This is a genomic window from Streptomyces sp. NPDC091416 (genome assembly GCF_044756845.1).
Taxonomy (GTDB): domain Bacteria; phylum Actinomycetota; class Actinomycetes; order Streptomycetales; family Streptomycetaceae; genus Streptomyces.
The window spans coordinates 309,941-367,611 of record NZ_JBIVTU010000002.1 but is presented as its reverse complement, the minus strand read 5'-3'; the positions used below and the strand labels follow the sequence as shown (position 1 = coordinate 367,611).

At 71.9% G+C, this 57,671-nt stretch carries 48 protein-coding genes and 1 tRNA gene (1 of these 49 cut by a window edge); 38 read left to right on the top strand and 11 right to left on the bottom strand.

Features of this window, described 5'->3' with window-relative positions; translation table 11 throughout:
• The first annotated feature begins 16 nt into the window (after window positions 1-16).
• Together ACIQMX_RS08555 and ACIQMX_RS08550 are read left to right on the top strand one after the other, a co-directional pair.
• Window positions 17-250, top strand: a complete 234-nt coding sequence (locus ACIQMX_RS08555) for a hypothetical protein (RefSeq protein ID WP_111331746.1) — start codon at window positions 17-19, stop codon at window positions 248-250.
• Window positions 251-360: 110 nt separating this feature from the next.
• A tRNA-Ala gene (locus tag ACIQMX_RS08550) sits at window positions 361-433 on the top strand.
• A gap of 60 nt (window positions 434-493) precedes the next feature.
• Here the strand turns inward: ACIQMX_RS08550 and ACIQMX_RS08545 are convergent.
• Both ACIQMX_RS08545 and ACIQMX_RS08540 read right to left on the bottom strand, forming a co-directional pair.
• Complete coding sequence (locus tag ACIQMX_RS08545; RefSeq protein WP_363065928.1) at window positions 494-2,071, bottom strand: ferredoxin; 1,578 nt, start codon at window positions 2,069-2,071, stop codon at window positions 494-496.
• The gene (locus tag ACIQMX_RS08540) at window positions 2,068-3,363 is read right to left on the bottom strand and encodes a hypothetical protein (RefSeq protein WP_402475907.1); all 1,296 of its coding nucleotides are present in this window, start codon (window positions 3,361-3,363) and stop codon (window positions 2,068-2,070) included. Before ACIQMX_RS08540 ends, ACIQMX_RS08545 begins: the two co-directional genes overlap by 4 nt.
• Window positions 3,364-3,757: 394 nt before the next feature.
• Between ACIQMX_RS08540 and leuS the strand changes: the two genes are divergently transcribed.
• The 7 genes from leuS to ACIQMX_RS08505 all read left to right on the top strand — a co-directional run bounded on the left by leuS (window position 3,758) and on the right by ACIQMX_RS08505 (window position 14,851).
• Window positions 3,758-6,631: a leucine--tRNA ligase gene (leuS, locus tag ACIQMX_RS08535; RefSeq protein ID WP_402475906.1), complete on the top strand. Its 2,874-nt coding sequence runs from the start codon at window positions 3,758-3,760 to the stop codon at window positions 6,629-6,631.
• A 202-nt stretch (window positions 6,632-6,833) separates the two neighbouring features.
• Entirely contained in the window at window positions 6,834-7,565 is a 732-nt protein-coding gene (locus ACIQMX_RS08530) for a hypothetical protein (RefSeq protein ID WP_363065933.1), read from the top strand.
• Window positions 7,566-7,856: 291 nt separating this feature from the next.
• Window positions 7,857-8,702: a DegV family protein gene (locus ACIQMX_RS08525; protein ID WP_363065935.1), complete on the top strand. Its 846-nt coding sequence runs from the start codon at window positions 7,857-7,859 to the stop codon at window positions 8,700-8,702.
• An 896-nt stretch (window positions 8,703-9,598) separates the two neighbouring features.
• Window positions 9,599-10,309 (top strand): helix-hairpin-helix domain-containing protein, encoded by a 711-nt coding sequence (locus tag ACIQMX_RS08520; protein WP_402475904.1) that lies wholly within the window; start codon window positions 9,599-9,601, stop codon window positions 10,307-10,309.
• Window positions 10,306-12,858: a ComEC/Rec2 family competence protein gene (locus ACIQMX_RS08515; protein ID WP_402475902.1), complete on the top strand. Its 2,553-nt coding sequence runs from the start codon at window positions 10,306-10,308 to the stop codon at window positions 12,856-12,858. The genes ACIQMX_RS08520 and ACIQMX_RS08515 overlap by 4 nt, the downstream gene beginning before the upstream one ends.
• Before the next feature lie 74 nt (window positions 12,859-12,932).
• Window positions 12,933-13,781, top strand: coding sequence for an arylamine N-acetyltransferase (locus tag ACIQMX_RS08510; RefSeq protein WP_402475901.1), 849 nt, complete (start codon window positions 12,933-12,935; stop codon window positions 13,779-13,781).
• A gap of 185 nt (window positions 13,782-13,966) precedes the next feature.
• Window positions 13,967-14,851 carry a YceI family protein gene (locus ACIQMX_RS08505; protein ID WP_402475899.1) on the top strand — a complete coding sequence of 295 codons (885 nt, stop codon included), beginning with the start codon at window positions 13,967-13,969 and terminating at the stop codon, window positions 14,849-14,851.
• Window positions 14,852-14,870: 19 nt separating this feature from the next.
• On the opposite strand, the gene ACIQMX_RS08500 is transcribed toward ACIQMX_RS08505, so the two are convergent.
• Window positions 14,871-15,116: a hypothetical protein gene (locus ACIQMX_RS08500; protein ID WP_402475897.1), complete on the bottom strand. Its 246-nt coding sequence runs from the start codon at window positions 15,114-15,116 to the stop codon at window positions 14,871-14,873.
• A 77-nt stretch (window positions 15,117-15,193) separates the two neighbouring features.
• Here ACIQMX_RS08500 and holA point away from each other — a divergent pair, with 77 nt between their 5' ends.
• Window positions 15,194-16,195, top strand: coding sequence for a DNA polymerase III subunit delta (holA, locus tag ACIQMX_RS08495; protein WP_363066057.1), 1,002 nt, complete (start codon window positions 15,194-15,196; stop codon window positions 16,193-16,195).
• 514 nt (window positions 16,196-16,709) lie between these two features.
• Here the strand turns inward: holA and rpsT are convergent.
• A complete protein-coding gene (rpsT, locus tag ACIQMX_RS08490; RefSeq protein ID WP_136325190.1) occupies window positions 16,710-16,976 on the bottom strand; it encodes a 30S ribosomal protein S20 in 267 nt (88 codons plus the stop codon).
• 214 nt (window positions 16,977-17,190) lie between these two features.
• Between rpsT and lepA the strand changes: the two genes are divergently transcribed.
• The 4 genes from lepA (at window position 17,191) to hemW (ending at window position 24,729) form a co-directional block, all read left to right on the top strand.
• Complete coding sequence (gene lepA, locus ACIQMX_RS08485) at window positions 17,191-19,065, top strand: translation elongation factor 4 (RefSeq protein ID WP_266778642.1); 1,875 nt, start codon at window positions 17,191-17,193, stop codon at window positions 19,063-19,065.
• Between the two features lie 369 nt (window positions 19,066-19,434).
• Complete coding sequence (locus tag ACIQMX_RS08480; RefSeq protein WP_363066059.1) at window positions 19,435-21,324, top strand: AMP-binding protein; 1,890 nt, start codon at window positions 19,435-19,437, stop codon at window positions 21,322-21,324.
• Window positions 21,325-21,539: 215 nt separating this feature from the next.
• The gene (locus ACIQMX_RS08475) at window positions 21,540-23,444 is read left to right on the top strand and encodes an ATP-binding SpoIIE family protein phosphatase (RefSeq protein WP_363066155.1); all 1,905 of its coding nucleotides are present in this window, start codon (window positions 21,540-21,542) and stop codon (window positions 23,442-23,444) included.
• Between the two features lie 52 nt (window positions 23,445-23,496).
• The gene (gene hemW / locus ACIQMX_RS08470; RefSeq protein WP_402475894.1) at window positions 23,497-24,729 is read left to right on the top strand and encodes a radical SAM family heme chaperone HemW; all 1,233 of its coding nucleotides are present in this window, start codon (window positions 23,497-23,499) and stop codon (window positions 24,727-24,729) included.
• A 376-nt stretch (window positions 24,730-25,105) separates the two neighbouring features.
• On the opposite strand, the gene ACIQMX_RS08465 is transcribed toward hemW, so the two are convergent.
• Window positions 25,106-25,927: a DUF3097 domain-containing protein gene (locus tag ACIQMX_RS08465; RefSeq protein WP_402475892.1), complete on the bottom strand. Its 822-nt coding sequence runs from the start codon at window positions 25,925-25,927 to the stop codon at window positions 25,106-25,108.
• Between the two features lie 25 nt (window positions 25,928-25,952).
• Entirely contained in the window at window positions 25,953-26,684 is a 732-nt protein-coding gene (locus ACIQMX_RS08460) for an MBL fold metallo-hydrolase (protein ID WP_363066065.1), read from the bottom strand.
• Between the two features lie 185 nt (window positions 26,685-26,869).
• On the opposite strand from ACIQMX_RS08460, the gene hrcA reads away from it, so the two are divergent.
• The 9 genes from hrcA to ACIQMX_RS08415 all read left to right on the top strand — a co-directional run bounded on the left by hrcA (window position 26,870) and on the right by ACIQMX_RS08415 (window position 37,404).
• Window positions 26,870-27,886 carry a heat-inducible transcriptional repressor HrcA gene (gene hrcA / locus ACIQMX_RS08455; RefSeq protein WP_219573125.1) on the top strand — a complete coding sequence of 339 codons (1,017 nt, stop codon included), beginning with the start codon at window positions 26,870-26,872 and terminating at the stop codon, window positions 27,884-27,886.
• Window positions 27,887-29,023 carry a molecular chaperone DnaJ gene (gene dnaJ / locus ACIQMX_RS08450; protein WP_363066067.1) on the top strand — a complete coding sequence of 379 codons (1,137 nt, stop codon included), beginning with the start codon at window positions 27,887-27,889 and terminating at the stop codon, window positions 29,021-29,023.
• Window positions 29,024-29,136: 113 nt separating this feature from the next.
• Window positions 29,137-30,210: a nitronate monooxygenase gene (locus ACIQMX_RS08445; RefSeq protein WP_363066069.1), complete on the top strand. Its 1,074-nt coding sequence runs from the start codon at window positions 29,137-29,139 to the stop codon at window positions 30,208-30,210.
• Entirely contained in the window at window positions 30,207-30,953 is a 747-nt protein-coding gene (locus ACIQMX_RS08440; protein WP_402475889.1) for a 16S rRNA (uracil(1498)-N(3))-methyltransferase, read from the top strand. Before ACIQMX_RS08445 ends, ACIQMX_RS08440 begins: the two co-directional genes overlap by 4 nt.
• A 72-nt stretch (window positions 30,954-31,025) precedes the next feature.
• Window positions 31,026-31,580 carry a hypothetical protein gene (locus ACIQMX_RS08435; protein WP_363066073.1) on the top strand — a complete coding sequence of 185 codons (555 nt, stop codon included), beginning with the start codon at window positions 31,026-31,028 and terminating at the stop codon, window positions 31,578-31,580.
• 133 nt (window positions 31,581-31,713) lie between these two features.
• Window positions 31,714-34,929 carry a S41 family peptidase gene (locus tag ACIQMX_RS08430; protein ID WP_363066075.1) on the top strand — a complete coding sequence of 1,072 codons (3,216 nt, stop codon included), beginning with the start codon at window positions 31,714-31,716 and terminating at the stop codon, window positions 34,927-34,929.
• 164 nt (window positions 34,930-35,093) lie between these two features.
• The gene (locus ACIQMX_RS08425; RefSeq protein WP_326662349.1) at window positions 35,094-35,453 is read left to right on the top strand and encodes a histidine triad nucleotide-binding protein; all 360 of its coding nucleotides are present in this window, start codon (window positions 35,094-35,096) and stop codon (window positions 35,451-35,453) included.
• A 13-nt stretch (window positions 35,454-35,466) separates the two neighbouring features.
• Window positions 35,467-36,375 carry a ribonuclease Z gene (locus ACIQMX_RS08420; protein WP_402475887.1) on the top strand — a complete coding sequence of 303 codons (909 nt, stop codon included), beginning with the start codon at window positions 35,467-35,469 and terminating at the stop codon, window positions 36,373-36,375.
• A gap of 36 nt (window positions 36,376-36,411) precedes the next feature.
• Entirely contained in the window at window positions 36,412-37,404 is a 993-nt protein-coding gene (locus ACIQMX_RS08415) for an adenosine deaminase (RefSeq protein ID WP_363066079.1), read from the top strand.
• On the opposite strand, the gene ACIQMX_RS08410 is transcribed toward ACIQMX_RS08415, so the two are convergent.
• Window positions 37,368-38,723, bottom strand: coding sequence for an MFS transporter (locus ACIQMX_RS08410; protein WP_363066081.1), 1,356 nt, complete (start codon window positions 38,721-38,723; stop codon window positions 37,368-37,370). The two genes, ACIQMX_RS08415 and ACIQMX_RS08410, sit on opposite strands and share 37 nt — an antisense overlap.
• 326 nt (window positions 38,724-39,049) lie before the next feature.
• Between ACIQMX_RS08410 and ACIQMX_RS08405 the strand changes: the two genes are divergently transcribed.
• The 5 genes from ACIQMX_RS08405 to ACIQMX_RS08385 all read left to right on the top strand — a co-directional run bounded on the left by ACIQMX_RS08405 (window position 39,050) and on the right by ACIQMX_RS08385 (window position 43,486).
• On the top strand, window positions 39,050-40,156 hold the full coding sequence (locus tag ACIQMX_RS08405) for a PfkB family carbohydrate kinase (RefSeq protein WP_363066083.1): 1,107 nt from the start codon (window positions 39,050-39,052) through the stop codon (window positions 40,154-40,156).
• A 134-nt stretch (window positions 40,157-40,290) separates the two neighbouring features.
• Window positions 40,291-41,340: a PhoH family protein gene (locus tag ACIQMX_RS08400; protein ID WP_402475884.1), complete on the top strand. Its 1,050-nt coding sequence runs from the start codon at window positions 40,291-40,293 to the stop codon at window positions 41,338-41,340.
• A 9-nt stretch (window positions 41,341-41,349) separates the two neighbouring features.
• Window positions 41,350-41,847, top strand: coding sequence for an rRNA maturation RNase YbeY (ybeY, locus tag ACIQMX_RS08395; RefSeq protein ID WP_363066087.1), 498 nt, complete (start codon window positions 41,350-41,352; stop codon window positions 41,845-41,847).
• Window positions 41,844-43,136 carry a hemolysin family protein gene (locus ACIQMX_RS08390; RefSeq protein WP_363066089.1) on the top strand — a complete coding sequence of 431 codons (1,293 nt, stop codon included), beginning with the start codon at window positions 41,844-41,846 and terminating at the stop codon, window positions 43,134-43,136. Before ybeY ends, ACIQMX_RS08390 begins: the two co-directional genes overlap by 4 nt.
• Window positions 43,133-43,486 carry an MmcQ/YjbR family DNA-binding protein gene (locus tag ACIQMX_RS08385; protein WP_219573186.1) on the top strand — a complete coding sequence of 118 codons (354 nt, stop codon included), beginning with the start codon at window positions 43,133-43,135 and terminating at the stop codon, window positions 43,484-43,486. Before ACIQMX_RS08390 ends, ACIQMX_RS08385 begins: the two co-directional genes overlap by 4 nt.
• 79 nt (window positions 43,487-43,565) lie before the next feature.
• On the opposite strand, the gene ACIQMX_RS08380 is transcribed toward ACIQMX_RS08385, so the two are convergent.
• Window positions 43,566-44,213: a dihydrofolate reductase family protein gene (locus tag ACIQMX_RS08380; protein WP_402475883.1), complete on the bottom strand. Its 648-nt coding sequence runs from the start codon at window positions 44,211-44,213 to the stop codon at window positions 43,566-43,568.
• 57 nt (window positions 44,214-44,270) lie between these two features.
• Here ACIQMX_RS08380 and ACIQMX_RS08375 point away from each other — a divergent pair, with 57 nt between their 5' ends.
• A complete protein-coding gene (locus tag ACIQMX_RS08375) occupies window positions 44,271-44,855 on the top strand; it encodes a helix-turn-helix domain-containing protein (protein ID WP_363066093.1) in 585 nt (194 codons plus the stop codon).
• On the opposite strand, the gene ACIQMX_RS08370 is transcribed toward ACIQMX_RS08375, so the two are convergent.
• A complete protein-coding gene (locus ACIQMX_RS08370) occupies window positions 44,852-46,270 on the bottom strand; it encodes an MFS transporter (RefSeq protein ID WP_402475880.1) in 1,419 nt (472 codons plus the stop codon). The two genes, ACIQMX_RS08375 and ACIQMX_RS08370, sit on opposite strands and share 4 nt — an antisense overlap.
• A 174-nt stretch (window positions 46,271-46,444) precedes the next feature.
• On the opposite strand from ACIQMX_RS08370, the gene ACIQMX_RS08365 reads away from it, so the two are divergent.
• The 5 genes from ACIQMX_RS08365 to era all read left to right on the top strand — a co-directional run bounded on the left by ACIQMX_RS08365 (window position 46,445) and on the right by era (window position 51,362).
• The gene (locus ACIQMX_RS08365) at window positions 46,445-47,266 is read left to right on the top strand and encodes a helix-turn-helix transcriptional regulator (protein ID WP_402476483.1); all 822 of its coding nucleotides are present in this window, start codon (window positions 46,445-46,447) and stop codon (window positions 47,264-47,266) included.
• A 54-nt stretch (window positions 47,267-47,320) separates the two neighbouring features.
• The gene (locus ACIQMX_RS08360) at window positions 47,321-47,674 is read left to right on the top strand and encodes a cytidine deaminase (protein WP_363066099.1); all 354 of its coding nucleotides are present in this window, start codon (window positions 47,321-47,323) and stop codon (window positions 47,672-47,674) included.
• A gap of 214 nt (window positions 47,675-47,888) precedes the next feature.
• Entirely contained in the window at window positions 47,889-49,271 is a 1,383-nt protein-coding gene (locus tag ACIQMX_RS08355) for a beta-xylosidase (RefSeq protein WP_363066101.1), read from the top strand.
• A gap of 101 nt (window positions 49,272-49,372) precedes the next feature.
• Window positions 49,373-50,326, top strand: a complete 954-nt coding sequence (locus ACIQMX_RS08350) for a WxL protein peptidoglycan domain-containing protein (protein WP_363069574.1) — start codon at window positions 49,373-49,375, stop codon at window positions 50,324-50,326.
• Between the two features lie 61 nt (window positions 50,327-50,387).
• A complete protein-coding gene (gene era, locus ACIQMX_RS08345; RefSeq protein ID WP_363069576.1) occupies window positions 50,388-51,362 on the top strand; it encodes a GTPase Era in 975 nt (324 codons plus the stop codon).
• 53 nt (window positions 51,363-51,415) lie between these two features.
• Here era and ACIQMX_RS08340 read toward each other — a convergent pair whose 3' ends face one another.
• Window positions 51,416-51,682, bottom strand: coding sequence for a protealysin inhibitor emfourin (locus tag ACIQMX_RS08340; RefSeq protein WP_363069578.1), 267 nt, complete (start codon window positions 51,680-51,682; stop codon window positions 51,416-51,418).
• Between the two features lie 33 nt (window positions 51,683-51,715).
• Window positions 51,716-52,792, bottom strand: coding sequence for a M4 family metallopeptidase (locus ACIQMX_RS08335; protein ID WP_402475877.1), 1,077 nt, complete (start codon window positions 52,790-52,792; stop codon window positions 51,716-51,718).
• Between the two features lie 295 nt (window positions 52,793-53,087).
• Here ACIQMX_RS08335 and leuA point away from each other — a divergent pair, with 295 nt between their 5' ends.
• From leuA to ACIQMX_RS08315, 4 genes are all read left to right on the top strand, one after another.
• On the top strand, window positions 53,088-54,875 hold the full coding sequence (gene leuA, locus ACIQMX_RS08330) for a 2-isopropylmalate synthase (RefSeq protein ID WP_363069582.1): 1,788 nt from the start codon (window positions 53,088-53,090) through the stop codon (window positions 54,873-54,875).
• A gap of 241 nt (window positions 54,876-55,116) precedes the next feature.
• Complete coding sequence (locus ACIQMX_RS08325; RefSeq protein ID WP_402475874.1) at window positions 55,117-56,748, top strand: IS200/IS605 family accessory protein TnpB-related protein; 1,632 nt, start codon at window positions 55,117-55,119, stop codon at window positions 56,746-56,748.
• Window positions 56,749-56,867: 119 nt separating this feature from the next.
• The gene (locus ACIQMX_RS08320; protein ID WP_363069586.1) at window positions 56,868-57,572 is read left to right on the top strand and encodes a TerB family tellurite resistance protein; all 705 of its coding nucleotides are present in this window, start codon (window positions 56,868-56,870) and stop codon (window positions 57,570-57,572) included.
• Between the two features lie 80 nt (window positions 57,573-57,652).
• Window positions 57,653-57,671, top strand: partial view of a hypothetical protein gene (locus tag ACIQMX_RS08315; RefSeq protein ID WP_402475873.1) — the start only. The gene runs 737 nt beyond the window's last position; the window shows 19 of its 756 coding nt (coding positions 1-19); the start codon lies at window positions 57,653-57,655; the stop codon falls past the right edge of the window.

Sequence of the window (57,671 nt, the reverse complement as noted above, 5' to 3'; positions counted from 1 at the left end):
CACCCGGGGCTGATGCATGGGTGCGCACAGGCGGAAATGCGACTGGTGCGGCAGCGGTACGCCCATCGTCAGGGACATGGACCCGGTCAACGCGGACTACCAGTACTGGTGCGAGGAATGCGCTCGGGCGCTGGTCATAAAGGGCGACCCCATCGAGACCTACCGGGAGCTGGAGGGGGAGCCGATCTACGGACGGCTGCTGGAGGAGCACTGCACGCTGAAGCGGTTCTACTCCTTCGCCACCGCCTGAACCGCCTCGGTGGCCGGCCGGAGCGGGGCCGATCGGAATCGATTTGGTGGACGGCAGGGGTGACCGGTAATGTTCTCGATGTCGCCACGGGAGACCGGGCAACACAACAAGGGGCTATAGCTCAGTTGGTAGAGCGCCTGCATGGCATGCAGGAGGTCAGGAGTTCAATTCTCCTTAGCTCCACAGTGAAGAACGACTGGCGGGCCATCCGATTCGGATGGCCCGCCAGTCGTTTGTGGCGGGTCAACTCCGGCCGCTGCCGAGGGCCTTCCGGCCGTTGCCCGGAGGCAGGGCGGGCCGCTCGGGAGCCGGCTGCTCGATCCGGAGCGCCAGGGCGGGACAACGGCGTACGGCACGCTGTGCGCGTCCCCGCAGATGCATCGGGACCGCGGCGTCCGCGAGGGCCGGGTATCCGTCGGGCCCGAGCCTGATCAACTCCGGGACGATGTCGGCGCACAGACCGTGGCCCCGGCAGAGCGTCCAGTCCACGGCCAGCTTCTCGCCGCTCGGAATGGACTCCTCCACATCCTGGTATCCAGGTGCGGGAAGCGGGAGGACGCCGAGCGTCTCGCGTCCGCAGCCGCCGTCCAGCGCGTGCGCGGCCAGATCGTCGGTGAACGCGGAGAGCGTGGAGGACAGGAAGCGCGCCGAGCCGTCCGGATGCTTGCAGGCGCCCCGCCCCCTGACCGCCAGGGTCACCTCGCGCAGGGCCTCCAGCGCGGCCGGTCCGCCCCCGTTCAGCACGTCGGAGAGACCGCCCGCGGCGGCCGGCAGCCCCAGCTTGCACGGGCCGCACTGGCCCGCTGTCTCGGCGGCCAGCCAGTTCGCCACCCGCAGGGATTCGCCCAGCGGGCAGGTCTCCTGCCCGATCGGCAGGATCGCCCCCGCGCCCAGCGCCCCGCCCGCCGCGGCCAGCGACCGACGGGAGACGACGGCGTCATGCAGGGCGTTCGCACTGATCCAGTTGCCGTGGTAGCCACCCGTCAGCACACCCTGTGGCAGTGGGGGCGCGCCGGCCAGCTGGAGCACGTACCGCAGCGGCACCCCCGTGGGCACCTCGACGACCATCGGACGTGCGACCGCGCCCGAGAGCGTGAGGAGCACCGTTCCCGGCTCGTCGGGGAGCCCGGTGTTCCCGTAGCGGCGGGCTCCCATGCGGGCGGCGACGGCGAGTTGCGCGTACGTCTCCGCGTTCGACAGCAGGGTCGGGGCGCCCCCGACCCCCGACTCGGCGGCCCGTTCGCGGCGCCCCGGCGGCAGCGCGGGGCCACCGGACGCGGCCCGGATGACGGCCGAGGCCTCTCCGGAGACCATGCGCTCCGGCGTACGCACCACCCGGGCCCGCAAGGGCTGCCCGCGCCGGTCGGAGAGACCGCGTTCGGCGAGCGCGGAGCGCACCGAGATCTCCGTGGAGTTACGGGTGACCGCGACGATCAGGGTGCGGGCGCCGAGCGCCTCCGCGGCCAGCAGGGCGCCGTCCAGGATGAGGTGCGGAGCGCGGTTGAGGAGCACCGTGTCCTTGCGGCAGGCGGGTTCGCCCTCGCTGCCGTTGATCACGACGACCGGCCGTATCCCTCGCCGGATCGACGCCTTGGCGACGGCCCGCAGCTTTCTGCCGAACGGGAAGCCGGCACCGCCGCGGCCGTTCAGCGAAATGGACTCGGCGAGCCCGGCCAGGCGTTCGCCGGTCATCGGCTCCAGCGGTCCGTGCACCTTCAGGTGCATGCCGAGGTCGAGCCGCTCCACCAGGTCGAAGCCGCTGGTCAGTTGGGGGAGGCCGACGACACGTACTTCCGGTACGTCGGGGAGCGGGATGTTCACGGCCGGTCTCCTGAGGGTGCGGTCCAGGGCTCTCCGGCCGGGGGCGGGTAGAACGGCCCCGGAAGCGGTGCGGTGCCGCCGACGGCGGGCAGCGGAGCGGTCGCGGCTCCGGAGGCGTACGGAGGTTCCTGGGCGGGGACGTGGGGCGCGGCGGGCATGGGCGGCCCGTACACGGTGTGCGCGGGGCCCGCCGCCGTTGCGGGCCCGGGCCGCGGGTGCGGCGCCCGGGCCGGCGGAGCGGGTGACGGCGCCGGCCAGTGTCCCGACGGTTCCCGGCGCGTGGTGGTTCCGGCGGCCGGCGAGACCGCGCGGTATCCGGCGTCTATCCCCGGCCCGGGCCTCGTGAGACCGCCGGGCCTGCTCGGGGGTGGATCGCCGAGGCGGTCGGAGCTGCGGGGCGGGGCCTCGTACAGCGGCGGAGCGGGTGCCGGGAGCGTGGTGCGCGGGTGCTCGAAGGACGAGGGCAGCGGGGTGCCGCGCAGCCGGCTGCCGGTGCCACCGCCGGCCGCGCCGTACGCCTCCGGTACGGCGGTGGTGTCCGCGCCGGGCAGCGGGGCCTCGCGGGCCGCCGGATCCGGATCGGCGGTCAGGGCGTCCGGCCTGACCAGGGCGGTGATCAGTCCGGCTGCCCGCCGCTTCACCGGCGGTGGCAGCATGCGCAGGCACAGCACGGCCGCCACGGCGACGAGAGACAGGCCGTACATCGCGACGACCCAGGCAGCGGGCGGTCGGCCCGCGTACAGACCGTGTACCAGCGCGGCGCACCAGGCCGGATAGGACAGCGCGTGCAGTGCGCGCCAGCGCCCGGCGACCTTGCTGGGACCGGCGAAGGCGCTGCGCAGCGCGCCCGTCGCGGCGGCGACCACCATCAGCAGTCCGGCCAGCGCGCCGAAACCGATGAGCCCCGCCGTACCCTCGACACCGAGACCGAAGGGGATGACGGCGCCGAGCAGCGCCACGTGCCCCAGCGAGACCTTGACCGTGACATGGAGCAGCAGGAAGCCCAGCGAGGCGGCCGCGGCGGTGCGGTGGACGGCCTGGCCCAGCAGCCGCTGTCGCGAGGAGAGGAACAGCCGGTCGGTCGCGAGGAGGCCCCAGCCCACCGCGGCGGTGAGCGAGACCAGCGAGAGGACACCGGTCGTGAAGTCGAGCGTGGCGCGGACACCGTCGCTGCCCGCCACGGCGAGCAGCGGCAGGAGAACCAGCACAGCGACGGCCAGCCCGCCCTGCACCTGACGGCTCGGCCCCTGGAAAGAGGCGGCCGATGAGCGGATCTTGCGATGAGGGTTCATGGGGGGCGACTCCGAATGGCTCGGCAAAGCGGTCCCGTTGCCGCATGCTAAGTCGCTCCATACCGGCCGGTAGGGGGTTTGGGTGGTTGCCCCGATAGAGGGCATTACGCGGAGTAACCCCCGCTTCCCGGACGTTCCGCCACGTGGTCCACCGTGCCCCGTGTCCACGGATCGGCGGCGCCCGGATGGCAGCCGGGCCTGTGCGGTACCCTGACGCCATGCGTGCCGTACGCCTTCTGCTTAGCGAGCCGCGCTGATCAGTCCCGACCGGTGAGAATGCCTGGTCGGCATCAGCGCGGCGTCCCCTCCTGTGCGAGGGGCTTTTTCGTTTCCGTAGACGCGTGTCCGTAGACGTGGGCGCCGGCAGATGACGATCGATGGAGCTTTGAGGATCATGAGCGAGACGAATTCCGCAGCCGACGTTGCTGCGCCGCACCGCTACACGGCAGCGATGGCCGCCGACATCGAGGCACGCTGGCAGGACTTCTGGGACGCCGAGGGTACGTACGAGGCGCCGAACCCGACCGGTGACCTGGCGGGCGACCCGGAGCTGGCCGCCAAGCCGAAGAAGTTCATCATGGACATGTTCCCGTACCCCTCGGGTGCGGGGCTGCACGTGGGCCACCCGCTGGGCTACATCGCCACCGATGTCTTCGCCCGTCACCAGCGGATGAGCGGCCACAACGTCCTGCACACCCTGGGCTTCGACGCCTTCGGCCTGCCCGCGGAGCAGTACGCCGTCCAGACCGGCACGCACCCGCGGATCTCGACCGAGGCCAACATCGAGAACATGACGGCGCAGCTGCGCCGCCTGGGCCTGGGCCACGACAAGCGCCGCTCGTTCGCCACGATCGAGTCGGAGTACTACAAGTGGACCCAGTGGATCTTCCTGCAGATCTTCAACTCCTGGTACGACACCGACGCGGACCGCGCCCGGCCCATCGCCGAGCTGGTCGCCCAGTTCGAGAGCGGCGAGCGCCCGACCCCGGACGGCCGTGACTGGAGCGCCCTGAGCGCCGCCGAGCGCGCCGACGTCCTGAGCGACCACCGGCTGGCCTACGCCTCCGACGCGCCCGTCAACTGGTCGCCCGGCCTGGGCACCGTCCTGGCCAACGAGGAGGTCACCGCCGACGGACGCTCCGAGCGCGGCAACTTCCCCGTCTTCAAGGCCAAGCTGCGCCAGTGGAACATGCGCATCACGGCCTACGCGGACCGGCTGCTGAACGACCTGGACGGGCTGGACTGGCCCGAGGCCATCAAGCTGCAGCAGCGCAACTGGATCGGCCGCTCCGAGGGCGCGCGCGTCGACTTCCCGGTGGACGGAGCGGGCAGCATCACCGTCTTCACCACCCGCCAGGACACCCTGTTCGGCGCCACCTACATGGTGCTGGCGCCGGAGCACGAGCTGGTCGAGCGGATCATCCCCGCCGCCTGGCCCGACGGCACCCACGCGGTCTGGACCGGCGGCCACGCGACCCCGGCCGAGGCCGTCACCGCGTACCGGAAGCAGGCCGCCGCCAAGTCCGACGTGGAGCGGCAGGCCGAGGCCAAGGACAAGACGGGCGTCTTCACCGGCACGTACGCGACCAACCCGGTCAGCGGCGAGCAGGTACCCGTCTTCATCGCCGACTACGTCCTGATGGGCTACGGCACCGGCGCGATCATGGCCGTCCCGGCGCACGACGCGCGCGACTTCGCCTTCGCGCGCGCCTTCGAGCTGCCGATGCGCTGTGTCGTCGAGCCGTCGGACGACCGCGGCACGGACGCCTCCACGTGGGAGGACGCCTTCGGCTCCTACGACGCGAAGCTGGTCAACTCCGCGAACGACGAGATCGCGCTGGACGGCCTGGGCGTCGTCGACGCCAAGATCCGGATCACCGAGTGGCTGAAGGAGCACGGGGTCGGCGAGGGCACCGTCAACTTCCGGCTGCGCGACTGGCTGTTCAGCCGCCAGCGCTACTGGGGCGAGCCCTTCCCGATCGTGTACGACGAGGAGGGCATCGCCCACCCGCTGCCCGAGTCGATGCTGCCGCTGGAGCTGCCGGAGGTCGACGACTACTCGCCGCGCACCTTCGACCCGGACGACGCCGACACCCAGCCGGAGACCCCGCTGTCGCGCAACGCCGACTGGGTCAACGTGACGCTGGACCTGGGCGACGGCGCCGGGCCGCGCAAGTACCGCCGCGAGACCAACACCATGCCCAACTGGGCCGGTTCCTGCTGGTACGAGCTGCGCTACCTGGACCCGAACAACGGCGAGAAGCTGGTCGACCCGGCGATCGAGCAGTACTGGATGGGCCCCCGCGAGGGACAGCCGACCGGTGGCGTCGACCTGTACGTGGGCGGCGCCGAGCACGCCGTACTGCACCTGCTGTACGCACGCTTCTGGTCCAAGGTGCTGCACGACCTGGGCCACATCTCGTCCGCCGAGCCGTTCCACAAGCTGTACAACCAGGGCATGATCCAGGCCTTCGTCTACCGGGACAGCCGCGGCATCGCGGTCCCGGCGGCCGAGGTCGAGGAGCGCGACGGGGCGTACTACTACGAGGGCGAGAAGGTCTCCCGCGTCCTGGGCAAGATGGGCAAGTCCCTGAAGAACGCCGTGACGCCCGACGAGATCTGCGGCGAGTACGGCGCGGACACGCTGCGTCTGTACGAGATGGCCATGGGCCCCCTGGACGTGTCGCGTCCCTGGGACACGCGCGCGGTCGTCGGCCAGTACCGGCTGCTGCAGCGGCTGTGGCGCAACATCGTCGACGAGGAGAGCGGCGAGGTCACCGTCGTCGACACCGAGCCCGGCGAGGACACGCTGCGCGCGCTGCACAAGGCGATCGACGGCGTCGGCGGTGACATGGCCGGGATGCGTTTCAACACGGCCATCGCCAAGGTCACCGAGCTGAACAACCACCTGACCAAGGCCGGTGGGCCGCTGCCGCGTCCCGTCGCCGAGGCACTGGTGCTGCTGGTGGCGCCGCTGGCGCCGCACATCGCCGAGGAGCTGTGGCGCCGGCTGGGCCACACCGAGTCGGTCGTGCACCAGGACTTCCCGGTCGCGGACCCGGCGTACGTCGTGGACGAGACCGTGACCTGCGTCGTGCAGATCAAGGGCAAGGTCCGGGCACGCCTGGAGATCTCCCCGTCGATCACGGACGCCGAGCTGGAGACCCTGGCCCTGGCCGACCCGGCCGTCGTCGCGGCACTGGACGGGGCGGGCATCCGCAAGGTGATCGTCCGGGCGCCGAAGCTGGTGAACATCGTTCCGGCCTAGTCGGCGGCTGCCGTTGTCGTGACGGTGCGGGGGCTCTCGGCGCGTGAGGGCTCTCGGAGCAGGAGGGCCGTCCGGGTGTGAGGGCTTTCCCCTACGGGCAGGTTGGGGGTTCCGATGGAACCCTCCGCCTGCCCGTTCCGTTTACGGTGGAGGGGCGGGTGAAACCGTGCCGCAAGCCGTCACACCATCCGAGGGGCGTCTCATGGAAGCCGTGATCCTGATTCTGGGACTGCTCGTCGTCGCCTTCATGGCTCTGGGTGTCTACGTGACCGTCAAGGTCGTCGGTGCGGCCAAGCGCGGCGTGGACCGCACGATCACGCAGGCCCGCCGCACGGTGGAGGACACCACGCTGCGGGCCAAGAGCTACGGGCAGGTGGGCGTCGGCGGCGAGCTGGCGCAGCTCCGGCTCTCGCTGCGCACATCGATGCGGGCCACTCAGGACGCGCTGCAGTCGGGCGTGGTCGAGGACGCCTCGCTCTCGGAGTCGCTGGGCCTGTTCCAGCGCCTCGGGGTGCACGGCCGCGAGCTGGACGAGGACCTGAAACGGCTGGAGCGCGAGCCCGACAAGGCGACGGTCGCCTCGCTGCTGCCGGACCTGAAGAAGCGCACCGAGCGCATCACGCGCGCGGCTGAGTCCCTGCGATGGGCCGCGCGGGACCGGGCCCGGCAGTTCGCCGAAGACGACCTGGCGGCGCTGAACGTGCAGATCGACGTGGAGGCCGGGGCGCTGCGGCACTGGACGACGGAGGAGCCGGTCGCGGAGGCTCGGACAGCCGCTGCGGCCCCGGAGTCTCCTGCGGCCCGCGCTCCTGAGCGGTCCGGGCCGGACCCGGCGGGCGGCGAGGGGGCCCCGCAGGCGCTTACGGCCCCGGATCCCCGACTGCAGACGGGATATCCGTGGCAGAAGGCGGCACGGCCGGAGACGACGAACTGACGACTCCGGGGAGATCGATCTTCCCTCTCGTGCTCGTGGCAGGCGGGCGTTACTGGCGGGAGTGGCAGGCGGGCCTCACCGGCGGGAGTGCCGGGCGGGCCTCATCGGCGGGCGTGGGAGGCGAGTGTCACCGGCGGGCGTGGCCGGACGGAGCGGCCGGCCGTGGTGGTCGGCGGGCGGCCGGGCCGCAGGTGAACATGGATGGCAGGATGCGGACCGAAGCGACCGGAACTGATCATTCGGTCGGGGTCGGCCTGCCGAGCCCCCTCCCCGACAGGTAACCTCCCGCTCATGTCCCGCCATGTCGCGATCGTCACCGATTCCACGGCCTACCTGCCGCCCCAGGCAATGGAACGGCATGGCATCACCGCAGTGCCGCTGACCGTCGTTCTCGGCGACCAGGCGCTGGAGGAGGGCACCGAGATCTCGGCCCGCTCCCTCGCCCTGGCCCTGCAGAAGCGCCGTTCCGTGACGACTTCGCGGCCGAGTCCCGAGGTCTTCGCCGCGGCCTACCGCGCGGCCGCCGACGCGGGGGCGAGCGCCATCGTCTCGCTGCACCTGTCGGCGGAGTTCTCCGGCACGTACGACGCCGCCCTGCTCGCCGCGAAGGACGCCCCGGTGCCGGTGCGCGTGGTGGACACCGGCATGGTCGCGATGGCCCTGGGGTTCTGCGCCCTGGCCGCCGCGGAGACCGCCGAGGCGGGCGGCAGCCAGGACGACGCGGTGGCCGCCGCAGAGAAAAGGGCTGCGGGCACGTCGGCCTACTTCTACGTCGACACCCTGGACTATCTGCGTCGCGGGGGCCGGATCGGTGCCGCGCAGGCCCTGCTCGGTTCGGCCCTTGCCGTGAAGCCGCTCCTCCAGCTGGACGGCGGCCGGATCGAGCTGCTGGAGAAGGTGCGGACGGCTTCGAAGGCCATCGCCCGGCTGGAGGAGATCGTCGCGGAGCGGGCGGGCAGCGGGCCGGTGGACATCGCGGTGCATCACCTCGCGGCCCCGGAGCGGGCCGAGCGGCTGGCCGAGCGGCTGCGCGAGCGCATTCCGGGCCTGGCCGACCTGCATGTCAGCGAGGTGGGCGCGGTGATCGGCGCGCACACCGGCCCCGGGCTGCTGGGAGCGGTGATTTCGCCTCGCTGACGTCACTCTCGGGAGTGGCCGCGTTATACACAACGGGCCGGTTTTCCACCGGAATCAGGTGTGCTCGGCAGGATTCCGCAGAGGTGCCTAGCGTCAGCGGCATGGCTTTCCGATCACACCGCGCAATCAGTCGTGCAACCAGCAGTGCAACGAGTCCTGCGAGCAATCGTGCGAGCAGCCGTGCAACGAGTCGTGCGAGCAGTCTTGCCGGCCGCCGTGGCGTAGGTGCGGGACGCGTCGGGCCTGTCAGCGGCCTCAGTCGGTTCGCCAGGGCCGGAACCGGCGTGTCCGGACCGGGAAGCGGGCCTGGCCGTCTCCGGGGAGGGGCGGGGACCGGCCCGGGCCGTCGGCGGCGGGCGCGGGGGCGTACCGCCGCCGCTGCCGCCTCGCGCAGCCGCGCGGACGCGCTGATGGCGGGGGGTTACGGGGGCCGGGTCGCGCGACCGGTGGTGGGAGTGGGCGCAGGCATCGCGTCGGCGGGGCGCACGGTGTTGCCAGTGCGGCCGGCCCCGGACCCGCCCCCGTCCGAGGTGCCTCCTCCTCAGGCGCCTCCGCTCCAGGCGCCTCCGCACGGGACTTCATCTCCGGGTCCTTCGGCGGTTCCTTCGCCGGTTCCTGCGGCGGTTCCTGCGGCGGGACCGTTGCCGGGGCCGCCGCCCGGGCCCGCTTCGGGTTCGTCTCGGGGCCCCGCGACGGGATCACCCCCGGGTCCCGCGTCGGGTTCTCCCGGTCCCGCGTCGGGGGCGTCTCCGGGCCCCGCGACAGGATCACCCCCGGGCCCCGCGTCGGGTCCGTCCCCGGGCCCCGCGTCGGGCTCGTCCTCGGGCTCCGCGTCGGGTTCGGTATCCGCGGACCGGTGGGGGAGGGCCGTTCCCGCGTTGAGGGAGCGGATTCCGGTGTGGCTCCAGCTCAGGTGTGGACTGGAGCCGAGGACCCTGGCCGCGCTGAGCGTGGTCCTGGTAGCGGCAGCGGTGTTCGCCGCGCTGCACTTCTGGTCCGCGCGCCCCGGTTCCGTACCCGCACCCGAGCGGGTCGGCGAGGCCGTGGAGTTGCCCGTGGCGGATGCGGGCGCGAACGGTGACGCGCACGCGGATGCGGGCGGCGGGGCCGGTGTGCCGGAGCCCTCACCCGGTACGCCATCCGGCGCCGGGCCGGGCGGGCAGGTCGTGGTCGACGTGAGCGGGAAGGTGAGGCGGCCCGGGATCCATCGACTGCCGTCCGGAGCCAGGGTCGCCGACGCGCTGCGCGTGGCGGGAGGGGCCCGGCCGGGCGTGAGCCTCGACAGCCTCAACCGGGCCCGCGTCCTCATCGACGGAGAGCAGATCATCGTGGGAGCCCCGCCGGGCCCGGCCGCCGCAAGCGGTACAGGAACCGTCGGCGGTCCCGCGGCGGCGGGCGGGGCGGCAGGGGCGGCCGGGCCGGTGGGCCTCAACACCGCGACGGTGGAGCAGCTCGACACGCTGCCCGGCGTCGGCCCCGTCCTCGCCCAGCACATCGTCGACTACCGCACCCGGCACGGCGGATTCCGCTCCGTGGACGAGCTCCGCGAGGTCAACGGCATCGGTGACCGCCGGTTCGCCGAACTCCGCCCACGGGTACGTCCATGAGCGCCCAGGACGTCCACACGGCATCGGGCCGCCGCCTGGGGGCCGCCGACCCGCGGCAGGAGGGACCGGTCGATCTGCGGCTGGTTCCCCCGGCCCTGGCGGCCTGGGCCGGGGCCGCGACGGCCCTGGACGTTCCCGGCCGCTGGGCGACCGTGGGAGTGGGTCTCTGCCTCGGCGCAGCGATGGTCCTCCTCGCCCTGCCCGGCTCACGGCCCGTCCGCACGGCGCACCTGTCAGGGACGGACCACGGGTGGAGCGGTGTGGAGGGCCGATGGTGGTCGCCCACCAGGCTGCACACCACGGCTGCCGCGGCGGCGCTGCTGTGCGCGGCGGCGGGGGTGGCCTCGGCGGGGCTGCACAGGGCCGATGCGCGGCAGGGGCCCGTTCCCGGACTGGCCGGGCAGTTCGCCGGCATCGACGCGGAGATCATCCTGACCTCCGACGCCCGCCGCACGACTCCGCGCGTGCGGGGCGACCACAGCACCCCCGATTCCCTCCTCCTGGACGCCGAGATCGTCCGGCTGGCGCGGCCCGGCGGAGCGGCCGTCAGGCTGCGTACGCCGGTGCTGGTCATCGTCACACCCGGGACTGCGGCGGCGCAGTGGCAGCGACTGCTTCCGTCCACCCGGCTGCGCGTCAGCGGCAGGCTGGCACCGCCGCTGCACGGCGGGGAGCGCGCCACCGCCGCGCTGCGAGCCGAGGGAAAGGGCCCGCCACGCATCATCGGCCCGCCCACCCGGCTCCAGCGCACCGCGGGCGGTCTGCGCGCCGGTCTGCGTACGGCGACGGACGGTCTCGGCCCCGATGCGCGAGCGCTTCTGCCCGGACTGGTCGTCGGCGACACCACGCGCGTCACCCCGGAACTGCACGAGGCCTTCCGGGCGACCGACCTCACTCATCTCATGGCGGTGTCGGGCGCCAATCTGGCGATCCTGCTCGTCCTGCTCATCGGCCCGCCCGGACGAGCTCTGCGCGTCGAACGCCGTGGCCTGGCGCCCGTGTTGGGGATCTCGTTGCGCGGCACGGCCCTGCTCGGTGGCGGGCTGACCCTCGCCTTCGTGCTCGTCTGCCGGCCGGAACCGAGCGTGCTGCGGGCCGCGGCCTGCGGCCTGATCACGCTGCTGGCCATCGGCACCGGGCGGCGCAGAACACTGATTCCGGCGCTGGCAGCCGCCGTTCTGCTGCTGGTGCTCTACGACCCGTGGCTGGCCCGCAGTTACGGCTTCGTCCTGTCGGTGCTGGCCACCGGGGCCCTCCTGACCCTGGCCCCGCGGTGGAGCGAGGCGCTGCAACGGCGGCGGGTGCCACCGCGGTTGGCGGAGGCGCTGGCTGCCGCTGCCGCGGCCCAGGCGGTGTGCTCGCCCGTCGTGGTGCTGCTCGCCTCCCGGGTGAGTCTGGTGGGCATCCCGTGCAATCTGCTGGCCGAGTTCGCGGTGGCGCCCGCCACGGTGCTCGGGTTCGCCGTGCTGGCCCTGGCTCCGGTGGCCATGCCGGTGGCCGAGCTGATCGCCCGGGTGGCGGGATGGCCGGCCGGGTGGATCGCGGCGGTGGCCCGTGCGGGGGCCGCGCTCCCCGGGGCGGAGGCCGACTGGCCCGACGGCCGTACGGGGGCGCTGCTCCTGGCCGCCCTGACGCTGCTGCTGGTGCTGTTCGCCCGGCGCGTGGGACGCCGTCCCTGGATCTGCTCGGCCGCCGCGCTGCTGCTCGTCCTCGCGGTGCTGCGGCCGGTGCCGCTGACCCGGGTGCTGACCGGATGGCCGCCACCGGGCTGGGCGTTCGCGATGTGCGACGTCGGCCAGGGGGACGCCCTGGCGCTCGCGGCCGGACCCGGCGCGGCCGTGGTCGTCGACGCCGGACCCGATCCCCGGCCGGTCGACCGGTGCCTGCGCGACCTGGGCATCACCCGGGTCCCGCTGCTGCTGCTCACCCACTTCCACGCCGACCACGTGCGCGGCCTGACCGGAGTGCTGCGGGGCAGAGCGGTGGGCGCGATCCAGACGACGAGCCTGGACGAACCCCCGGAACAGGCCGCGTTCGTCAGGAGGACCGCCGCTGCGGCCGGCATCCCCCTGGTGCGCACCGTCCCCGGTGAACGGCGCAGGACCGGAACCCTCGCATGGCAGGTGCTGTGGCCGCCGAACGGAGCGACGACTGCGGCGGGCCCGGCCGCAGGTCCCGTACCCGAGGAGCCGAACGACGCGAGCGTCACCCTGCTCGTACGGACCGGCGGGCTCACGCTGCTGCTCCTCGGTGACCTCGAACCCCCGGCTCAGCAGGGTCTGTTGCGCAGTCATCCGACGCTGCCGCGGGTGGACGTCCTCAAGGTCGCCCACCACGGTTCCGCGCATCAGGACGCGGCACTGGTGCGCAGCACGCGTCCGAGGTTCGCACTGGTGAGCGTGGGGCGGGACAACCCGTACGGGCATCCTGCCGCGCGGACGGTCGAGGCGCTCAGGTCCGGGGGAGCGGTGGTGCTCCGCACGGACAGGGACGGTGCGATCGCGGTGACGGGGGCCGGGGCGGGGCTGCGGGCGGTGGGCCGGTCGTGACGCCGCACCTCCGCCGCAGGCCCTACGGCCATGGGCTCAGGACACGGTGCCGCCTGCCGGGACAGACTGCCCCCATGGACCCACAATTGCCGCAGACCACCGACGCCTACCTGGAGCGGATCGGTGCCGGCCGGCCGGCCCGCGCCGACGCGGCGGCGCTGCGCGAGCTGCAACTGCGCCATCTGACCACCGTGCCCTTCGAGAACCTGTCGATCCACCTCGGCGAGGACATCGTGCTGGAGGAGGACCTGCTCCTCGACAAGATCGTGGCGGACCGCCGCGGCGGGTTCTGCTACGAACTCAACGGCGCATTCGCGGCGCTGCTGCGGGCCCTCGGCTTCCGGGTCACGCTGCTCCAGGCACGGGTCCACGGCGAGGCGGGGCGGCTCGGCATCCCGTACGACCACATGGCGCTGCGGGTGGAGACGGACGACGGCACGGGGCCGTGGCTCGCCGATGTCGGCTTCGGTGACCATGCCGAGAGGCCGCTCGCGCTCGGCGACCGCGCGGACCAGCGGGATCCACGTGGCATCTTCCGGATCGCGCAGCCACCGGCCGGGAGCGGCGTCGACGGGGCGGCTGCCCGCGACTACGGGGACCTCGATCTGCTGCGGGACGGTGCGCCCCAGTTCCGTCTGGACCCGCGTCCACGGGCGCTGGCCGACTTCCGGGCCGGGGCCTGGTACCACCGGACCTCACCGGAGTCCGGCTTCACCCGGTCGCCGGTCTGCTCGCGCTTCACCACCGCCGGGCGGATCACGCTCAAGGGCCATCGGCTCCTCACGACGGTGGGAACGGAGCGCCACGAGACGCTGCTGGAGAGTGACGAGGAGGTCCTCGCCGCCTATCGCGAGCACTTCGGAGTGCGCCTCGACCGGCTTCCCCCGGAGGAAGGGGTGGGTGTTTCCGTGTCGAATGGGTGACACACACAAACGGAACGATCAATTCGGACCTTCGGTAACACCTCCACCCAAGCCCTTGCGAGCCGCTCTGTTTGCCTCGAACGCCACAAGGGTGATCGAATGCATGATCGTCGGCGGGCCGCTGTCCCGACAGTGACGTCCAGTTCGTCGGCCCGAGGTGAAACCGCCCCCGGGAGTGCGTGGAGATGTTCGGCCGTTGGCTCGGAAACAAGGCAGCGACGGGTGCCGTGCGCGGCAACGCCCTCGCCGGACTTGCCGTACCGGACTCCGCGGGTGTCCTCAGCTGCCGGGTGCTCGACCCGGTCAACGAGGCGGTGCAGCAGGCCGAGTTCGTCGTCTCGGACGCGACGGGTCGCAAGGTCGTCGGCGGGGAGACGGACCCCTTCGGCAACGTCCTCGCCACGGTGCCGGCGGGGGAGTACCGACTGGCTGTCACGGCGGAGGGGTTCACCCCGTTCCACGGTTCGGCCGCCGTCGCCGAGGGTGCTCACGCGGGCCTGGGTGATGTGACCCTCCAGGTCTCCGCGCCTCCGCAGCTGCCCGACCCGGGCGAGTGGGAGATCGAGCCGATGCACTCGCAGATCGGTTTCACGGCCCGGCACATCGGGATGGCCCGCATCCACGGCCGGTTCAACACCTTCGCCGGTGCGGTCCGGATCGCCGACCGCATGGAGAACTCGGCCATGCACGTGATCATCGACGCCGCGTCGATCGACACGAACGTCCAGATGCGCGACGACCATCTGCGCTCGGGCGACTTCCTCGACGTCGGCCGCTATCCGACGCTGGAGTTCTACAGCGAGCGCTTCGTCCACCGTGGCGGCACCCGCTGGGGCGTCAGCGGCGCGCTCACCCTGCACGGAGTGAGCCGCACGGTGACGCTGGACACCCAGTACCTCGGCCTCGGCAACGGCCTGGAGGGCGAGACCCGTGCCGCCTGCCGCGCCACCACCGAGCTGCACCGTGAGGACTTCACCCTCACCTGGCAGACGATGCTGGCCCGCGGCATCGCCGCGGTCGGCTCCAGCATCTCGATCGACATGGACATCCAGATCGTTCCGAAGAGCTGACGGGCCGGCGCGGGGGCCTCTAAGGAGCCTCCAGCCAGCCTTCGTGCTCCGCGGCGAACGCATCGAGCGCCGCGGAGTCCAGACGCCCGTCCGGGTCCTCCACGACCAGCAGCCACTGGGCGTCCTCGGCGTCGTCCTCGCCGGCCAGCGCGTCGCGTACGAGCTGCGGCTCCTCCGTGACCCCGAACCGGTCGGCCAGCTCTCCGGCCGCCTCCTCCGCGGCGTCGCGGTCGGGCAGCACCAGTACATGTCTCACGTCACTCACCCGCCCATTCTCGGGTACGGGCCGAAGTGCCCCGGTCGCAGCCGGGCTGTCAGTGGCCCGTGGGATGCTGGACGGCGATGGCCACCAGAAGGAATTCCACCGACGACCCGCTCGCCCCCCTCACGCTCGCCGTGGGGCAGGAGGACCTGCTCCTGGACCGTGCCGTGCAGCAGGTGGTGGCGGCGGCCCGGGCCTCCGACGCCGACACGGACGTCCGGGACCTCACCTCCGACCAGCTCCAGCCGGGCACGCTCGCCGAGCTGACGAGCCCTTCGCTCTTCGCCGAGCGCAAGGTGGTGATCGTGCGCAACGCGCAGGATCTCTCCGCCGACACGATCAAGGACGTCAAGAAGTACCTCGACGACCCGGTCGAGGAGATCACCCTCATGCTGCTCCACGCGGGCGGCGCCAAGGGCAAGGGCCTGCTCGACGCGGCACGGAAGGCCGGGGCGCGGGAGGTCGCGTGTCCGAAGACCACCAAACCGGCCGAGCGCCTCTCCTTCGTGCGGGGCGAGTTCCGGACGCTGGGCCGCTCCGCCACCCCCGAGGCGTGCCAGGCCCTGGTCGACTCCATCGGCAGCGATCTGCGGGAGCTGGCCAGCGCGGTGTCGCAGCTCGTCGCGGATGTCGAGGGCACGATCGACGAGGCCGTCGTCGGGCGCTACTACACGGGGCGTGCGGAGGCGTCGAGCTTCACGGTCGCCGACCGGGCCGTCGAGGGACGGGCGGCGGAGGCCCTGGAGGCGCTGCGCTGGTCCCTGTCGACGGGGGTCGCCCCCGTCCTGATCACCAGCGCGCTCGCCCAGGGCGTACGGGCGATCGGCAAGCTCTCGTCGGCGCGTGGCGGCCGGCCGGCCGATCTCGCCCGGGAGCTCGGCATGCCGCCCTGGAAGATCGACCGGGTACGGCAGCAGATGCGGGGCTGGACGCCGGACGGGGTGGCGGTGGCACTCCGCGCGGTCGCGGACGCGGACGCGGGGGTCAAGGGCGGCGGGGACGACCCGGAGTACGCGCTGGAGAAGGCCGTGGTCGCGGTGGCGCGGGCCGCGCGGTTCGCCCCGGCGGGGCGGGGCCGGTGAGTGCGGGTTCGTCCGGCCGGACGCGGGTTCGGGTGTCCTCGATGGCCGTAGGGGCGTGAACGTACTGTTCGGGCGTCCTCGATGGCCGTACAGGCTTGAACATGTCGACCGGGTGTCCTCGATGGCCGTACAGGCTTGAACGTGTCGACCGGGTGTCCTCGATCGCCGTACAGGCTTGAACGCACGTTTCGGGTGTCCTCGGCGCCGGACGGGCTGAGCCGGGCCCGGTTCGTCTGTGGACGAGCCGTCCTGGCGTCCTCGGGCGCCGGACGTGCTGAGGCCGGCCGGTCGGCCGGACGGGCTGAGGTCTGCCGGGTCGGCCGAGCTCTGCCGGGCCAAATCATGACGAAGGCCCCCGCCGTTGCCCTGGGGAGGGGAACGGCGGGGGCCTTCGACGTGCGCTCGGTGCGCCGCACCCGCGTGGCGAACGCAGGTTCGGTGTGCGGCGCGGGGTGCCGGTCAGGAGCGGGAGAGAGGGCCCGCTGAATCCGTACCGGCGATCACATCAGAATGCTCAGCCCTGGAGGGTGGCAACCTTGGTGGCCAGCGCCGACTTCTTGTTGGCGGCGGCGTTCTTGTGGATGACACCCTTCGAGACAGCCTTGTCGAGGGCACGCGAAGCGTCGCGAACGGCCACGGTGGCCTTCTCGACGTCGCCCGCCACGACGGCCTCGCGGGCCTTGCGGATCGAGGTCTTGAGCGAGGACTTGACGGCCTTGTTGCGCAGGCGCGCCTTCTCGTTCGTCTTGTTCCGCTTGATCTGGGACTTGATGTTCGCCACGAAAGAGCCTTTTCAGGTTCGTTGGATCTTCGATGTGTGTCCTTGCGGCCCGAGAGCCACGAGGCACAGCTGTCCACGGTACCAGCCGCACTCCGACCGGCCCAAACCGGTCTTCGCCCCCAAGGCGTGGGACGATGGAGGCTACGTACAGATCCGACCGACCCGACATCGACCCGAGACACGGCGTTCGGCGTCTCAAGAATCAGGACCCTGCGTGCCCGCGACTCCTCTCCACGTGCCCGAGCCGAGCCGTACCGACCCGGCGCTGATCCGCAATTTCTGCATCATCGCGCACATCGACCACGGCAAGTCGACCCTTGCCGACCGGATGCTCCAGCTGACCGGTGTGGTCGACCAGCGGCAGATGCGCGCTCAGTACCTCGACCGGATGGACATCGAGCGCGAGCGTGGCATCACCATCAAGTCCCAGGCGGTACGACTGCCCTGGGCGCCCACGACCGGCGAGGGCCAGGGCAGCACCCACGTCCTCAACATGATCGACACCCCGGGACACGTCGACTTCACCTACGAGGTCTCCCGGTCGCTGGCCGCCTGCGAGGGCACGGTCCTGCTGGTCGACGCCGCGCAGGGCATCGAGGCCCAGACGCTGGCCAACCTCTACCTGGCGATGGAGAACGACCTCACCATCGTCCCGGTGCTCAACAAGATCGACCTGCCGGCCGCCCAGCCCGAGAAGTTCTCCGAGGAGCTGGCCAACCTCATCGGCTGCCAGCCCGAGGACGTCCTCAAGGTCTCCGCGAAGACCGGTGTGGGCGTGGACGCGCTGCTCGACCGGGTGGTCCGGGACGTCCCGGCGCCCGTCGGCAAGGCGGACGCACCCGCCCGGGCGATGATCTTCGACTCGGTCTACGACGCGTACCGCGGCGTCGTCACGTACGTCCGGGTCGTCGACGGCCAGCTGAACAAGCGCGAGCGCATCCGGATGATGTCGACCGGAGCCACCCACGAGCTGCTGGAGATCGGTGTCTCCTCCCCGGAGATGACCCCGTCCGACGGCATCGGCGTCGGCGAGGTCGGCTACATCATCACCGGCGTGAAGGACGTCCGGCAGTCCAAGGTCGGTGACACGATCACCTCCCTGAGCAACGGGGCGACCGAGGCGCTGGGCGGCTACAAGGACCCCAAGCCGATGGTCTTCTCGGGCCTCTACCCGCTGGACGGATCGGACTACCCGGACCTGCGCGAGGCCCTGGACAAGCTCCAGCTCAACGACGCCGCCCTGGTGTACGAGCCGGAGACCTCCGCGGCGCTCGGCTTCGGTTTCCGTGTCGGCTTCCTCGGTCTGCTCCACCTCGACGTGGTCCGCGAGCGGCTGGAGCGCGAGTTCGGTCTCGACCTCATCGCCACCGCGCCCAACGTGGTCTACCGCGTCGAGATGGAGGACGGCACCGAGCACACCGTCACCAACCCGAGTGAATTCCCCGAGGGCAAGATCGACAAGGTGCACGAGCCGGTCGTCCGGGCCACGGTCCTGGCGCCCAGCGAGTTCATCGGCGCGATCATGGAGCTCTGCCAGCAGCGCCGCGGCACGCTCCTCGGCATGGACTACCTCTCCGAGGACCGTGTCGAGATCCGCTACACCCTGCCGCTCGCCGAGATCGTCTTCGACTTCTTCGACCAGCTGAAGTCCAAGACGCGGGGCTACGCCTCCCTCGACTACGAGCCCACCGGCGAGCAGTCCGCCCAGCTCGTCAAGGTCGACATCCTGCTGCACGGCGACAAGGTCGACGCGTTCTCCGCGGTCACGCACAAGGACAAGGCCTACGCGTACGGCGTCCGGCTCGTCGCCAAGCTGCAGAAGCTCATCCCGCGGCAGAACTTCGAGGTGCCGATCCAGGCCGCCATCGGCTCCCGGGTCATCGCCCGTGAGACGGTCCGCGCCATCCGCAAGGACGTCCTCGCCAAGTGCTACGGCGGTGACATCTCCCGTAAGCGGAAGCTGCTGGAGAAGCAGAAGGAAGGCAAGAAGCGGATGAAGATGGTCGGCAACGTGGAGGTGCCGCAGGACGCGTTCATCTCCGTGCTGTCGACCGACGAGTCCGCCGGGGAGACCAAGGCGAAGAAGTAGTACGGACGTGTGGGGCGAGGGACGCCGGGACGGAGTCCCGCCCCTCCCTCCTGCCGGCCGGTAGACGAACCTACCGGCCGGTAGACGAACGGGTCCCCGCATCGCAGAACGCTGCGCCGCGGGGGCCCGTTCGTTATGAAGCGGGGTCCCGCTGCCTCTTACGCGGGGCGCGCGGGCGCCTTACTCTGATCACGGCTTCTTAGTTACTCGCCAGTTAAACAAGCGCCGTCAAGCGCACCCAGAAGTACCCGGAAGCGCGTAGAAGAGCGTAGAAGAACGTAGAAGAACGCAGAAGTAGCAGAAGTAAGCGGAGAGCACACCCCAACCAGCAGCCCGTCGTGAAGCACTGCCGCAGGCCCGGAGGATGTCGTGAGCGACACACAGACCATGATCGAGAACCGTCCGCCCTCCGTGGCGACCCTCTTCATCGACCGGGTGGCGGCCACCCCGGACGGGGAGGCCTACCGCTACCCCGTCCCCGCGGCCACCGGCCAGGGTCCCGACGAGTGGAAGTCCCTCAGCTGGGCGCAGGCCGCCGAGCGGGTCTTCGCCGTGGCGGCCGGACTGATCGCCCTCGGCGTGCAGCCGGAGGAGCGCGTCGCGCTCGCCGCGTCCACCCGGGTCGAGTGGATCCTGTCCGACCTCGGGGTCATGTGCGCGGGTGCCGCGACCACCACGATCTACCCCTCGACGAACACCGAGGAGTCGGCGTTCATCCTCTCCGACTCCGACAGCCGGGTCCTGATCGCCGAGGACGCCGTGCAGCTGGCCAAGGCCCGCGAGTCCCGGGCCGGGCTGCCGCACCTCGCCCACGTCGTCGTCATCGACGCCGAGGGTGCCGGGCCGGCCGAGGGCGACCCGGAGGGCTGGGTGCTGTCGCTGGCCGACCTGGAGGCACTGGGCGCCGCGCACCTGGCCGAGAACCCGGCCGCGATCACCGAACGGGTCGACGCGATCACCCCCGGACAGCTCGCGACCCTCATCTACACCTCGGGCACCACCGGCCGCCCCAAGGGCGTGAGACTGCCGCACGACAACTGGTCGTACATGGCCAAGGCCACCGTCGGCACGGGCCTGATCACCAAGGACGACGTCCAGTACCTCTGGCTGCCGCTCGCCCACGTCTTCGGCAAGGTGCTCACCTCCGGACAGATCGAGGTCGGACACGTCACCGCCGTCGACGGCAGGGTCGACAAGATCATCGAGAACCTGCCGATCGTCCAGCCGACGTACATGGCCGCCGTCCCCCGGATCTTCGAGAAGGTCTACAACGGCGTAGCGGCCAAGGCCCGTGCCGGCGGCGGGGCCAAGTACAAGATCTTCCTCTGGGCGGCCGGGGTCGCCCGCGAGTACGCGAAGGTCTCCCAGGACAACTTCCGGCGCACCGGCACCGCCTCCGTGCCGTTCGGTCTCGGCGCCAAGCACAAGGTCGCCGACACCCTCGTCTTCGCCAAGATCCGCGAGGCGTTCGGCGGCCGGCTCCGCGCCTGCGTCTCCGGCTCCGCCGCGCTCGCCCCCGAGATCGGCTTCTTCTTCGCCGGCGCGGGCATCCACATCCTGGAGGGCTACGGCCTCACCGAGTCGAGCGCCGCCTCCTTCGTCAACCCGGGCGAGGCCTACCGCACCGGCACGGTCGGCAAGCCGCTCCCCGGCACCGAGGTCCGCATCGCCGACGACGGCGAGATCCTCCTGCGCGGCCCCGGTCTGATGGAGGGCTACCAGGGACTCCCGGACAAGACGGCCGAGGTACTGGAGGCCGACGGCTGGTTCCACACCGGCGACATCGGTGAACTGTCCGTGGACGGCTACCTGCGGATCACCGACCGCAAGAAGGACCTGATCAAGACGTCCGGCGGCAAGTACATCGCACCGGCCGAGGTCGAGGGCCAGTTCAAGGCCGTCTGCCCGTTCGTCTCCAACATCCTGGTGCACGGCGCGGACCGGAACTTCTGCACCGCGCTCATCGCCCTCGACGAGCCGACCATCCTCGGCTGGGCCGCCGAGAACGGCATGGAGGGCAAGTCGTACGCGGACGTCGTGGCGTCCCCGAAGACCGTCGAGCTCATCGACGGCTACGTCAAGCGCCTCAACGACGGACTGCAGCGCTGGCAGACCATCAAGAAGTTCCGGCTGCTCCCGCGTGACCTCGACATCGAGCACGGCGAGGTCACGCCCAGCCTCAAGCTGAAGCGGCCGGTCGTCGAGCGTGCCTACAAGGACCTGATCGACGACATGTACGCGGGCTCCCGCGAGGCGTGACAGCCACCTGAGGCCCCGGCCCCCCGCGCACCGGGCGGGGGCCGGGGCCTTGTTTCTCCAGGCACTTCGGTAACTCGTCGCGTATGCGGGGGGCCGATCTGTCACTCTGTCCGTGTCGTCAGCGGCGCTGGGCCGGTCGGTCCAAGAGGGTCCGTCCCAACGGAGAACAGGCAGAGCGAGAACAGGTCAGGAGCCGCCCTGTGGGGTCCATTCCCTTGCAGCGGGACATCGTGCAACGTCCCGGAACCAACGGCGCGTCCACGGGCGCACAGCCCGTCGCCCGGACGAGCCTGCCCGGCAACCTGCTGGCGCCCGCCGCGGGCCGGCGGTTCGTCGCGGCGGCACTCGCCGAATGGAGCGGGCTCGGGCTTCCCGCCGCGGTCGGCTTCAGCGAGCGGCTGGCCGACGACGCGGCGGTCGTCGTCAGCGAACTCGTCACCAACGCCGTCGTGCATGCCGGCACCAACGTCGAACTCCTCTTCCGGCTGGAGGAGGCCACCGAGGACGAGGCCGCGGCGCTGGTCCTGGAGATCTCCGACCACCACCCCGCCCGCGCCGTACGCAGCGACGGTTCCGAGGGCGGCTTCGCGGGCGCGGCCGGCCCCGGCGAGCCCGCCGAGTACGGGCGAGGTCTCGAACTCGTCGCCACCCTCGCCGAACGCTGGGGCATCACCTACCGCACCGGCCTCAAGACCGTCTGGGCCCGGCTCCCCGTCGACGACTGGAACCCCTTCCCCGACTCCCGCCCGGAGCCCGGATTCCAGCAGGGCCTGCGCGCCGCCGAACTGCTCGCCCCCACCGCCCGCCGCGCCCTGCGCGACGACGCCGACTGGGCGGGCCGCGGCGCGCTGTCGTTCCTCGCCGAGGCCTCGGACCTGCTGGCAGGACAGCTCGACGAGGACATCGTGGCCGCGCTCGCCGGACAGTTACTCGTACCCCGGCTCGCCGACTGGTGCGCGATCTGGCTGGAGCCCGAGACCCAGGGCCGCGCGGCCGTCCCGCGCCTCGCCAAGGTCTGGCACGTCGACGAGGCCCGCATCCAGCCGCTGCGCACCCTGCTGGAGGGCGACCCGCTCCGCCTCCCCGAACGGGTCGGCACCGGACCCGTGTCGATGCCCTGGCCCGGCAGCGCGGAGGACGGCGGGCAGCCGGACGGGCTCGAAGGCGTCACGCTCGCCTACCGGATCACCTCGGGCGGCCGCACCCTCGGAGCCGTACTCCTCGGCCGCGAGGGCATCGCCCGCGTCCCCGACGAGGTCACCGCGCTGATCGAGGACTTCGTGCGCAGGGTCGGCCTCGCCGTGGGCGCGGCCCGTGCCTACACCCGGCAGGCCACCATCAGCCGCATCCTCCAGCGCGGACTGCTGCCCAGCAAGGTCGCCGACATACCGGGCGTCGCCAGCTCACTCGTCTACGAGCCCAGCGACGACGGGGTGGTCGGGGGCGACTTCTACGACATCTTCCCGTGCCCCGGCGACCGATGGTGCTTCGTCCTCGGCGACGTCCAGGGCAGCGGCCCGGAGGCCGCCGTCGTCACCGGGCTCGCCCGCCCCTGGCTGCGGCTGCTGGCCCGGGAGGGCTTCCAGGCCGACGAGGTCCTGGTCCGCCTCAACCGGCTGCTCCTGGACGACGCGATGGAGGCCGCCGAGGCCGCCGCGCTCATGGTCGCCGCCGCCGGCGGCCAGCACTCCGCGGACAGCGGACAGTCCCGGTTCCTGTCCCTGCTGTACGGGGAGCTCGTACCGCTGCCCGGCGGCGGCGCCCGCTGCACCCTGGTCAGCGCCGGGCACCCGCTGCCGCTGCTGCTGCGCCCCGACGGCACCGTACGGCCCGCCGCCGAACCGCAGCTGCTCCTGGGCGTCATGGACGACGCCGTCTACGAGACCCAGAGCTTCGACCTGGCCCCCGGCGACAGCCTGCTCTGCGTCACCGACGGGGTGACGGAGCGGCGCTCGGGGCCGCTGATGTTCGACGACGAGGACGGGCTGGCCCAGGCGCTCTCCGGGTGCGCCGGGCTGACCGCGGAAGGGATCGCGGACCGCATCAAGCACGCCGTGCACGCCTTCGCGGAGCGCCCGCCGGACGACGACCTGGCGCTGCTGGTCCTCCAGGCCGAGTAGGTCCGCACGCACGTGGCGTCCGGGTGCCGGGCGGCGCGCGACAATGGACGGTATGCCTTCCGTACTGCCCGATGGTGAGCCCGTGCCCGACGACGGGGCGCTGCCCCGCCATGCCCTGGAAGGCGCCGCAGAACGCCCGCTCGGCTTCTACCTCCACGTGCCGTACTGCGCGACCCGCTGCGGCTACTGCGACTTCAACACCTACACCGCGACCGAGCTGCGCGGCTCCGGCGGGGCGCTGGCCTCCCGCGACAACTACGCCTCGCATCTCATCGGCGAGGTCCGCCAGGCCCGCAAGGTCCTCGGCGACGACCCGCGCCAGGTCCGTACGGTCTTCGTCGGAGGCGGAACGCCGACACTGCTGGCCGCCGCCGACCTGGTCCGGATGCTGGCCGCGATCCGGGAGGAGTTCGGCCTCGCGGACGACGCCGAGATCACCACGGAGGCCAACCCGGAGTCGGTCGGCCCGGACTACCTGGCCGAGCTGCGCGAGGGCGGCTTCAACCGGATCTCGTTCGGGATGCAGAGCGCCCGGAAGCACGTCCTGAAGATCCTCGACCGCACCCACACCCCCGGCCGGCCCGAGGCCTGTGTCGCCGAGGCGAGGGCGGCAGGCTTCGAGCACGTCAACCTCGACCTGATCTACGGCACCCCCGGCGAGTCCGACGACGACTGGCGCGCCTCCCTCGACGCGGCGATCGGCGCCGGGCCCGACCACGTGTCGGCGTACGCCCTGATCGTCGAGGAGGGCACCCAGCTGGCCCGCCGGATCAAGCGCGGCGAGATCCCGATGACGGACGACGACGCGCACGCCGACCGGTACCTCATCGCGGACGAGGCGATGGCCGCGGCCGGCTTCTCCTGGTACGAGGTGTCGAACTGGGCCCGGACGCCGGAGGGCCGCTGCCTGCACAACGAGCTGTACTGGCGCGGGGCCGACTGGTGGGGCGCCGGACCGGGCGCGCACAGCCACGTCGGCGGCGTGCGCTGGTGGAACGTGAAGCACCCGGGGGCGTACGCGCAGGCGCTGGCCGAAGGGCGCTCGCCCGGCGCGGGCCGCGAGATCCTTTCCGCGGAGGACCGGCGCGTCGAGCGCATCCTGCTGGAGCTGCGGCTCGTCGACGGCTGCCCGCTGTCGCTGCTCGCCCCGGCCGGGCTGGTGGCGGCCGGGCGGGCGGTGTCGGACGGGCTGCTGGAGCCAGGGTCGTACGGGGAGGGCCGGGCGGTGCTGACGCTGCGGGGGCGGTTGCTGGCGGATGCGGTGGTGCGGGACCTGGTGGACTGAGGGGCGGGGCGCCTGCGGCGGGCGGCGTGCGGCGTCCCTGCGGCGTCCCCCGTGCGGCGGGAGCGCGGGGCGCGGGGCCGCCTGCGGCGGGCTAGTCCCCTCCCCGCCCCTTCCCTGAACCGGGGCTCTGCCCCGGACCCCGCTCCTCAAGCTCCGGAGGGGCTGGGAGTGGGGGCTCCGCTCCTCAAGCGCCGGAGGGGCTGGGAGTGGGTGCTCCGCCCCGGGCCCCGCTCCTCAAGCGCCGGAGGCTGGGAGTGGGTGCTCCGGCCCGGACCCCGCTCCTCAAGCGCCGGAGGGGCTGGGAGTGGGCCGGGGTCGAAGTGCGTCGGGGGCGGGGGCTGGGAGTGGGGGTTCCGCCCCGGGCTCCGCTCCTCCCTCAGTCGGAGGGCGCCGTCACGAAGTCGATCAGTTCCTCCACCCGGCCCAGCAGCTCCGGCTCCAGGTCCCGGTAGGAGCGGACCGTCGACAGGATCCGCTGCCAGGCCGCACCCGTGTTCTCCGGCCACCCCAGCGACCGGCACACGCCCGTCTTCCAGTCCTGGCCGCGCGGGACCACCGGCCAGCCGGGGATGCCGACGGACGACGGCTTCACCGCCTCCCACACGTCGATGTAGGGGTGGCCGACCACCAGCACGTTCCCGTCGGAGATCTGTGCCGCGATCCGGGACTCCTTGGAGCCCGGCACGAGATGGTCGACCAGCACTCCGAGCCGCGCGTCCGGGCCCGGTGAGAACTCGCGCACGATCGCGGGGAGGTCGTCGATGCCCTCCAGGTACTCCACGACGACGCCCTCGATGCGCAGGTCGTCGCCCCAGACCCGCTCCACCAGCTCGGCGTCGTGCCGGCCCTCCACGTAGATGCGCCCGGCCCGGGCCACCCGGGCCCGCGCGCCGGGAACGGCCACCGAGCCGGAGGCCGTACGGGCGGGGCGGACCGGGCCGCCCGCCGACGGGCGCACCAGCGTGACGACCCGGCCCTCCAGCAGGAAGCCGCGCGGAGCCATCGGGAAGACCCGGTGCTTGCCGAAGCGGTCCTCCAGGGTCACCGTCGGGCCCTCGGCCGTCTTCTCGCACCGGATCACCGCACCGCAGAAGCCGCTGGCGACGTCCTCCACGACCAGATCGGGCTCGGCGGGCACCTCGGGGGCGGGGGCGGATTTCTTCCACGGCGGGGTCAGGTCCGGCTGGTAGCTGCGCATCGGATGACGATAAGGCGGGAGCGGCTCACGACACGCCGAACCGGGCAGCCAGCTGATCGCGCTGGGCCCGTACGAACGCCGCGTCCACGACGGCCCCGTGCCCCGGCACGTACAGCGCGTCCTCGCCGCCCAGCGCCAGCAGCCGGTCCAGCGCCGCCGGCCAGTGCGCGGGGAACGCGTCCGGGCCCGCCTGCGGGTCACCGGACTCCTCGACCAGGTCGCCGCAGAACACGACCGCGGGCGAGCCGGAGAGGCCGGGGACCAGCACCGCGAGATCGTGGCCGCTGTGCCCCGGGCCCGCGTTCACGAGCAGCACCTCACGCCCGCCGCCCAGGTCGAGCGTCCATTCGGCGCGCACCTCGTGATGCGGCGCCACCAGCACGTCGGCGGACTCGGCCGCGTCGTGTTCGGGCAGCCCGTGCCGCACCGCGTCGGCGTGCAGCTCGTCCGCCCCGCGCCGCAGCAGACCGGCCAGGCCCCCGGCGCCGTACACCTGTGCCCCGGCGAAGGCCGCCGTGCCGAGCACGTGATCGAAATGGGGGTGGCTGAGTGCGATATGTGTCACCCTCCGGCCCAGCAGGGCCTGCGCCTGGCCGCGTACCTCGGCCGCTTCGCGGAGTGACGAACCGGTGTCGCAGAGCAGCACACCGTCGGTCCCCGCCACCAGCGCGACCGTTGCATCCCACACCGGAAGGCGTCGTCGGCCCACTCCGTGTCCGAGTCGCTCCCAGCCGAACTCTTCCCAAGAGGCGTCCATACGGCGACGCTATCGGCAACGACCTGCGCAGTCTCGCGGTAGCGTGGCCGGTCGCCCTTGCTAGGGGACCACCCCGTCGCCGTACACTGGCCGGGGTATTGCTGGCACTCGTACGCACAGAGTGCCAGGGACAGACCAGGGAACGGCCCGAGAACCACCGAGGTACACAGCTGGAGGTGTGCGCGATGCTCAGCGAACGCAGACTCGAAGTGCTGCGCGCCATCGTCCAGGACTATGTCGGCACCGAGGAGCCCGTCGGCTCCAAGGCGCTCACGGAACGGCACAAGCTGGGGGTCTCCCCGGCCACCGTCCGCAACGACATGGCGGTGCTGGAGGACGAGGGCTTCATCGCCCAGCCGCACACCAGCGCGGGACGCATCCCGACGGACAAGGGGTACCGGCTCTTCGTCGACAAGCTCGCGGGCGTCAAGCCCCTGTCGTCGCCGGAGCGCCGTGCCATTCAGAATTTCCTCGACGGCGCGGTCGACCTCGACGATGTCGTGGGTCGCACCGTACGGCTGCTCGCGCAGCTGACCCGGCAGGTCGCCGTCGTGCAGTACCCCTCACTGACCCGCTCGACGGTGCGGCACGTGGAACTGCTGTCCCTGGCCCCCGCCCGGCTGATGCTCGTGCTGATCACGGACACCGGCCGGGTCGAACAGCGGCTGGTCGACTGCCCCGCGCCGTTCGGCGAGACCTCTCTCGCCGATCTGCGGGCCCGGCTCAACAGCCGGGTCGTGGGACGCCGTTTCGCGGACGTTCCGCAGCTGGTGCAGGACCTGCCGGAATCCTTCGAGAGCGAGGACCGGGGAACCGTGTCCACCGTGCTCTCGATCCTCCTCGAATGCCTCGTCGAGGAGACGGAGGAGCGGCTGATGATCGGCGGCACCTCCAACCTCACCCGTTTCGGGCACGACTTCCCTGTGATGATCCGGCCGGTGCTGGAGGCATTGGAGGAGCAGGTCGTGCTGCTGAAGCTGCTCGGTGAGGCCAAGGACTCGGGCATGACCGTACGTATCGGGCACGAGAACGCCCACGAAGGGCTCAACTCCACGTCCGTCGTCGCGGTCGGCTACGGTTCGGGCGACGAGGCAGTCGCCAAACTCGGCGTGGTCGGACCGACCCGCATGGACTACCCCGGAACGATGGGAGCGGTACGCGCAGTGGCACGTTACGTCGGACAGATCCTGGCGGAGTCGTAAGTGGCCACGGACTACTACGCCGTACTCGGCGTGCGCCGCGACGCTTCGCAGGACGAGATCAAGAAGGCATTCCGGAGGCTCGCCCGCGAGCTGCACCCGGATGTGAACCCCGATCCGAAGACCCAGGAGCGGTTCAAGGAGATCAACGCCGCTTACGAGGTGTTGTCGGACGCTCAGAAGAAGCAGGTCTACGACCTCGGCGGCGACCCGCTGTCCGCCTCCGGAGGCGGTGGCGCGGGCGGATTCGGACAGGGCGGCTTCGGCAACTTCTCCGACATCATGGACGCGTTCTTCGGTACGTCGTCGCAGCGCGGACCCCGTTCGCGCACGCGCCGCGGCCAGGACGCCATGATCCGGCTGGAGATCGACCTCTCCGAGTCGGCCTTCGGCACGACGAAGGACATCCAGGTCGACACGGCCGTCGTCTGTACGACCTGTAGTGGCGAGGGCGCCGCACCCGGCACCTCCGCCCAGACCTGTGACATGTGCCGCGGCCGCGGCGAGGTCTCCCAGGTCACCCGGTCGTTCCTCGGCCAGGTCATGACCTCGCGGCCCTGTCCCCAGTGCCAGGGCTTCGGCACGGTCGTGCCGACGCCGTGCCCGGAGTGCGCCGGTGACGGCCGCATCCGTTCGCGGCGCACGCTCACGGTGAAGATCCCCGCCGGTGTCGACAACGGCACCCGCATCCAGCTCGCGGGCGAGGGCGAGGTCGGCCCCGGCGGCGGTCCGGCCGGCGACCTCTACGTGGAGATCCACGAGCTGCCGCACGCCGTCTTCCAGCGGCGCGGCGACGATCTGCACTGCACGGTCACCATCCCCATGACGGCGGCGGCCCTCGGCACCAAGGTGCCGCTGGAGACGCTCGACGGACTGGAGGAGGTCGACATCCGGCCGGGCACCCAGTCCGGCCAGTCCGTCCCGCTGCACGGGCGTGGCATCACGCACCTGCGGGGCGGCGGTCGCGGTGACCTGATCGTGCACGTCGAGGTGGTGACCCCGACGAAGATGGACCCGGAGCAGGAGCGCCTGCTGCGCGAGCTGGCGAAGCTGCGCGGCGAGGAGCGGCCCACCGGCCAGTTCCAGCCCGGGCAGCAGGGCCTGTTCTCGCGGCTGAAGGACGCGTTCAACGGCCGCTAGTCCCACAGGATGACGTCGTACGGGCCCGGTTTCCGGGCCCGTACCGCATTGCGGACAAAAGGCTGCAGCGGGGTGCGCATCGTGGGCCGGGGATGACATGACACGATGCGGTCATGTCATCCGCGTTGACCGATCTCTGCCGGTTTCCGATCGTGCAGGCCCCGATGGCGGGCGGAACCTCCTGTCCGCAGCTCGTCGCGGCCGTAGCCGAGGCCGGAGGGCTCGGCTTCCTGGCCGCGGGGTACAAAACCGCGGACGGCATGTACAACGAGATCAAGCAGGTCCGCGGGCTCACCGGGCAGCCCTTCGGCGTCAACCTCTTCATGCCGCAGCCGAACCTCGCCGACCCGGCCGCCGTCGAGGTGTACCGGCACCAGCTCGCGGGAGAGACCTCCTGGTACGACACCCCGCTCGGTGACAGCGACACCTCCGGCGACGACGGCTTCGACGCCAAGGTCGCCATCCTGCTGGAGGACCCCGTCCCGGTCGTCTCCTTCACGTTCGGCTGCCCCTCCCGCGACACCCTCGACGCGTTCGCCGCGGCGGGCACGTACACCGTCGTCACCGTCACCTCGCCCGAGGAGGCCCAAGCCGCCCAGTGGGCGGGCGCCGACGCCGTCTGCGCCCAGGGCGTCGAGGCGGGCGGCCACCAGTCCACGTTCCGCGACGACCCGCAGGCCGACGGGGCCGGAACCGGGCTGCTCAGCCTGGTGACCCAGGTCCGCGAGACCGTGCAGATACCGGTCATCGCCGCGGGCGGCCTGATGCGCGGCTCCCAGATCGCCGCGGTACTGGCCGCGGGCGCCGATGCCGCGCAGCTCGGCACCGCCTTCCTGGTCTGCCCCGAGTCCGGCGCCCACCTGCTGCACAAACAGGCCCTGACCAACCCGCTGTTCGTCCGCACCACCCTGACCCGGGCCTTCTCCGGCCGCCCGGCCCGCGGCCTGGTCAACCGCTTCGTGCGCGAGCACGGACCGTACGCCCCCGCCGCCTACCCGCAGGTGCACCACCTGACCTCCGGGCTGCGCAAGGCGGCGGCCAGGGCCGGGGACGCGCAGGGCATGGCACTGTGGGCGGGGCAGGGACACCGGATGGCACGCGAGCTGCCCGCGGGCCGGCTGGTCAGGCTGCTCGCCGAGGAACTGGACGCCGCACGGACGGCACTGAGCACAAGGAGCACGCAGTGACGGCACCCGTCTTCGTCGTCGACCGGATGCCGCAGGGGCCCGGGTTCGTCCTGGAAGGCCCCGAGGGCCGGCACGCGGTCTCGGTGAAGCGCCTGCGCGCCGGTGAGGACGTCGTCCTGACGGACGGCCAGGGGCGCTGGGCCGAGGGCGTCGTGATGGCGGCCGAGGGCAAGGACCGGCTGGTGATCACCGATCTGGAGTCCGTCCACGAGGAACCCCGCCCCGGCGTCCGCATCACCGTCGTCCAGGCGCTGCCCAAGGGGGACCGGGGCGAACTCGCCGTCGAGACGATGACGGAGACCGGCGCCGACGCGATCGTGCCGTGGCAGGCCGCGCGCTGCATCACCCAGTGGAAGGGCGACCGCGGCCTCAAGTCCCTGGCGAAGTGGCGCAGTACGGCCCGTGAGGCCGGCAAGCAGTCGCGCCGGGTCCGCTTCCCGGACGTGGCGGACGCGATGACGACCAAGCAGGTTGCCGCGTTTTTGGCCACGGCCGATTTCGCGGCCGTGCTGCACGAGGACCGGGACCATGACAGCGAGCCGCTGGCCACGGTCGCGCTGCCCGATGAGGGTGAGATCGTGCTGGTCGTAGGTCCCGAAGGAGGCGTGTCGCCCGACGAGTTGGCCGTCTTCGCCGCCGCCGGCGCCCGGACCTGCCGGCTCGGGCCGACTGTGCTGCGCACCTCCACGGCGGGTACCGCGGCGACGGCGCTGCTGCTGGGGCGCACGGGCCGCTGGTCGTAGGGCCGTTGCTCCGGGGCGGTTGTGGCCGCAAGCGGTCTACCGCTGGGCGAGGAGTGGTGGGAAGCTGCCCTTATGGGGACATCAAGGGCATGGGGTCGCCGGGCGGCCCGTCGCTTTCCGGCCGCGGTCTGCCTCGCGGTCACCGCCGTCGCGGGCCTGACCGCCTGCGAGCCCGCGGACGGGCTGAACACCGCGTCCATCGCCGTGACCACGGACCGCACCGCCACCCGCGCCCTGGAGCACGAAGGCGTCGACGTGCAGTGGCTGACCTGCTCGGCGAACGCCGGCGAGGACAGCGCGAAGCCGTCGTCCGCACGGGCCGGTTCGGCCACCGCCTCCACGCGCCGCGTAGCCGACGTCGACTGCCGGGGCCGGACGAAGGACGCCCGGGACATCACGGTCGCCGGTGAGGTCCGGCAGGCGGTCGACGGCCGGTGCGTGCGGGGCGACCTGACCGCGAAGGCCGACGGCCGGACGGTGTTCCGGGCCAGCCTGCTCGGCAACTGCGACGCGCCGCCCTCGACTCCCGCGCCCGGCAGCGGCAGCGGCGGGAACGGCGGCGGGGGAGGCGCCCGGCCCACGGTCACCGTGACCGTCACGGTCACCGAACAGCCCCGCGGCAAATGAGCGCGCCCGCCGGGCAACCGGACCGTCCCGCCCGCCTCTTGACGAACCCTTTGCGTGTGCCGGACACCGACCGTACGGCGTACTCCGGCCAACTCCGTTCCGCAGGCCACAGCCGCGGCCTAGGCTGATCGTCGTGACACAGCCTTCCTACCTCCGGTACCCCCATGTCCAGGGCGACTCGATCGCCTTCACCGCCGAGGACGACGTCTGGCTCGCGCCGCTCGACGGCGGCCGGGCCTGGCGGGTCAGCGCCGACAACCGCCCCGTCACCCAGCCCCGGATATCTCCCGACGGCACCCTCGTCGCCTGGACGTCCACCCGGGACGGGGCACCCGAGGTGCATCTCGCGCCCGCCGACGGCGGCCCCTCCCGGCGGCTGACCCACTGGGGCGACGCACGGACCGCCGTACGGGGCTGGACGCCCGACGGCGACGTGCTGGTCACCAGCACCCAGGGCCAGGTCTCGCTCCGGCGCTCCTGGGCCCGCGCCGTCCCGGTCGACGGCAGTCCCGCACGGACCCTGCCGTACGGGCCGGTCGGCTCCCTCGCGTACGGTCCCGGCGACCGGGTCCTGCTGCTCTCGGCCACGATGGGGCGCGAGGCGGCCACCTGGAAGCGCTACCGGGGCGGTACGGCCGGCAAGCTCTGGATCGCGGCCGAGGGCGACCCGGCGGAGTTCGTACGCGTCCACGAGGAGCTCGACGGCAACATCGAGTGCCCGATGTGGGTCGGCGACCGCATCGCCTTCCTCTCCGACCACGAAGGCGTCGGCGCGCTGTACTCCTCGCTCCCCGACGGCACCGGCCTGCGCCGGCACACCGGCGTCGAAGGCTTCTACGCCCGGCACGCCACCACCGACGGCACCCGCGTCGCCTACGCGTCCGCCGGTGAACTGTGGCTCCTGGACAGCCTGGAGAGCGACGCGCCGCGCCGCCTCGACATCCGGCTCGGCGGCCAGCGCGCGGACCTCCAGCCGCACCCCGTGCACGCCGGCAGCCACCTGAACACCGCGTCGCCCGACCGCACCGGCCGCGGCAGCGCCGTCGGCTCCCGCGGCGCCGTCCACTGGGTCACCCACCGCGAGGGCCCGGCCCGCGCGCTGGCCGTCGAACCCGGCGTACGGGCCAGGCTGCCGCACACCTTCCAGGCCGAGGGCGACCAGCACGTCGTCTGGGTCACCGACGCCGAGGGCGACGACGCGCTGGAGTGCGCACCCGCCACCGGGACCGGCCCCGGCGCCGTACCCCGCCGCCTCGCCGCGGGCCGGCTCGGCCGGGTCCTCGACCTGGTCCCCGCGCCCGACGGCAGCCGCTTCGCCGTCGCCGCGCACGACGGGCGCGTCCTCGTCGTGGAGCGGGAGAGCGGCGAGGTCCACGAGGTCGACCGCAGCGAGCACGGCGACGCCTCCGGCCTCGTCTTCTCGCCCGACTCCGCCTGGCTCGCCTGGTCGCATCCCGGCCCCGAACCGCTCAGCCAGCTCAAGCTCGCGCACCTCGCCGACCTGTCGGTCTCCGAGGCCACCCCGCTGCGCTTCCGGGACTTCGCACCCGCGTTCACGACCGACGGCAAGCACCTGGCGTTCCTCTCCGAGCGGGCCTTCGACCCGATCTACGACACCCACGTCTTCGACATGGCGTTCATCGGCGCCTGCCGGCCGCACCTGCTGACGCTCGCCGCGACCACACCCTCCCCGTTCGGACCGCAGCTGCACGGCCGCCCGACCGAGAAGGAGAAGGGCGGCGACGGCGAGGACAACCCCACGGCGCTGCCCGTCACCCGCATCGACCTGGACGGCCTCGCCGACCGGATCGTGCCGCTGCCCGTCGAGGCCGCCAGCTACTCCTCGCTGCGGGCCGCGAAGGACGGGCTGCTGTGGCTGCGCCACCCGGTGACCGGCGTGCTCGGCACGAGCGCCGCCACCCCCGACGCGCACGGCCCCGAGACCGCCCTGGAGCGGTACGACCTGGAGAAGCTGCGCTGCGAGGAACTGGCCTCCGATGTCAGCCGGTTCGCCGTCAGCGGCGACGGCAGGCGCCTCGTCCTGCACAGCCACGGCAAACTGCGCGTCGTCCCGTCCGACAGCCGGGTGTCCGCGAGCTCCGACGACGACGGGGACGACGGCAACGTCACCGTCGACCTCTCCCGCGTCCGCCGCACCCTGGACCCGGCCGCCGAATGGCGCCAGATGTACGACGAGGCCGGCCGCATCATGCGGGACAACTTCTGGCGCCCCGACATGGCCGGCATCGACTGGGACGGCGTCCTGGACCGCTACCGGCCCGTCCTGGAGCGCGTCGCCACCCACGACGACCTCGTCGACCTCCTGTGGGAGGTCCAGGGCGAACTCGGCACCTCGCACGCCTATGTGACCCCGCCCGGCGGCTGGCGCGACGACTCCGCGCGGCAGGGACTGCTCGGCGCCGACCTCTCCCGCGACGACGACGGGAGCTGGCGCATCGACCGCATCCTGCCGTCCGAGACCTCCGACCCGGCCGCCCGCGCGCCGCTCGCCGCACCCGGCGTCGCCATCCGTACGGGTGACGCGATCACGGCCGTCGACGGCCACCCCGTCGACCCGCTCACGGGCCCCGCGCCGCTGCTCACCGGCTCGGCCGGCAAGCCCGTCGAGCTGACCGTCTCGCCGGTCGACGGCGGCGATCCGCGCCACGTCGTCGTCGTGCCGATCGCCGACGAGGAGGCGCTGCGCTACCACGCGTGGGTCGCCGGCCGGCGCGCGTACGTGCACGAGCAGTCCGGCGGGCGGCTCGGCTACCTCCACGTCCCCGACATGGTCGGCTCCGGCTGGGCGCAGATCCACCGCGACCTGCGTACCGAGGTCGCCCGCGAGGGACTGGTCGTGGACGTGCGGGAGAACCGCGGCGGGCACACCTCGCAGCTGGTGGTGGAGAAGCTGGCCCGCCGCATCGTCGGCTGGGACCTGCCCCGCGGTATGCGGCCGACCAGCTACCCGGGCGACGCGCCGCGCGGTCCCGTCGTGGCCGTCGCCAACGAGTTCTCCGGCTCGGACGGCGACATCGTGAACGCGGCGATCAAGGCGCTGGACATCGGCCCCGTGGTCGGCGTCCGGACCTGGGGCGGCGTGGTGGGCATCGACAGCCGGTACCGGCTCGTCGACGGCACGCTGGTCACCCAGCCCAAGTACGCCTTCTGGCTGGAGGGGTACGGGTGGGGGGTCGAGAACCACGGCGTGGACCCCGACGTCGAGGTCGTGATGACCCCGCAGGACCACGCGGCGGGCCGGGACCCCCAGCTGGACGAGGCGGTCCGGATCGCGCTGGAGTCGCTGACCCGTACACCGGCGAAGGCGGCGCCGCCACTGCCGGAGTGAGCCGAGGGCGGGGTGCGGGGCCGGATGCGTCTGCGACGGGCCCGCTCCCCGCCCCGCCCCTTCCCCGACCCGGGGCCCCGCCCCGGACCCCGTGCCTCAGACGTTGCCCGCCGCGGCACTAGGCTGCCCCCGTAACGGATCACCGAGACCAAGGAGCGCACCCCATGGCAGGAGAACCGCAGCCCGACTGCCTGTTCTGCAAGATCGTCTCGGGTGAGATCCCGGCCACCATCGTCCGGGAGACCGACACCACCGTCGCCTTCCGCGACATCAACCCCCAGGCGCCCACCCACGTCCTGGTCATCCCGCGGGTCCACCACCCCGACGCCGCGTCCCTCGCCGCCGCCGAGCCGCAGATCCTCGCCGACGTGCTGCGCGAGGCCGGGCAGGTCGCCGCCGACGAGAAGGTCGACGGGACCGGATACCGGGTCGTGTTCAACACCGGTGCCGGAGCCGGGCAGACCGTCTTCCACGCCCACGCCCACGTCCTGGCCGGCCGCGGCCTCCAGTGGCCTCCCGGATAGAGGGGCCCAGGTCGTGTCCGCACGCGAACTCGTCGTCCTCGGCACCGCCAGCCAGGTGCCGACCCGGCACCGCAACCACAACGGCTACCTGCTGCGCTGGGACGGCGAGGGCATCCTCTTCGACCCCGGCGAGGGCACCCAGCGCCAGATGCTGAGGGCCGGCGTCGCCGCGCACGACATCGACCGGATCTGCGTCACGCACTTCCACGGCGACCACTCGCTGGGCCTGGCCGGAGTGATCCAGCGGATCAACCTCGACCAGGTCCCGCACCCCGTCACCGCGCACTATCCGGCGAGCGGACAGCACTTCTTCGAACGGCTCCGGTACGCGACCGCCTACCGCGAGTCCGTCGAGCTGACCGAGGCGCCGGTCGCCGCCGACGGGCCGCTGGCCACCACGGACACGTACACGCTCAGCAGCCACAAGCTCTCGCACCCCGTCGAGTCGTACGGCTACCGGCTGGTCGAGCCCGACGGGCGGCGCATGCTGCCCGCGAAGCTCGCCGAGCACGGCATCGCCGGACCGGACGTCGGCCGGCTCCTGCGCGAGGGCGCCCTCGGCGGCGTCACCCTCGACGACGTGTCCGAGCACAGGCGCGGGCAGCGGTTCGCGTTCATCATGGACACCAGGCTGTGCGACGGCGTGCACGCACTCGCCGAGGGATGCGACATGCTGGTCATCGAGTCGACCTTCCTCGACGAGGACGCGAAACTGGCCACCGACCACGGCCACCTGACCGCCGGCCAGGCGGCCCGGGTCGCGCGGGAAGCAGGCGTACGGCACCTCGTGCTCACGCACTTCTCCCAGCGCTACCCGGACCCGGAGGCCTTCGGCGCCCAGGCCAGAGCGGCCGGATTCGAGGGCGAACTGACCATCGCCCAGGACCTGACGCGGGTCCCGGTACCGAGCCGTCACCCGTAACACGTCACAGCACCACCCTGCGTAAGCGAGAAACCCGTGCACCTGCCCAAAGCCGAACTCCACCTCCACATCGAAGGAACCCTCGAACCCGAGCTGGCCTTCGCGCTCGCCGCACGCAACGGCGTGCCGCTGCCCTACGCGGACACCGAGGAGCTGCGCACCGCCTACCTCTTCGACGATCTGCAGAGTTTCCTCAACCTGTACTACGCGCTGATGGCGGTGCTGCGGACCGAGGACGACTTCACCGAACTCGCCGACGCCTACCTCGCCCGCGCCGCCGCCCAGGGCGTACGCCACGCGGAGATCTTCTTCGACCCACAGGCGCACACCGCCCGCGGTGTGCCGATCGGCACCGTCGTCGAGGGACTCGGCCGGGCGCTGGAGCGCAGCGAGGAGAAGCACGGCATCTCCACCCAGCTGATCATGTGCTTCCTGCGCGACCAGTCCGCCGACTCGGCGCTGGAGACGCTGGAGGCCTCGAAGCCGTACCTGCACCGGATCAGCGCCGTAGGCCTGGACTCCGCCGAGGTCGGCCACCCGCCCGCCAAGTTCCGTGAGGTGTACGAGGCGGCCGGGGCACTCGGCCTGCGCAAGGTCGCCCACGCCGGCGAGGAGGGCCCGCCCGCATACATCACCGAGGCGCTCGACGTGCTCGGCGTGGAGCGCATCGACCACGGACTGCGCTGCATGGAGGACCCGGAGCTGGTGAAGCGGCTGGTGGCCGACCGGGTGCCGCTCACCCTCTGCCCGCTGTCCAACGTACGGCTGCGCGCCATCGACACCCTGGAGGAGCACCCGCTGCGGGCCATGATGGACGCCGGACTGCTCTGCACGGTGAACTCCGACGACCCCGCCTACTTCGGCGGGTATGTCGGGGACACCTTCCACGCCGTCCACGAGGCGCTCGGCCTGGAGCGCGAGCAGTTGCGCACCCTGGCCCGCAACTCCTTCGAGGCGGCCTTCCTCGACCACGACGAGGAGCGCAGGGCGCGCTACCTGTCGGAGGTCGAGGCGTACGCGTTCGACTGACCGCCACCCGACGGGCCGGCCGTCCGGAACGCACTCCTGACCAGGCGCCGGCGGCGCAGCGCGGGCAGGCTGATCTCCGTGACGGCCTGCTCGGGCGCGCCCAGCTTCGGCACCGCCCCGGGCACCGCGCCGGTGGTGACCGCGAGCAGGGCCGCCGGAGCACCGCCCCTGCGGCGCACCGAACCGGGCACCAGCGGACGGCCACCGGTGTGCAGGGCCACCGCCGTCACCGGGATCGCGACCAGCAGCGTCACGGTGCCCAGGACCATCCCCATGACCGGGAAACCGGCCCCCTCGGACAGCACACTGCCGAGCACCGGACCGCAGGCGACGCCGACGGAGGAGGCCGAGCCCGCCAGGACCGCCCAGCGGCCCCGCACATCCAGGGACGCGGCCAGGCCGATCAGATACGACAGGACCACCGGGTAGACGGTGTTCCACAGGATCTCGCCGGTCGCGAACGAGCCGAGGCTCCCGGCCGACGAGCTGAGCACGATGCTCGCCGCGATGATCACGGTGCCCAGGCCGATCGGCACCGCCCGCCCGAGCCGGGCCCCCAGTACCCCGGCGCCCATGACGCCGAGCAGACCGGCGCCGAGCGCGGCGGCGAACACCGCGCCGATCGTGACCTCGGAGAGCCCGACCTGATCCACGCCGATGCGGCTGCTGACCCCCCACAGCGCGTTCTGCGCCATCGACCAGACGAGCATGCCGCCCGCCAGCACCAGGCCCGAGCGGCGGTGCGGCAGCCGCCCCGACGCCGGGACGGCGGGACCGGCCGGGGCCGGGCTGCCGAGCCGGGAGGTGGCCGGCCAGACGAGCAGTGCGACCAGGGCGATCGACGCGAACGGCAGCCGGTGGCCGCCGCCCAGGTGCGGGATCGTCAGATACAGGGCGCCCGCGGTCGCCGAGACGCTCAGCAGCCCCAGGGACGACGTCCGGTGCGGGTCACGCTGGGCGGCGATGCCCGCCGCGGCCACCGCGGTCGCCGTACCGGAGCCGAAACCTCCGACCATCGCGCCCAGGACCACCAGCGGCACGGAACCCGCGAGCGCGGCGCAGCCGTAGCCCAGCACGGCCAGCACCAGGCCGATCCGCGCCGGTCTGCGCGGCCCGTACGTCTCGACGCGGCCCGCCAGGCAGAAGCCGGCCGAGGCCGAACTCAGCAGCAGGGCGCTGCCGACCAGACCGGCCTCGGCCGTGCTGAGGCCCAGATAGACGGAGAGCCGTCCCACGATGGTGGGGAGCAGATAGGCGGCGAGGTAACCGGCGGTGAACACGGCAACCAGAGGCCACGCGGCGCGAGGGCGCGAGGACATGGGCGTTCCTGAAGACATGCCAGAGGAGGCGGAGAGAAGGCAGGGGAGGGCAATGCGAGAAATGCGAGGAATCGGCACACTCGTCGGTCATGTCGCCAACGGTGGTCGCGGGCCAATTTGTATCAAGCGCCCCCGGTCGACCGAAAGTCGCCGCGCTGTGATCTGGGTCACTTATGCGTTTGCCGTGTTTCTATGCGGGTATTGGCGCATGTTTATGCAGGTCAGCCCTGTGTGCGCAGACCCGGCCCGGGCCCCGGCGCGGACCCCGCGTCCATGGACGGGAATCGGGCACACTGGCCGCAACCGCCACGACCGGGGAGTGCAAGGTGAGCGCTGACATTCCAGACATCGACCCGCTGGGCGGGCTGCGCGCACCGCAGGACCCCGACTGCGACGTCTTCCTCACCGGCACGGTCTTCCTCGACATCATCTTCACCGGCCTGGACAGCGCCCCGGTGCGCGGCACCGAGTCCTGGGCCCGCGGCATGGGATCCAGCCCCGGCGGGGTCGCCAACATGGCCACCGCGCTCGCCCGCCTCGGCCTGCGCACCTCACTCGCCGCGGCGTTCGGCGACGACCACTACGGCGAGTACTGCTGGGACGCCCTCGAACAGGGCGAGGGCATCGACCTGTCCCTGTCGCACACCGTCCGCGGCTGGCACTCCCCGGTGACCGTCTCGATGGCGTACGAGGGCGAGCGGACGATGGTCTCCCACGGCCACGAGGCCCCGCCCCCGCCCGCGTTCGCACCCACCGGAGCCACCGCTCCTCCCCGGTGCCCGCCGCGGGCACGCGCCGCCATCGCCTCGCTCGCCCCGGGCCGCAGCGAACCCTGGGTCGCCACGGCGGCCCGCCGCGGCGCCCTGGTCTTCGCCGACGTCGGCTGGGACGAGACGGGCCGCTGGGACCTGGACGGCCTGCCCGGCCTGGAGCACTGCCAGGCCTTCCTCCCCAACGCCGAGGAGGCCATGCGCTACACCCGCACCGACTGCCCCCGCGCCGCCGCCCACGCCCTCGCGGAACGGGTCCCGCTCGCCGTCGTCACCCTCGGTGCCGAGGGCGCGTACGCGGTCGACGCGGCCACCGGGACCACCGCCGAGGTCCCCGCGATCGCCGTCGAGGCCCTGGACCCCACCGGTGCGGGCGATGTCTTCGTCGCCGGCTTCGTCACCGGAACCCTCGCCAACTGGCCCCTCGCCGACCGCCTCGCCTTCGCCGGCCTCACCGCCGCCCTCTCCGTCCAGGAGTTCGGCGGCTCGCTCTCGGCCCCCGGCTGGGCGGAGATCGCTGCCTGGTGGCAGCGGATCCGTACCGTCACCGGTCAGGACCCGGCCGCGCTCCAGCGGTACGCCTTCCTCCAGGACCTGCTCCCCGCCGAGGCCCGCCCCTGGCCGCTGCGCCGGGCCGTCCCGACGATCGGCTTCCGCGCGTGAGCCGGCAGCGGTGATTCCCGCCCGCGAAAACCTCTCGGTGATGTCAGTACGGAGTCGTAGGCTGGGTACACCTGAGGTTTTCGAGCAGCGAGAACCCCGCAACGGGAGGTATGCGCAGGCCCGAGGGCCGGCCCATGACTCAGACACCCACACAGCCGCAGGCGCGTGCCCACATCAGCATCCCGGCCGCTCACCCCATGGTGATGCTCCTGGGAGCGGGCGACTCGCTGCTGCGCGTGATCGAAGCGGCGTTCCCGGCGGCCGACATCCACGTCCGGGGCAATGACATAAGCGCGACGGGCGCCGCGGCGGACATCGCCCTGATCCAGCGCCTGTTCGACGAGATGGTGCTGGTGCTCCGCACCGGGCAGCCGATGACGGAGGACGCCGTGGAACGGTCGATCGCGATGCTCAAGGCCAGCGAGAACGGCAAGGCGGACGGCACCGAGACCCCGGCCGAGGTGCTCACGCAGAACATCCTCTCCAGCCGTGGCCGCACGATCCGCCCCAAGACGCTCAACCAGAAGCGCTATGTCGACGCGATCGACAAGCACACGATCGTCTTCGGCATCGGCCCCGCCGGTACCGGCAAGACCTACCTCGCCATGGCCAAGGCAGTGCAGGCACTGCAGTCCAAGCAGGTCAGCCGGATCATCCTGACCCGCCCCGCGGTCGAGGCCGGTGAGCGGCTCGGCTTCCTGCCCGGCACGCTCTTCGACAAGATCGACCCGTACCTGCGCCCGCTCTACGACGCCCTGCACGACATGCTCGACCCCGACTCGATCCCGCGGCTGATGGCTGCGGGCACGATCGAGGTCGCGCCGCTGGCGTACATGAGGGGCAGGACCCTGAATGATGCTTTCATCATCCTGGATGAGGCGCAGAACACCAGCGCCGAGCAGATGAAGATGTTCCTGACCCGGCTCGGCTTCGACTCGAAGATCGTCGTCACCGGTGACGTCACCCAGGTCGACCTGCCCAGCGGCACGAAGAGCGGCCTGCGCCAGGTGCAGGACATCCTCGAAGACATCGACGACGTGCACTTCTCCCGGCTCACGTCCCAGGATGTCGTCCGGCACAAGCTGGTCGGCCGTATCGTCGACGCGTACGAGAAGTACGACAGCCAGGGCGACCAGGACGGCCAGGCCGGCAGCAGCCGGGGCCGACGCAACGGGAAGCAGTAGCAGCGCACCATGTCGATCGACGTCAACAACGAGTCCGGAACCGAGGTCGACGAGCAGGCGATCCTCGACATCGCCCGCTACGCGCTCGCGCGGATGAGGATCCACCCGCTCTCCGAACTCTCGGTGATCGTGGTGGACAGCGCCGCGATGGAACAGCTCCACATCCAGTGGATGGACCTGCCGGGCCCGACGGACGTCATGTCCTTCCCGATGGACGAGCTGCGTCCGCCGGCCAAGGACGACGAGGAGCCCCCGCAGGGGCTCCTCGGTGACATCGTGCTCTGCCCCGAGGTCGCGAAGAAGCAGGGCGAGGACGCCGAGACGCAGCACTCCATGGACGAGGAGCTCCAGCTCCTCACCGTCCACGGGGTGCTGCACCTGCTCGGCTACGACCACGAGGAGCCCGACGAGAAGGCCGAGATGTTCGGTCTCCAGGCGGCGATCGTGGACGGCTGGCGCGGCGAGCACGGGCTCACCGGTCCGTCCCCGGCACCCACCGTCTCGTGAGCCTGCCTCTCGTCTTCGGAGTCGTCCTGCTGGTCGTCGTCGGCTGGCTCGCGGCCTGCGCCGAGGCCGGGATCGCGCGTACGTCGAGCTTCCGGGCCGCCGAGGCGGTCCGCTCGGGGCGGCGCGGCAGCGACAAGCTGGAACAGGTCGCGGCCGACCCGACGCGCTATCTCAACGTCGCCCTGCTGGTGCGGGTCGCCTGCGAGATGGCGGCCGGGGTGCTCGTCACGTACGCCTGCCTCAAGGAGTTCCCGGAGACCTGGGAGGCGCTGGCCGTCGCCATGGGCGTGATGGTCCTCGTCTCGTACGTCGCCATCGGTGTCTCACCGCGCACCATCGGCCGCCAGCACCCGCTGAACACGGCCACCGCGGCGGCGTACGTGCTGCTGCCGCTCGCCAGGATCATGGGGCCGATCCCGCAGCTGCTGATCCTCATCGGCAACGCGCTGACGCCGGGCAAGGGGTTCCGCAAGGGGCCGTTCGCGAGCGAGGCCGAGCTGCGGGCGATGGTCGACCTCGCCGAGCAGGAGTCGCTGATCGAGGACGAGGAGCGCCGCATGGTGCACTCCGTCTTCGAGCTCGGCGACACGCTCGTGCGCGAGGTGATGGTGCCGCGCACCGACCTGGTCTGCATCGAGCGCTACAAGACGATCCGGCAGGCGCTGACCCTGGCGCTGCGCTCCGGTTTCTCGCGGATCCCCGTCACCGGGGAGAACGAGGACGACATCGTCGGGATCGTCTACCTCAAGGACCTGGTCCGCAAGACGCACATCAACCGGGACTCCGAGGCCGATCTGGTCTCCACGGCGATGCGTCCGGCGGCGTTCGTGCCCGACACGAAGAACGCCGGTGACCTGCTGCGGGAGATGCAGCAGGACCGCAGCCACGTCGCCGTCGTGATCGACGAGTACGGCGGCACGGCGGGCATCGTCACCATCGAGGACATCCTGGAGGAGATCGTCGGCGAGATCACCGACGAGTACGACCGGGAGCTCCCGCCGGTCGAGCCGCTGGTCGACGGCTGCTTCCGGGTGACCGCCCGGCTGGACATCGGCGACCTCGGCGAGCTGTTCGGCCTCGACGAGTACGACGACGAGGACGTGGAGACCGTCGGCGGGCTGCTCGCGAAGGCGCTGGGGCGGGTACCGATCGCGGGTGCCTCGTCCGAGATCGAGCTCCCCGACGGGCGCCGGCTGCGGCTGACCGCGGAGTCGCCCGCGGGCCGGCGGAACAAGATCGTGACGGTGCTGGTGGAGCCGGTGGCTCCCGAGGAGGAGGCGACGGCATGACACCGCAGCAGCTCAGGGCCCTGTGCCTGGGGTTCAACGCGAGCGTGGAGGAGTTCCCGTTCGGGCCGGAGACCTCCGTTTTCAAGGTGCTCGGCAAGATGTTCGCGCTGACCGCGCTGGACGGCGAGCCGCTGACGGTGAACCTCAAGTGCGACCCCGACGACGCGGTGCGGCTCCGGGAGGAGTACGAGGCCGTGGCGCCGGGGTGGCACATGAACAAGCGGCACTGGAACACCGTGACGGTGTCCGGTCTGCCGGACGCGAAGCTGCGGGAGCTGATCGAGGACAGCTACGACCTCGTGGTGGCGAAGCTGCCGCGCGCGGAGCGGCTGCGGCTCGACCGGGCGTAGGGCCTTCCGTTCGGATCATGCCGGGCTCGCGGGGTCCGGCATGATCCGAACAAATGGCCCAGGTCCGGGGCCGGGCCGGTCACTTCCGCCAGAACAGGTGGTGCACCACGTCGCTGCTCGGGCTCGGGACCTTCTCCAGGTGGAAACGGTCGGTCAGCGCTTCCGGGCTCTCCCACAGCCGTTCGCCGGCGCCGATGTCGAGGGGCGCGACGGCGACGTGCAGCGCGTCGATGAGGTCGGCGTCGAGGAACTCCCGGACCGTGGCGACACCGCCGCCGATGCGGACGTCCTTGCCCTCCGCGGCCTCGAAGGCCCGCGTGAGCGCGTCCTTCGGGGACGCGTCGAGGAAGTGGAACGTGGTCTCCCCGCGCGTGAACGACGGGCGTTCGTGATGGGTGAGGACGAACACCGGGGTGTGGAACGGGGGCTCCTCGCCCCACCAGCCCTCCCAGTCGTGGTTCTCCCACGGGCCGCGCTGAGGGCCGAACTTGTTGCGGCCCATGATCTCGGCGCCGATGTTGTGGGAGAAGTCGCGGGTGAAGTAGTCGTCCAGGCCCAGGGAGCCCCCGGGATCGGTCCGGTTGGGCCAGTGGGCGGTGGCACCGGCCCAGGAGACGAGCCGGCCGGGGTCGACGCTGCCGAACGGGCGGTCGAGCGTCTGGTTCTCCCCGGCGCCGTAGCCGTCCCGGGAGACGCAGAAGTTCTGGACGCGGACCAGCTGTTTCATCGGATCCCCTTCCGATTGCAATCTGCAACCGGTCCGTAAGCTATCTAGACTGCTCCCATGTTGCAACCAGTTCCCTCCGGAAAGCTGCCCGTGTCGCCGGGCCGGTCCGGCTGCCCGATCAACATGACGGTCGAGCTCCTCGGGGACCGCTGGAGCCTCATCGTGCTGCGCGACATCATGTTCGGCGGCCTCACCCACTTCCGTGAGCTGCTCAACGCCTCCATGGAAGGCATCGCGTCGAACATCCTGGCCAACCGGCTGGCGAAACTCGTCGCGGCGGGGCTGCTCACCCGCGACGACGACCCGAGCCACCGGCAGAAGGTCGCGTACCACCTCACCGAGGCGGCCGTTCAGCTCGTCCCGGTGATGGCCCAGCTCGGCGCCTGGGGCGCCCGCTGGCTGGACACGGCTCCGGAGCTCACGGTGCGGGCCGAACTGCTGGCCGCCGGAGGCCCTCCGATGTGGGAGCGGTTCATGGCCGAGCTCCGGGCCACCCACCTGACCGGGGCACCGGCCCCTGCGGACGGCGTGCTGGCGGAACTGACGGCCGCCTACGAGGAGGCGGCCGCCCGGGAGAGCCGAGGAAGCGGGTCCCCGGCGGACCCGGGCCCCCTGGACCTGCCGGGGACCCGCACCCGCTAGGGCCTGTCGTCCCGGGACCTCCGCAACCCGGCCGCGACCACGCCCGCCGCGACGACCAGCAGGACCGCGGCCACCGCGATCACCGTCCGCACCCCGTCGAACAGCGAACCCCGGGTCGTCGCCAGCACCCCGAGCAGCGGGATGCCGAGCGTCAGCCCGACCTGCTGGGTCGTGGTGACCAGACCCGTCGCCAGGCCCTGCTCCTCGTCCGGCACGCCCGAGGTGACGGTCAGGCCGTACGCGATGATCGCGCCGAGGTGGCACATGCTGGCGAGCGAGACCGCCGCCGTGGCCAGCCAGACGCCCGAACCCGTACCGAGCCCCAGCAGGGCCGCGATGAACAGGCCTTGGCCCAGCAGGGAGACGGCGAGGGTGCGCCGGGCGCCGAACCGGCCGATGACCTCCGGGGCGTACACACCCGCCACCACCGAGGCGACGCCCTGTACGCCGAAGACGAGCCCGGTCCCGAAGGCCGACAGACCGAGGACCTCCTGCAGGTACAGGGTCAGGGCGAAGACGATCGTGCTCATCATCGAGAACGTGAGCAGCCCGCCCAGATTGCCGAAGGCGACCGTGCGCCGGCGGAGCATCGGCAGCGAGACCAGAGGGGCGGAGGTCCGGGACTCGACAGCCGCGAAGAGGGTGAGCAGGACGACCCCGGCGGCCAGCGAGACCTGCACGTCCACGCGGCCGAAGCCGTGCTCGGCGGCGGTGGAGAGCGCGTAGATCAGGGCCAGGAGCCCGCCGGTGACGGTCACGGCGCCCGGTACGTCCAGCCGCGGCCGGTCGGGCGTACGGGACTCGCCGAGCAGCGCGGGCGCCGCCGCGAGGACGGCCACCGCGGCCAGGGTCAGCAGTCCCATGGTGGAGCGCCAGCCGAGGGTGTCGGTGAGGGTGCCACCGGCCACCATGCCGACGGTGAACCCGAGCGAGAGCAGGGTGCCGCTGATGCCGAGCGCCCGGTCCCGCTGCGGGCCTTCCGGGAACGTGGTGGTGAGCAGGGACATGCCGGTGGGCACGATGGCCGCGGCGCCGAGCCCCTGGAGCGCCCGCCCGGTCAGGAAGGCGCCCGGGCTCCACGCGAAGGTGGCGAGCAGCGAGGCCGCGCCGAAGACCGCGAGTCCGGTGAGGAACAGCCGGCGGCGGCCGTAGAGGTCGGCGATCCGGCCGAAGAGCAGCAGGAAGCCGCCGGACGGCAGGGCGAACGCGGTGATCGCCCACTGGAGGCCCGACCGGCTCAGGTCGAGGTCCTCGCCGAGGACGGGCAGCGCCACGTTCAGTACGGAGAAGTCGAGCGACACCATGAACTGCGCGGCGCACAGGACGAGGAGGACCAGCCGGGCCCGGCCGGAGAGCCGGTCCGGGGCGGGCGCGGTGACAACTGCGGGGGAAGGGGAAGGGGAATCGATCGCCATGGACCCGAGCCTGCGGCCGCCGGAATATCCCTGGGGAGACGGAACTTATCCTGTTGGCCGCACCACCAGGCAGGCGCGGGCCAGTGAACCAGGGGGAGTGACGTGGGCACACCGGTCCGGGCCGCGGCGGACGCCGGCAAGGCGCACCGCCTCGGCGAGCTGCGGGAGTTCCTGATGAGCAGGCGGGCGCGGGTCAGCCCGGCCGAGGCGGGCCTCCCGGACGGCGGGGCCCGGCGCCGCACCCCGGGGCTGCGGCGCGAGGAGGTCGCCGTCCTCGCGGGGGTGGGTGTCTCCTGGTACCAGTGGCTGGAGCAGGGCCGCGACATCACCGTGTCGCCCCAGGTACTGGACTCCGTGGCCCGGGTACTGCGGCTCAGCAGCGCCGAACGCCGTCACCTCTACGTACTGGCGGGGCTCAACCCGCCCGCACCCGAGGTCGATCCGGCGCACACGGACATGTGCGCGGGGCTGCAGCGGCTGCTCGACGGCTGGATGCCGTTCCCGGCCCACATCATGGACGCGTACTGGAACATCATCCTGTACAACGAAGCGGCCTCGGCGGTGATGGGGATGGGGCCCGACCGGCCGCAGAACTGCGTGATCGACTTCTTCACGGATCCCGTCCACCGGGTCCGGAACAAGGGCTGGCACGAGACCGCGGCCATGGTCGTCGCCCAGTTCCGGGCCGCGTGCTCGGAATGCCCCGACGACGAGGGTTTCCGGACGATCGTGGCCGAGGCCAAGGAGCGCAGCCCCGAGTTCGCCGAGCTGTGGGCACGGCGGGACATCGCGCCGGGCGGGCAGATGCGCAAGGAGCTGGCGCACCCGGCGGTCGGCACGCTGGCCATGGAGGTCACCCAGCTGCGCATCCCGGCCCGCCCCGATCTCGTGGTCGTGCTGCACAACCCGTGGCCGGGCACCGGCACGGAGGAGAAACTGCGGTGGCTGACCTCGCCGGAGGGCCGGCGGGGCTCGATGCACCAGGTACGGGCATGAGCCGCCCGGGCGCCCGCGTGCCGTTCCCGTCGGCGCACTTCGTATGCTCGGCACATGACCGATAGCACCGACCTCGGCGCCGAGGACCGCAAGATCGTCACGCTGGCGCGCAGCGCCCGCGCCCGCAACGGCGTGCCGGAGGGCGCGGCCGTGCGGGACGAGACCGGACGTACGTATGTGGCGGGCACGGTGGAGCTGGAGTCGCTGCGCCTCAGCGCGCTCCGGACGGCCGTCGCGATGGCCGTGGCCAGCGGGGCCACGTCCCTGGAGGCGGCCGCGGTCGTCTCCGACGCGCAGACCCCGTCCGACGAGGACCGGGCCGCGGTACGGGACCTGGGCGGGGCCGACACGCCCGTGCTGCTCGCCGGGCCCGACGGCGTGCTGCGGCTCACCGTGACGGCGGGCTGAACTCCGCAGGACCGCCCCCATGAGGACGAACGCCCCGCGCCCACCGGTGCGGGGCGTTCGCGCGGGATGCACGGAAAGCGTGGATCTTGACACCATCTGATGGCCCATCAGTCAACGCGTTTCGCTCCCATTGACTTCTTCCGGGCCGAAGTCATCAATGGCTCCCTGCCGACGCGGAAGAGCCGCCGCGCCGGATCCCGCAGGAGGGGGCTCCATGCGCCAAGCCATTCGAAGATCCGACAGCCGAAGATCCCGTCGCAGGGACCGGCCGGACCGCGGCCGACGCTGGGCCGCCGCGCTGGGGGTCGGCGCGCTCGTCGTCACCGGGGGAGGGTTGCTCGCCGGACCCGCACAGGCCAGTGCGACGGCCTCGGTCGCGGTGGACTTCCCGACCCACTGCATCCCGCCCGCCATCGCCGGCATCCCTCCGATCGACGGCACGACCTCGGCCGAGATCACCGTCGACAACGCGGCCCCGAAGGTCGGCGACACGGTCACGGTGACGTACACCGTCGTCAAACCGGCCGCGAGCAACCCCGTCGACCTGGCGCTGCCCGCCGACATCATGACGCCGACCGGCAGGGTCACCGTGGGCGGGGCGCAGTCCGCGGACGTCACGGTGGCGGGCCCGAAGAAGAACGGACCGGTGCCCGGCAAGGGTGACTTCCCGTCGTTCTCCATGACCGGGACCTTCACCGTCACCGCGCCCGGCGAGATCACCCTCTCGCCCGGCGACTACAACATCCACACCAGCTACATCATGGAGCTGGACACGCCCTGCACGGTCACCGATCCGCCCGCCCCCGTCTCCCAGACGATCATCGCCACGGACGGCGGCGGCCAGGTCAACGAGCGCACGATCACGCTCGGCACGTCCTCCGGGGCGCCCGGTGAGCGGGTCACCGTCACCGGCACCGAGTTCACCCCGGGCGCCGACGTCACCGTGGCCGGCTGGAACGGCACCGCGATCACCGCCGACAGGATCACCGCCAAGGCGGCCGACTCGGGCACCTTCACCTTCCGGCCCAAGATCACCGATCCGGCCACCACCGGCATCGTCGCGTTCGAGGGAGCGAGCTGGGATCCGGCCAAGGGTGCGGGCCCCCAGGCCTACACCGTCACCACGGGCGGCGGCGAGATCCCGGACGGCAGCCAGCGGCTGACGTCCACCGTCAAGCCGGGCACGCTCAGCATGACCCAGGCCGGTGACTCCGTCGCCCTGTCGGCGGTCGACTTCGGGCAGGGCGGCGCCTCCACCGGCGCCCTGCAGACCGTGACGGTCAAGGACTTCCGCGGCGGCCCCGCGGGCTGGTCCCTGACCGGCAAGGTCACCGACTTCACGGGTCCGGGAGGGGCGACGATCGGCGCCTCCGCGCTCGGCTGGAGCCCGGCCTGCGCGACGAAGTCCGGCAGCCCGAGCACCTGCGCGGCCGGGTCCGGGGGAACGGTCGGCAGCGCGGGCGCCACCCTGGCGTCCACGCCGGACGGCGCGCTCACCGGGGGTGAATTCACCGTCGACGCCCAGCTGTCGCTGGACGTACCGGCGTTCACCGCCGCCGGCGCGTACACCGGGGTCCTCACGCTCACCCTCACCTGAGCACCACTGATCCCGTGAGCGAGCACCACTGATCAACCGGTGGGCCGGGCGCGCACCCGCCCGGCCCACCCCGCCCGAGCGTGCACCTGGGAGCCCGCACCGTGCGCAAACTCTCCGTACTCCTGTCGACCCTGCTGGCCGGAGTCCTCCTCCCGCTCGGCGCGCCCACGGCCGGCGCCGCCGACAACGGCAGCTGGTCGGTCTTTCCCGCCACCGCCGACGCGGGCACACGGCCGTACTTCTACCTCTCCGCCGACCCCGGAGCCACCCTCACCGACAAGGTCACGGTCACCAACAAGACCGGTGAACCGCTGACCTTCCGTCTGTACGCGGCCGACGCCTACAACACCGCACGCGACGGCGGATTCGCGGTCCGGGGCCAGAGCGAGAAGCAGCGCTCCGTCGGTGCCTGGGCGAAGGCCGGGCGCGACCGGGTCACCGTGAAACCGCACGGCTCGGTCACCGTGCCCGTCACCATCGAGGTCCCCGAGGACGCCGAACCGGGCGACCACCCCGGGGCGCTCGTCGCCCTCGACGAGCGCATCGACCCCGCCGACGAGGGCGCCGTCGCCGTCGGCATCCAGAAGGCGGTCGGCGCCCGGATCTACCTCCGGGTCAACGGCCCGACGCTGCCCGCGCTCTCCGTCGAGGACGTCGAGGTCGAGCACACCGCGCCGCTGGTCCCGGGCACCGGCAAGTCCCGGGCCGTCATCTCGTACACGCTGCACAACCGGGGCAACGTCACCCTCAGCCCCAAGGTCGCCCTCAGGGCCGAAGGCCTCTTCGGCCGCTCCCTGCTCTCCCGCGACCTCAAGCGCATCCCCTCCGAACTGCTGCCCCGCCAGGAGGTCAGGCTCACCGAGACGTGGGCGGGCGCGCCGCAGGTGGAGTGGGGCGAGATCAAGCTGACCGCGAGCGCCCGCGACACGCGTGAGTCCGCGTCCGTGTCGTACTTCGCCCTGCCCTGGCTGGTCGCCGGGGTGCTGCTGGCCGTGCTGGCCGGGGGCGCGGCGCTGTGGATCCGGTCACGCCGCAGCCGTCGGCGCACGGTCTGAGGAGCGGCTCCGGTGGCCGCGGCGGCGCCTTGGTGCCCCGCGACCGCCGGGATCGGGGACAATGGGCGCCATGAGCGCTCGACCTAACCCAGAAGCTGCTGCGCGGCAGGCTGAGAACACCGCCCCCCACCGGGCCGGTTTCGCCTGCTTCGTGGGCCGTCCCAACGCGGGCAAGTCCACCCTTACGAACGCTCTGGTCGGCCAGAAGGTGGCGATCACGTCCAACCGGCCCCAGACGACCCGGCACACCGTGCGCGGCATCGTGCACCGGCCGGACGCACAGCTGATCCTGGTCGACACCCCCGGCCTCCACAAGCCGCGCACCCTGCTGGGCGAGCGTCTCAACGACGTCGTACGCACGACCTGGGCCGAGGTCGACGTCATCGGCTTCTGCCTGCCGGCCGACCAGAAGCTGGGCCCCGGCGACAAGTACATCGTCAAGGAACTCGCGGGCATCAAGAAGACGCCCAAGATCGCGATCATCACCAAGTCCGACCTGGTCGAGTCCAAGCAGCTCGCCGAACAGCTGCTGGCCGTCTCCCGCCTCGGCGAGGAGCTCGGGTTCGAGTGGGCGGAGATCATCCCGGTCTCGGCGGTCAAGGACGAACAGGTCGGCCTGCTGGCGGACCTGATCGCCCCGCTGCTCCCCGAGAGCCCGCCGCTCTACCCGGAGGGCGACCTCACCGACGAGCCCGAGATGGTCATGGTCGCGGAGCTGATCCGCGAGGCCGCGCTCGAAGGCGTACGGGACGAGCTGCCGCACTCCATCGCGGTCGTCGTCGAGGAGATGCTGCCGCGCGAGGACCGTCCGGCGGACAAGCCGCTGCTCGACATCCACGCCAACGTCTACATCGAGCGGCCCAGCCAGAAGGGCATCATCATCGGCCCGAAGGGCAAGCGGCTGAAGGAAGTCGGCACGAAGTCGCGCAAGCACATCGAGGCCCTGCTGGGCACTCCGGTCTTCCTCGACCTGCACGTGAAGGTCGCCAAGGACTGGCAGCGCGACCCGAAGCAGCTGCGCAAGCTGGGGTTCTGAGCGCCGCCGGCGGGCGGACCGCCCCGGGCCCCGTCAGACGTACGCCGCCGGTCTCACGCGCCCTCCTTCAGGACGCGTGAGACCAGGGCGCGCTGGGCGTCGGTCAGCCGCGGGTCCGCGCAGTGCACGGTGCGGCCGTCGACCGTGATCCGGTAGCGGAAGCCGTCCGGGACGCCCGGCGCGGAGGCCTCCTGGCCGCCGGTGAGCGCCGATTCGGCCAGGGCCTCCCACTCGTGGGCGTCGGCCCGTCCCGAGGTGTCGATCTCGCGGTGGCGCGCGATGCCGGCGAAGCCGCCGGTCCTGCTCACCTGGATCCGCATGCGGTGTCCTTCCTCGACGGACGGGCTCATGGCCTACGCGGTCGGCACGCCCACCTCCGACCAGGCCTTGAGGACCGCCTCGACCTCGTCGCCCTCGCCGAAGCGGCTGCGGGCGGCCGCCACGGTCAGCCGGGCGAAGGACGCGAAGTCCGCGTCCACCGCCAGTTCACCACCGGTGAGCACATCGAACCAGAGCTGGCCCGCCCGCTCCCAGGAACTGCCGCCGAGCGCGGTGGCCAGCAGGTAGAACGCGCGGTTCGGGATGCCGGAGTTGAGGTGGACCCCGCCGTTGTCCTCGCCCGTGTGGATGTAGTCGTCCATCGAGGCGGGCTGCGGGTCCTTGCCGAGCACGTCGTCGTCGTACGCGGCGCCGGGCGCCTTCATCGAGCGCAGCGCGACTCCCTGGACGCGGGGCGCCAGCAGGCCCGCGCCGATCAGCCAGTCCGCCTGCCCGGCGGTCTGGCCGAGCGAGTACTGCTTGACCAGGGAGCCGAACACGTCGGACACGGACTCGTTGAGCGCGCCGGACTGGCCGTAGTAGTTCAGGTTGGCCGTGTACTGGGTCAGCCCGTGCGCCAGCTCGTGCGCGATGACGTCGATGGCGACGGTGAAGTCCAGGAAGATCTCGCCGTCCCCGTCACCGAAGACCATCTGCTCGCCGTCGAAGAAGGCGTTGTTGTACTTCTCGTCGTAGTGCACGGAGCCGATCAGCGGCAGCCCGTTGCCGTCGATCGACCGGCGGCCGTAGACGCTGAGCAGCAGTTCGAAGGTGGCGCCGAGGCCCGCGTACGCGCGGTTGACGCTGGCGTCGGACGTGGGGTCCTCGCCCTCGGACCGGACCTTCGTGCCGGGCAGGTCCGTGCCGTGGCGGCAGTCGTAGAGCGTGCGGTCGGGTTTGCCGGAGCGGTCGCCCTCGGACGCCGGGGTGGCCGTGGGCCGGACGAAGGTGGTGACCTGGCGCCGGGTGCGGCGGGCGGCGTCGGCCTCCAGGGTGCGGCGGGCGGGGCCCGCGAGGACGGGGTCGTCGGACTGCGACAGCTTGTCGAGGACGTGGGGAGGCACGATGGTGCAGAAGACAGGACGGGTTTCGTGCTGAGATCGAGGCTGCATACACACGACTGTGGCAGCGCGTGATCGCCATGTCACTGGTTGCCACCAGGATTGACGAAATAGAGTGATCCCTCACTGTTCACCCGTTACCGGCGCCCGGTCCCGCATACTGATACGGCACGGACGTCTCGGGCGCCCCTCGGTTAGTCTCTTCGCATCATGCGTTTCGGGCTGCTTCTTCTTAGCTGCCGCGGCGAGGGCCTGTAGTCGTAGGCCGACCCCCTCCCCGCGGAGTCTGGTGTTGCAGCAACACAGTCGGCCGTCCCCTTGCAGGACACCCGAGGAGCCCTACGCCATGACCGCAGTGAACCCCGCGCAGACCCCCGCCGAGAACGCCGTGGGCCGCCCCACGCCGATCACCAACGCCACGGGCCTGCAGAAGCCGTCCGGGATGCCGGTGCACAAGTACGGCCGCTACGACGCCGTCGAGATTCCCGACCGCACCTGGCCCGAGCAGCGGATCACCACGGCGCCGCGCTGGCTCTCCACCGACCTGCGCGACGGCAACCAGGCCCTGATCGACCCGATGTCGCCGGCCCGCAAGCGCGAGATGTTCGACCTGCTGGTGCGCATGGGCTACAAGGAGATCGAGGTCGGCTTCCCGTCCTCCGGCGAGACCGACTTCGCCTTCGTCCGCTCCATCATCGAAGAGGGCGCGATCCCCGAGGACGTGACGATCTCCGTCCTGACGCAGGCCCGCGAGGAACTGATCGAGCGGACCGTCGAGTCCCTGCGCGGCGCCCACCGCGCCACCGTGCACCTGTACAACGCGACCGCCCCCACCTTCCGCCGCGTGGTCTTCCGCGGCTCCAAGGAGCAGGTCAAGCAGATCGCCGTGGACGGAACCCGGCTGGTCATGGAGTACGCCGAGAAGATCCTGGGCGACGAGACGATCTTCGGCTACCAGTACAGCCCCGAGATCTTCACCGACACCGAGCTGGACTTCGCGCTGGAGGTCTGCGAGGCGGTCTGTGACGTGTGGCAGCCCGAGGAGGGCCGCGAGATCATCCTCAACCTGCCCGCCACCGTGGAGCGTTCGACGCCGTCCACGCACGCGGACCGGTTCGAGTGGATGTCGCGCAACCTGTCGCGCCGTGAGTTCGTCTGCCTGTCCGTCCACCCGCACAACGACCGCGGTACCGCCGTCGCCGCCGCCGAACTGGCCCTGATGGCCGGAGCGGACCGGATCGAGGGCTGCCTGTTCGGCCAGGGCGAGCGCACCGGCAACGTCGACCTGGTCACGCTGGGCATGAACCTGTTCTCGCAGGGAGTGGACCCGCAGATCGACTTCTCGCAGATCGACGAGATCCGCCGCACCAGCGAGTACTGCAACCAGATGGAGGTCCACCCGCGCCACCCCTACGCGGGCGACCTGGTCTACACCGCCTTCTCCGGCTCCCACCAGGACGCCATCAAGAAGGGCTTCGACGCCATGGAGGCCGACGCGGCCGCCCAGGGCAAGACCGTCGACGACATCGAGTGGGCGGTCCCGTACCTGCCGATCGACCCGAAGGACGTCGGCCGTTCCTACGAGGCCGTCATCCGGGTCAACTCGCAGTCCGGAAAGGGCGGCATCGCGTACGTCCTGAAGAACGACCACAAGCTGGACCTGCCGCGCCGGATGCAGATCGAGTTCTCCCGGATCATTCAGGCCAAGACCGACGCCGAGGGCGGCGAGGTCACGCCGACGCAGATCTGGACCACGTTCCAGGACGAGTACCTGCCCAACCCGGAGAACGCCTGGGGACGCGTACAGATCCGCTCCGGCCAGACGACCACCGGCTCGGACGGCCAGGACACGATCACCGTCGAGGCGACCGTGGACGGCGCGGACACCGTGCTCACCGGCACCGGCAACGGCCCGATCTCCGCGTTCTTCGAAGCGCTGCAGGCCATCGGCATCGACGCCCGGCTGCTGGACTACACCGAGCACACGATGAGCGAGGGCGCGAGCGCGCAGGCCGCCTCGTACATCGAGTGCGCCATCGACGGAAAGGTCCTGTGGGGCATCGGCATCGACGCCAACACCACGCGGGCCTCCCTGAAGGCGGTCGTCTCGGCGGTCAACCGCGCCACCCGCTGACCCGGGCCCCACAAGGGTGCGAAGTCGCACGGTTCGTGAACCCGTCCCCCGCTCCCGGGGGGCGGGGTTGTGAACTGCTGTCGTTCTTGTGTGTATGAGTGCTTTTCAGCGCCCGGAAGCGAGTCCGGTGGCCTGACGGGTGACGGTGGGAACGAACGTTTCGGGGTCGAATGGGTGACCTTGTCGGTGATGGCTCGTTGTGCCGAGTGCGGGTTACTCGGCGGCTTCGGGGGGTGTGGCGGTGGGTGGTGTACGTGAGTTGGCGGCGTCGTTCGTGGCCCCTGGCCCTTCGGGGGTGGCGGTGCGTGACCGTCTCAAGCACCTCACCGCGCAGGACGTGCACGTGCTGCGGGCGGTCGGCGCCCATCAGGGCGCGCTGGCTTCCCGGGATCTGAAGGCCCGGTGCGCGGACGGCCCGGACCACAGCACCGAGTCCTGGGCCGGGCGTAAGCGGGAGCTGACGAAGGTGTCGTCGTCGCGGATTGCGGGGGCGATCACGAAGGCGACTCATGATCAGTGGGCGTTGGCCCGGCGCTGCCAGGCCGCACACATCCGGTCGTTGGAGGCCGGAATCAAGGTGCTGAAGCACCGGTTGTCCCTTCCGGTCGGAGAGAAGGGCACGAAACGTGCCCCGGGTGGTTACCGGTCCCGGGGTGAGTGGTTCCACAAGTCCCGCCGCCTCAAGGCCCTGGAACACCGGCACGCCGCCGCAGTGAGGGACTGGCAAGCAGGGTGGGTCCGGGTCGTGCGGGGTGGGAAACGGCTTCTCACCACGCGCCATCATCTCGCCGAGGCAGGGTTGACCGAGGGTGAGTGGCGGGAGCGGTGGGAGGCGGAGCGCTGGTTCCTGGCGGCGGACGGTGAGTCGGGCAAGCGGTACGGGAACGAGACGATCCGCGTCACCCCGGACGGGCAGGTCAGCATCAAACTGCCCGCCCCACTCACCCACCTCGCCAACACCAAACACGGCCGCTACACCCTCACCTCCACCACCGTGGCGTTCACGCACCGGGGCGTGGAGTGGGCCGACCGCGTCGAAGGGAACCGGGCGGTCGCCTACCGCATCCACTGCGACACCGCCAAGGACCGCTGGTACCTGACCGCGTCCTGGCAACGCCCCGCCGTGCAGACCATCCCCCTACAAGCGGCCCGTGCCGGGGGTGTGATCGGTGTGGACACCAACGCGGATCACTTTGCCGCCTACCGTCTCGACCCGCACGGCAACCCGGCCGGCGAACCGCACCGCTTCGCCTACGACCTGACCGGCACCGCCCACCACCGTGACGCGCAACTCCGCCACGCCCTCACCCGCCTTCTGCACTGGGCCAAACAGACCGGCGTCACTGCGATCGCCATCGAGGACCTGGACTTCGGTGCGGAGAAGACGCGGGAGAAGCACGGGCGCAGGAAGCGGTTCCGGCAGCTGATCTCCGGCATCCCGACCGGCAAGCTCAAGGCCCGGCTGGTCTCCATGGCCGCCGAACAGGGCCTGGCGGTCATCGCGGTGGATCCGGCCTATACGTCGATGTGGGGTGGTCAGCACTGGCAGAAGCCGCTGACCACCCCGCACCGGAAGATGTCCCGTCACGATGCCGCTGGTATCGCGATCGGGCGACGCGCCCTCGGACACCCGATCAGGCGTCGGACGGCACCGCCCCCACACGACCGGAGTGATCGTGTGGGGCATCGGACCGTCCAGGCCGCACCAGGTGCACGAGGGCGTGAGGGAACCCGCCCCCGCATCCCCGGACCACGGATACGATCCGAGCCACCGGACGCGGCGAGAATGCGGGCGACCAGGACACCCAAAACCGTTCGGGATGTCCGCAGCGACCAGGCATGGGTCCAAGACTCACTCCTGCTCACTGAATAGGAACGGTTCGGCCATCTCCGGACGGTTGTGACGAGCAAGATGCTGACGCCGCTTCACGGATGTGGTTAACATCACGTCCAACACGGCAATGTTGCCGGAGCGTTACGGAGGTGTTCGACGTGCGGTCAGCCCTGGGACAACATGCCACAAAGCTGCGTATCTGCGGCATCCGCACCCTGTGGGACGCCATCGGCGACGGTGAGTTCTTCTGCCCCGGCTGCGGAGGCGACCGCAACTACCGCCGCCTCACCGGCCGTCGCCGCTTCGCCGTCCTCGGCGTACCACTGCTGCGACGCGGGACCGTGGGACCCGTCGTCGAATGCGCCGCCTGCCACGCCCACTTCGACCCCGAGGCGCTCGACCACCCCACCACCACACGCTTCTCCGCGATGCTCAGGGACGCCGTCCACACCGTGACCCTCGGGGTCCTCGCGGCCGGCGGCAGCACCTCCCGTACGGTTCTGGAGACGGCCGTCGAGACTGTGCGCGGCGCGGGCTTCGACGACTGCACCCAGGAGCAGCTGGCCACCGTCGTCGAGATCCTCGCCGCCGACATCGGCCACGGCTCCGCGTTCGACCCTGCGGCCGAGGCCTGCGGCGCGGCGCTCGCCATCGAGCTCCACGAGGCGCTGGAGCCCCTCGCTCCGCACCTGGCGCCCGCAGGCCGCGAATCGATCCTGCTCCAGGGCGCCCGGATCGCCCTCGCCGACGGCCCGTACAGCCCGGCCGAACGCGAGGTGCTGACCACGGCCGGCGGGGCACTGCGGCTCCGCGCCGAGGACACCGCACGCCTTCTCGCAGCCGCGGCGCGCACGCCCTCCTGACAACTCCGGCCGCGACGGCCCGGTAGGGTCGCTCTCTTCGGGTGGCGGAAGCTCCCGGAGCCCCGATTGCGAGCTCCCCGATGAGCGCCGAAGAATCCC

Coding starts and splice junctions, on each gene's coding strand:
- ACIQMX_RS08555 (WP_111331746.1), top strand. CDS start 17: ATGGGTGCGCACAGGCGGAAATGCGACTGGTGCGGCAGCGGTACGCCC.
- ACIQMX_RS08540 (WP_402475907.1), bottom strand. CDS start 3,363: ATGAACCCTCATCGCAAGATCCGCTCATCGGCCGCCTCTTTCCAGGGG.
- leuS (WP_402475906.1), top strand. CDS start 3,758: ATGAGCGAGACGAATTCCGCAGCCGACGTTGCTGCGCCGCACCGCTAC.
- ACIQMX_RS08530 (WP_363065933.1), top strand. CDS start 6,834: ATGGAAGCCGTGATCCTGATTCTGGGACTGCTCGTCGTCGCCTTCATG.
- ACIQMX_RS08525 (WP_363065935.1), top strand. CDS start 7,857: ATGTCCCGCCATGTCGCGATCGTCACCGATTCCACGGCCTACCTGCCG.
- ACIQMX_RS08515 (WP_402475902.1), top strand. CDS start 10,306: ATGAGCGCCCAGGACGTCCACACGGCATCGGGCCGCCGCCTGGGGGCC.
- ACIQMX_RS08510 (WP_402475901.1), top strand. CDS start 12,933: ATGGACCCACAATTGCCGCAGACCACCGACGCCTACCTGGAGCGGATC.
- ACIQMX_RS08505 (WP_402475899.1), top strand. CDS start 13,967: ATGTTCGGCCGTTGGCTCGGAAACAAGGCAGCGACGGGTGCCGTGCGC.
- holA (WP_363066057.1), top strand. CDS start 15,194: ATGGCCACCAGAAGGAATTCCACCGACGACCCGCTCGCCCCCCTCACG.
- hemW (WP_402475894.1), top strand. CDS start 23,497: ATGCCTTCCGTACTGCCCGATGGTGAGCCCGTGCCCGACGACGGGGCG.
- ACIQMX_RS08465 (WP_402475892.1), bottom strand. CDS start 25,927: ATGCGCAGCTACCAGCCGGACCTGACCCCGCCGTGGAAGAAATCCGCC.
- ACIQMX_RS08460 (WP_363066065.1), bottom strand. CDS start 26,684: ATGGACGCCTCTTGGGAAGAGTTCGGCTGGGAGCGACTCGGACACGGA.
- hrcA (WP_219573125.1), top strand. CDS start 26,870: ATGCTCAGCGAACGCAGACTCGAAGTGCTGCGCGCCATCGTCCAGGAC.
- ACIQMX_RS08445 (WP_363066069.1), top strand. CDS start 29,137: ATGTCATCCGCGTTGACCGATCTCTGCCGGTTTCCGATCGTGCAGGCC.
- ACIQMX_RS08435 (WP_363066073.1), top strand. CDS start 31,026: ATGGGGACATCAAGGGCATGGGGTCGCCGGGCGGCCCGTCGCTTTCCG.
- ACIQMX_RS08425 (WP_326662349.1), top strand. CDS start 35,094: ATGGCAGGAGAACCGCAGCCCGACTGCCTGTTCTGCAAGATCGTCTCG.
- ACIQMX_RS08410 (WP_363066081.1), bottom strand. CDS start 38,723: ATGTCCTCGCGCCCTCGCGCCGCGTGGCCTCTGGTTGCCGTGTTCACC.
- ACIQMX_RS08400 (WP_402475884.1), top strand. CDS start 40,291: ATGACTCAGACACCCACACAGCCGCAGGCGCGTGCCCACATCAGCATC.
- ybeY (WP_363066087.1), top strand. CDS start 41,350: ATGTCGATCGACGTCAACAACGAGTCCGGAACCGAGGTCGACGAGCAG.
- ACIQMX_RS08385 (WP_219573186.1), top strand. CDS start 43,133: ATGACACCGCAGCAGCTCAGGGCCCTGTGCCTGGGGTTCAACGCGAGC.
- ACIQMX_RS08380 (WP_402475883.1), bottom strand. CDS start 44,213: ATGAAACAGCTGGTCCGCGTCCAGAACTTCTGCGTCTCCCGGGACGGC.
- ACIQMX_RS08375 (WP_363066093.1), top strand. CDS start 44,271: ATGTTGCAACCAGTTCCCTCCGGAAAGCTGCCCGTGTCGCCGGGCCGG.
- ACIQMX_RS08370 (WP_402475880.1), bottom strand. CDS start 46,270: ATGGCGATCGATTCCCCTTCCCCTTCCCCCGCAGTTGTCACCGCGCCC.
- ACIQMX_RS08365 (WP_402476483.1), top strand. CDS start 46,445: ATGAGCAGGCGGGCGCGGGTCAGCCCGGCCGAGGCGGGCCTCCCGGAC.
- ACIQMX_RS08360 (WP_363066099.1), top strand. CDS start 47,321: ATGACCGATAGCACCGACCTCGGCGCCGAGGACCGCAAGATCGTCACG.
- ACIQMX_RS08355 (WP_363066101.1), top strand. CDS start 47,889: ATGCGCCAAGCCATTCGAAGATCCGACAGCCGAAGATCCCGTCGCAGG.
- era (WP_363069576.1), top strand. CDS start 50,388: ATGGGCGCCATGAGCGCTCGACCTAACCCAGAAGCTGCTGCGCGGCAG.
- ACIQMX_RS08340 (WP_363069578.1), bottom strand. CDS start 51,682: ATGCGGATCCAGGTGAGCAGGACCGGCGGCTTCGCCGGCATCGCGCGC.
- ACIQMX_RS08335 (WP_402475877.1), bottom strand. CDS start 52,792: ATGCAGCCTCGATCTCAGCACGAAACCCGTCCTGTCTTCTGCACCATC.
- leuA (WP_363069582.1), top strand. CDS start 53,088: ATGACCGCAGTGAACCCCGCGCAGACCCCCGCCGAGAACGCCGTGGGC.